Below are 43,142 nucleotides of genomic sequence, written 5' to 3'. Positions count from 1 at the left end.
TCCTCCTGGGGGGGGCGCGGCCCCCCCCCCCCCCCCCCACCGGGGGGGGGGCCCCCCCCGGCGCGGCCCCCCCCCCCTCTCGGCGGTGTGCTACCCGACGGCTTGGCCGGACCGGGTCAGAGCTTCTTGGCCCCGGGCTGGGCGTCCCCGGCGTTCGCGGCCGGAGCCGCCGCCTCGGCGGGCTCGGCGGCGCCGGCCTCGGCCCCGGCGGCCTTCGGGTCCGCAGCCTTCTCGGCGGCCGCCTTCGGGTCCGTGCCCGTGGCCTGCGCGGTCTTCGCCCCGGGGGTCTTCGCTTCCCCGGCGTTCGCGGCCCCGGCCTTCGCCGCGGCGTCCCCGGAGGGGCCTCGCTCGGGCTCGACGACCGTCTCGCGGCCCGGACGCAGCTTCGCGGAGAGCACGAAGTAGGTCACGGCCAGCAGGAAGACGATGATCGAGGTCCACACGTTCAGCCGGACGCCGAGGATGTGGTGGGCCTCGTCGACCCGCATGTACTCGATCCAGCTGCGTCCCACGCAGTACGCGGCGACGTACAGGGCGAAGGCCCGTCCGTGGCCGAGCTTGAACCGCTTGTCGGCCCACAGCACGAGCCCGGCGACGCCGAGGCACCACAGCGACTCGTACAGGAAGGTCGGGTGGTAGGTGCCGGCGACCCGGTTGGCACCGTCGCTGATCTTCACCGCCCACGGGAGGTCGGTGGCGCGCCCGTAGAGCTCCTGGTTGAACCAGTTGCCCCAGCGGCCGATGGCCTGGGCCAGGGCGATGCCGGGGGCCAGGGCGTCGGCCCAGGCCGGCAGCGGGATGCCGCGCAGGCGGCAGCCGATCCAGGCGCCGAGCGCGCCCAGCGCGATCGCGCCCCAGATGCCGAGGCCGCCCTCCCAGATCTTGAAGGCGTCGACCCAGTTGCGGCCCTCGCCGAAGTACAGCTGGTAGTCGGTGATCACGTGGTACAGGCGGCCGCCGACCAGGCCGAACGGGACCGCCCACACGGCGATGTCCGCGACCGTGCCCGGCTTTCCGCCGCGTGCGATCCAGCGCTTGTTGCCGAGCCAGACGGCGACGAAGACACCGATGATGATGCAGAACGCGTAGCCGCGCAGCGGGATCGGTCCGAGGTGGACCACGCCGGTCGACGGACTGGGGATGTAGGCAAGTTCCATGGCAGGACCGACGCTACCTTGCCGGGCGGTGCGGACCGCAACCCGCCCGGCAAGCTGCCATCAAATCGACACCTGGCGTGCACGGCGCTCCCGGACCGGAGCGTCTCGTTCCATCGGGCCGTGCGTCACCCCTGACCAGCCGTCCCCGTCGCCGCCGCGGGGGAGGCGCCCGTCCGCGAGCCGCTGCTGCCGGAGCCCTTCGCCCGCGACCCCGGCGAGGCGGAAGCGGAGGCGGAGGACCCGGAGGCGGAGGATCCGGAGGTCGGCACCGACGGCGACGCCGACGCCTTCCCGCCGCCGGTGGTGGCGGTGCCCTTCGCCGTGGCCTCGACCTGCTCCTTCAGCTTCTGCGGGGTGAGCGGGTTGGCCTGGTCGGCGAAGATGTCCTTGCCGTTCAGCAGGATGGTCGGGGTGCCGCGGAAGTTCCCGGCCCGGAACGCCTCGTGCGATTTGGCCACCCAGCTGTTGTGCGTCCCCTTCTCGACGCACTCGCGGAAGGCGGGGGTGTCCAGCCCCTCGACCTTGCCGGCCAGCTCGATCAGCTTGGCGTTGCTGCCGTAGGCGTCGTCGGTCTCCTCCGGCTGGTTCTGGAACAGCACGTCGTGGTACTCGGTGAACTTCCCGACGTCCTGCGCGCACGCGGCGGCGTTGGCGGCCTTGAGGGAGCCGCTGCCGCCCATGTTCCCGTCGATCAGGGTGACCAGGTGGTACTCGCCCTTGAGCAGGCCCTTGGCCTCCAGCTCGTGGATCGTGTCCTTGTAGTTGACCTCGAAGGACTTGCAGGCGGGGCAGCGGAAGTCCTCCCACACGGTCAGCGTGGACTTGGCCTCGCTGCTGCCGGTCGGGACGGCGAGGGCGTCCTTGCCGGCTGCCCCGGACGGGGCGGTCACCGGGCCCGCCGTGTCCTTGTCGCCCTTGCCGGCATTGGCCGCGATCAGGCCGACGACGGCCGCCAGGCCCAGTACGCCGACGATCGCCGTCGCCACGACGAGCGTCCGCCGGCGCTTGTCCTTCTTCCTCTCCCGCTCGCGCTCCTCCTGGAGCCGCTCCCGGGCCGATCGTTTCGCTTGGCGGTTCGCACCGTCGTTCTTCTCGCTCACGGTCGGCCAAACGAAGCAGGGAGGCACTCCCGTGCCTCCCTGCTCCCAGATCCACCCGATCGGGCTACAGAACCCCGACGGGCCCGCGCCCGGGTCAGCTCCTGCGTACGCCTTCCGCAAGTTCGCCCGCCAGCGCCCGTACGGACTCCAGCCCGGCCGGCAGGTCCGGGGCGTCCAGCAGCAGCTTCACGAACGCCGAGCCGACGATCACCCCGTCGGCGAAGCCGGCGACCTCCTTGGCCTGGGCGGCGTTGGAGACGCCGAGGCCCACGCACACCGGGAGCTCGGTCTTGGCGCGCGTGCGGCGGACCAGTTCCTGGGCCTCGTGGCCGACCGACTCGCGGGTGCCGGTGACGCCCATCAGGGAGGCGGCGTAGACGAAACCGGAACCGGCGGCCGTGATGGTCGCCAGCCGCTCGTCCTTGCTGCTGGGGGCGACGACGAAGACGGTGGCCAGACCCTGCTTGTCGGCGTGCTCGCGCCACAGGGCGGACTCCTGGACCGGCAGGTCCGGCAGGATGCAGCCGGCGCCGCCCGCCTCGGCGAGCTCGGCGGCGAACCGCTCCACGCCGTACCGGTCGATCGGGTTCCAGTACGTCATCACCAGCACCGGGGCCCCGGTCGCCTGGTGCGCCTCGCGCACGGTGCGCAGGACGTCGGCGATCTTCACGCCGCCGCGCAGGGCGATGTCGTCGGCGGTCTGGATGACCGCGCCGTCGAGGACGGGGTCGCTGTGCGGGAGGCCGACCTCGACGATGTCGGCGCCGCCCTCGATGACGGCCTTGACGGCCGCGATGCCGCCGTCGACGGTCGGGAAGCCCGCCGGGAGGTAGGCGACGAGGGCGGCGCGGTCCTCCGCCTTCGCCTTGGCGAGGGTGTCGCTCAGCAGCTGGATGCGCCCGGTCCGCCCGGTCTTCTCGCTGGCGTTGCTCACTTCGACTCCCCCTCGGCGTCGTCGTACAGCCCGAAGTAGCGGGCGGCGGTGTCCATGTCCTTGTCCCCGCGGCCGGACAGGTTGACCACGAGCAGGCCCTCCTCGCCCAGTTCGCGGCCGAGGTCGAGGGCTCCGGCGAGGGCGTGCGCCGACTCGATGGCCGGGATGATGCCTTCGGTGCGCGAGAGCAGGCGCAGGGCCCGCATCGCGGCGTCGTCGGTGACGGCCCGGTACTCGCCGCGGCCGGTGTCCTTGAGGAAGGAGTGCTCCGGGCCGATTCCCGGGTAGTCCAGGCCGGCCGAGATGGAGTACGGCTCGGTGATCTGCCCCTCCTCGTCCTGGAGGACGTAGGAGCGGGAGCCGTGCAGGATGCCGGGCTCGCCGGCGGTGAGGGTGGCCGCGTGCTCGCCGGTCTCGACGCCGTGTCCGGCGGGCTCGAAGCCGACCAGGCGGACGTCGGTGTCGGGGATGAAGGCGTGGAAGAGGCCGATGGCGTTGGAGCCGCCGCCGACGCAGGCGGCGACGGCGTCGGGCAGCCTGCCGGTGCGCTCCAGGATCTGCCTGCGGGCCTCGACGCCGATGACGCGGTGGAAGTCGCGGACCATGGCGGGGAAGGGGTGCGGGCCGGCGACGGTGCCGAAGAGGTAGTGGGTGCGGTCCACGTTGGCGACCCAGTCGCGGAAGGCCTCGTTGATGGCGTCCTTGAGGGTGCGCGAGCCGGACTTCACGGCGATGACCTCGGCGCCGAGCATGCGCATGCGGGCCACGTTGAGGGCCTGGCGCTGGGTGTCGACCTCGCCCATGTAGATGGTGCAGTCGAGGCCGAAGAGGGCGCAGGCGGTGGCGGTGGCCACGCCGTGCTGGCCGGCGCCGGTCTCGGCGATGACGCGGGTCTTGCCCATGCGCTTGGTGAGCAGTGCCTGGCCCAGCACGTTGTTGATCTTGTGCGAGCCGGTGTGGTTGAGGTCCTCGCGCTTGAGGAAGATCCGGGCGCCGCCGGCGTGCTCGGCGAAGCGCGGCACCTCGGTCAGGGCGCTGGGGCGGCCGGTGTAGTTGACCATGAGGTCGTTCAGCTCGGCCGCGAAGGCGGGGTCGTCCTTGGCCTTCTGGTACTCGACGGCCACCTCGTCCACGGCGGCGACGAGCGCCTCCGGGATGAACTTGCCGCCGAAGTCGCCGAAGTAGCCCTCGGCGTTGGGGACGTGACCCTCCGGGTCCGGGATGAAGAACTCGCTGGCGCTGGACATGGCCAGTCACTCCTACGGGATGCGTGGTGCGGCGGGTGGTGGTCACCGTAGTGCGCCGCCCGTCCGTGACACGCACACCACACTCCGTGGTGGGGTGGGGGTGTGCACGGTGCGGGGGCCCGCGCCCCGGGGCGGCCTGATCGGCCGGCCGGTACGGGGCTGGGGCCGTGCGGAAGGGGCCCGCGGCAGGGTGCCTGCCGGGCGGGACGGTTCCGCTACAGCGCGCCTCCGCGACGCCATCGCATGCCGTTGACCTGGCCGGGTTCGGAGCCGATCACGTACCGCACCCGCCGCCCGTGGACGCGCCGGGCCGGGGCGCGGCAGCCGCGGGGACGGCAGCCGCGCGCCAGGGGCGCGTGGGCCGTCTGCACGCCGGCGGCCGGGCCGTGGCCCGGGCGGGTGCGGACGGAGGGGCGGGGGGCGGGCATGGGGCGGGTCAGCTCCGGCCGTGGCGCAGGGCGGGGTGGGCGCCGGCGGCGACGAGGTCGGCCACGGCCGCCTTCGGGTCGCGTCCGGTCACCAGGGACTCGCCGACGAGGACGGCGTCCGCGCCCTCGTTGGCGTAGGCGATCAGGTCGTGCGGGCCACGGATGCCGGACTCGGCGACCTTGACGATGTGGGCGGGGATCTCGCCGACGACGCGCTCGAAGGTGGAGCGGTCGACGGTGAGGTCCTTGAGGTTGCGGGCGTTCACACCGATGATCTTCGCGCCGGCGGCGACCGCGCGCTCGATCTCCTCTTCGTCGTGCACCTCGACGAGCGGGGTGAGGCCGATGGACTCGGCCCGCTCGATGAGGGAGACGAGGGCCTCCTGCTCCAGGGCCGCGACGATCAGCAGGACGAGGTCGGCGCCGTAGGCGCGGGCCTCCCACAGCTGGTACGCCGTGACGATGAAGTCCTTGCGGAGGATCGGGATGTCCACGCGTGCGCGGACGGCCTCCAGGTCGGCCAGCGAGCCGCCGAACCGGCGCTGCTCGGTGAGGACGGAAATGACCGCCGCACCGCCCGCCTCGTAGTCGGCGGCGAGTCCGGCAGGGTCGGCGATCGCGGCCAGCGCGCCCTTGGAGGGGCTGGAGCGCTTGACCTCACAGATCACCTTGACGCCGTCGCCGCGCAGGGCTGCGACGCCGTCCTTGGCCTGGGGCGCCTTGGCGGCACGCTCCTTGAGCTCGTCGAGGCTCACGCGGGCCTGCCGTTCGGCAAGGTCTTCGCGGACCCCTTCGATGATCTCGTCGAGCACACTCACGCGAGCGGCCCCCTTCCGGGTCGATGACGGTCGGCCGCCTTGCAGACACGTACGACTGCAAGGTCAGCAATCAAATGGTATCCGCCCCGGGCGTTGCTCTCCGCACGCGGTTGACGGCGTCCCATTACCTGGACATTCGGAATCTCGGCTTCATATAGGCATCAGGGGGCCAGTGCGGAACCGAACGGCAGGTTCCGGACGACGGAGAAGACGAGCGCCACCCCGCCGAGGACCCACCAATACGGCGCCGGCAGGGCAAAACGCGGGGTGGGAGCGCCGCGCCAGGCCCGGACGAGCCATCCGGTCATGACGCCGGCGAAGACGAAGTAGCCGATCACGGCGAGGGCATTCGCACCGAAAGCAGTGATCAGATCGCCGTGGGCGAACGCATGGGCGCTGCGCAGTCCGCCACATCCGGGACACAGGATTCCGGTGAGACGGAAAAGCGGGCAGACCGGATAGTGGCCGGGTTCATTGGGATCCACGGCGCCTACGTACGCAAATGCCGCGGTGGCCGAGCACAGCCAGAGCGCCGGGGCGGCCAGCCGGCGGACCCGGGAGGCGGGCACGGCGGGCGCGGGCGGCCCGGGCCAGGGGCCGGAACCGGGGCCGGGATCACGACGAGGGCCGGAGCCGGGATCAGGACCGGGGCCGGGGCCGGGACCGAGGCTGGAACCGGGACCGGGCCCGGGGGTGGTGCGGAAGGCGTCCACGCGCTGATTCTCCTCGGTCATGGCAAAAGGCGCAGCCCGACCGGGCCGCGCCTTCGCGTGTCCGCTGCGGGACTCAGGCCTTGGAGGCGGCGATGACCTTGGCGAGGTCGTCGTGGGCGGGCTTCGGAGCACCCATACCCGCAGCCCGCATGGCCATGCCCACGACACCGCCCAGCGCGACGACGACCATGCCCGCCCAGAACCCGAGCGGGTTGGCCAGCACCATGAAGGCGCCGGAGACGCAGAAACCGATGAAGGCGATGATGACACCGGTCCAGGCGGCCGGGGTGTGTCCGTGGTTGCTGCCCGCCATGAGTTGCTCCTCGTTTTGCTCTGTCGCACGTGCTGTCTGGCACGCTCGGTGCTCATTGTCCCGCACCGGGTGCGGGGGGTGGTCAGCGGGTGGGGTCCTCGCCGCGGTCCAGGGCCTTCCACAGGTCCTCGGGCCGGTCCGGGTCGACCGCCGCGGGCTTGCGGGTGCGGGCGCCGCCGTCGCGCTCGTACCGGCCGCCCATCGCGGGCCAGTCCCGGCCGTGGCGCAGGGCCAGCAGTCCGGCGGCCAGGATCAGGACGCCGCCGGCTGCGGTGACGTACGGCCAGACGGTGTGCGCCAGCGCGCCGACCTGCGCCGCTGTGTCCGCGGTGGCCTTGGCGGCCTGTGCGTCGAGCGCCTGCTGGTCGTCGGCGGCCAGGACCGCGGCGAGGGCCGCGCCGAAGCCGCTCAGCGCCAGCAGGGCGGACACCAGCAGCCGGCCCGCGCCGCGTACGGCGAACACCGCGACCAGGGCGGCGAGGCCCACGATGGCCAGGGCCGCCGGCAGACCGGTGACGGCCTGCCCGTCGGCGGTCACCGGGAGCGAGCCGCCCCCGACGGCGGCGGTGCCCCGGGCCCACACCCGGCCGGAGCCGAGCAGGACGACGGTGGCGCCGAGCGCACCGAGCAGCAGGGCGGCGGCCACGCTACGGCGGCCTCCGCGGCTCCCGGGGGCCGCGGCGGTCTCCGGCGCGCCCGCAGGGCCCTCGGGGTCCTCAGGGGAGCCGGTGTCGTTTCGGGGTGGGGGTACGGCACTCACGTACCCACTATCCCCTACGGCCTCAAGAGCCGTGGAGGCGGTTCGCCGCAGCCACCGCGCGCAGCACTGCGGAGGCCTTGTTGCGGCACTCGTCGTCCTCCAGCTCCGGCACCGAGTCGGCGACCACGCCCGCGCCGGCCTGCACGTACGCGGTGCCGTCGCGCAGCAGGGCGGTGCGGATGGCGATGGCCGTGTCGGAGTCACCGGCGAAGTCGAGGTAGCCGACGCAGCCGCCGTACAGGCCGCGGCGCGAGGGCTCCAGCTCCTCGATGATCTGCATGGCGCGCGGCTTGGGCGCGCCGGACAGGGTGCCGGCGGGGAAGCAGGCGGTGAGCACGTCGAAGGCGGTCTTGCCATCGGCGACGCGCCCGGTGACCGTGGAAACGATGTGCATGACGTGCGAGTACCGCTCGATGCTCATGAAGTCGACGACCTCGACCGAGCCCGGCTCGCACACCCGACCGAGGTCGTTGCGGCCCAGGTCGACGAGCATCAGGTGCTCGGCCCGCTCCTTGGGGTCGGCGAGCAGCTCCTCGGCGAGGGCCTGGTCCTCCTGCGGGGTGGCGCCGCGGTGGCGGGTGCCCGCGATGGGGTGCACCATGGCCCGCCCGTCCTCGACCTTGACCAGGGCTTCGGGGCTGGAGCCGACGACGTCGAAGCCGTTCTCGAAGCGGAAGAGGTACATGTACGGGGACGGGTTGGTGGCCCGCAGGATCCGGTAGACGTCCAGCGCGGAGGCGTGGCAGGGGGTCTCGAACCGCTGCGAGGGCACCACCTGGAAGGCCTCGCCGGCCCGGATCCGCTCCTTGACGTCCTCGACGGCGGCCCGGTACTTCTCGCCGCCCCACAGGGCGGCGAACTCGGGCAGCTCGGAGGCGGGCAGCGGGGCGGGGGTGTAGGGGGCGGGCCGGGCGAGGTCGGCCTCCATGGCGTCGAGGCGGGCGACGGCGTCGGCGTACGCCTCGTCCACGCCCGTGTCGAGGTCGTTGTGGTTGATCGCGTTGGCGATGAGCTGGACGGTGCCGTCCCAGTGGTCGAGGACCGCCAGGTCGGAGGTGAGCAGCATGGTGAGCTCGGGCAGCTCCAGGTCGTCGGCGCCGTGGTCGCCGATGCGCTCCAGGCGGCGCACGATGTCGTAGCCGAGGTAGCCGACCATGCCGCCGGTGAAGGGCGGCATCCCGGCGGCCAGGTCTCGGGGGGTGTGCAGGGCCTGGACGGTGGCGCGCAGGGCCTCCAGCGGGTCGCCGTCGGTGGGGACGCCGACGGGCGGGGTGCCGATCCAGTGGGCCTCGCCGTCGCGGACGGTGAGGGTGGCGTCGCTGCGGACGCCGACGAAGGAGTAGCGCGACCAGGAACGGCCGTTCTCGGCGGACTCCAGCAGGAAGGTGCCCGGGCGTTCGGCGGCGAGCTTGCGGTAGAGACCGACGGGGGTGTCGCCGTCGGCCAGCAGCTTGCGGCTGACGGGGATGACCCGGCGGTCGGAGGCGAGCTTGCGGAACTGTTCGAGATCCATGGGAGGGGTCACCTGTCTGCCTGGTCGGCGGCCAGCGGAAGGACATCGGCGTCGAAGCACGTGCGGGCGCCGGTGTGACAGGCGGCGCCGACCTGGTCGACCTTGACGAGCACGGTGTCGGCATCGCAGTCGAGGGCGACGGACTTCACGTGCTGGACGTGGCCGGACGTGTCCCCCTTGACCCAGTACTCCTGCCGGCTGCGCGACCAGTAGGTGCAGCGGCCGGTGGTCAGGGTGCGGTGCAGCGCCTCGTCGTCCATCCAGCCGAGCATGAGCACCTCACCGGTGTCGTACTGCTGGGCGATGGCCGGGACCAGGCCGTCGGCGGAGCGCTTGAGCCGGGCGGCGATGGCGGGGTCGAGGGAGGAGGTACTCATGCGGGCCATTGTGCCGCGCCGGGCGGACGGTTACGGATCACCGTCCGCCAGGTGGGAAGGCGGATGACGCGGTTCCGGCCGTAGGCTTGCCCGCATGTCGATGCATGCCAAGCGTGAACGCCTGCTGCTGGCGGACCTTTTGGAGGCGGCGGGGCCGACGGCGCCCACGCTGTGCGAGGGCTGGCTGACCCGGGACCTCGCGGCGCACGTGGTGGTACGGGAGCGCCGCCCGGACGCGGCGGGCGGTCTGCTGCTGAACGTGCTGAAGGACCGGCTGGACAAGGCGATGGCCGAGTACACGGCCAAGCCGTACGAGGAGCTGATCCAGCTGATCCGGACCGGCCCCCCGAAACTGTCCCCGTACGCGCTGAAGCAGATCGACGAGGCGGCGAACGCGGTGGAGTTCTTCGTGCACGCCGAGGACGTCCGGCGGGCGCAGCCCGACTGGGCGCCGCGCGAGCTGGACCCGGTCTTCTCGGACGCGCTGTGGTCCCGGCTGGAGAAGCTGGCACGGCTGACGGGCCGCCGCTCGCCGGTGGGGCTGGTGCTGCGCCGGCCGAACGGTCAGACGGCCGTCGCGCACAAGGGCACCCCGGTGGTGACGGTGACGGGCGAGCCGGGCGAGCTGACCCTGTTCTGCTTCGGCCGCCAGTCCGAGGCCACGGTCGAACTGGACGGCCCGAAGGAGGCGGTGGCCCAGCTGACCACCGCCCGGCTCGGCATCTGAAGGATCACGAGCCGGACCGTTCGCGGTCGGCCAGCACCTCGAAATCCAGGAAGATCCCCGCGTACTCGTGCATCCAGCGGAGTGCTCCCGCGCGGTCGTCGCAGTCGAGCCTGGCCGCTTCCTCGGCGGCCCGGTCGGCCACTGTCCGTGTGATCGCAGAATCGGCCGACTGCCGCTCGGTGGACACGTCACGCTGCCCAGTCACGCAGGAGCCGGGCAGCTGCCTGCAAGGTGGCCTTTTCGGTGCGGACGTCCCGCACCAATTGCACCAGGGCGCCCGGTGGCGGAGCGATGGGAACCCCGGACAGCTCCATGTACTCCCAGGCGCACATCGCACCGATGACGCCGTTGTAGTCCTCGAACGGCCTGAGGCGCACGATGGTCTCCAGTAGTGCTGCTGCCCGGGTCGGCGCCTCCTCGTAATACGGCTCGCCCGCGAAGCGTTCGAATGCGTGCCGCTCGACGGCCGCGTGGAGCGCCCCCCAGTCCCGTAGTGCGGGATCGGACGGGACGTGGCTGTACTGGACGCCCAAGATCCAGCCTGCGTCGATGCGGAGGTTCACCGGTCGCCTTCCGGGAAGGCTTCCACGAACTCCGGGGCGAGGGCGGCGAACTTCGCGCTCGCTCCTTCGATGAATTTCTGCCGCTGCCGCCGACGCACGACATCCTCCGTCAGTATGTCGTGCGCCAGCCGCTTGATCGCGACGCCTTGCTCCTTCGCCTCGGCACGCAGTTCGGCCAATTCCTCTTCGGTGAAGTCGATCGTGATTCCAGGCATGCAGTCAGCCTACGGCCGCCAGTACCGCGACCGCTACCGACTGCACTACCGAGGGACGTGTCGAACTACCGCACGGGGTGGCCGGCGGCCCGCAGAGTGTCCTTGACCTGGCCGATGCGGAGGTCGCCGAAGTGGAAGACCGAGGCGGCGAGGACCGCGTCGGCTCCGGCGTCGACGGCGGGCGGGAAGTGCTCCAGCCTGCCGGCGCCGCCCGAGGCGATCACCGGGACGGTGACGTGCTTGCGGACGGCGGCGATCATCTCGGTGTCGTAGCCGTCCTTGGTGCCGTCGGCGTCCATGGAGTTCAGCAGGATCTCGCCGGCGCCCAGTTCGGCTGCCCGGTGGGCCCACTCGACGGCGTCGAGGCCGGTGCCCCGGCGGCCGCCGTGCGTGGTGACCTCGAATGAGCCGGACGCGGTGCGCCGGGCGTCGACGGACAGGACGAGGACCTGCCGGCCGAAGCGTTCGGCGATCTCCTGGATCAGCTCGGGCCGGGCGATGGCGGCGGTGTTGACGCCGACCTTGTCCGCGCCCGCGCGCAGCAGCTTGTCCACGTCGTCCGCGGTGCGGACGCCGCCGCCCACGGTCAGCGGGATGAAGACCTGCTCGGCGGTGCGCCGCACCACGTCGTAGGTGGTCTCGCGGTCCCCGGACGACGCGGTGATGTCGAGGAAGGTCAGCTCGTCGGCGCCCTCGGCGTCGTACAGCCTGGCCATCTCGACGGGATCGCCGGCGTCGCGCAGGTTCTGGAAGTTGACGCCCTTGACGACGCGGCCGTTGTCCACGTCCAGGCAGGGGATCACCCGTACGGCGAGTGACATCAGGAGGACTCCCCTCGGAAGGCTTCGACCTCGACCTCGACGACCAGGCTGGGGTCGACGAAGCCGGACACGATGATCATGGATGCGGCGGGGCGGACGTCGCCGAAGAGCTCCTTGTGGGCCCGGCCGACCTCGTCCACGTCCCGCGCGTGGGTCAGGTACATGCGGGTGCGGACGACGTGCTCGACGCCCAGGCCCGCCTGTTCGAGCGCGTCGACGGCGACCCGGAAGGCGTTGATCGCCTGCTCGTACGGTCCCCCGGCGACGACCTTGCCGTCGACGACGGAGGCGCAGCCGGACACGAGCACCAGCCCGTTGGGCAGTTCGACGGCGCGGGAGTAGCCCACGGCGTCCTCCCAGGGCCCGCCGGAGGAGTACCGGCGGATTTCGTCGGCTCCGCTCATGCGCCGGCCACCGCCTGCAGCGCCTCCTGGAGGGTGAAGGCCTTCGCGTACAGGGCCTTGCCGACGATGGCGCCCTCGACGCCCTGCGGCACCAGCCCGGCGAGCGCCCGCAGGTCGTCCAGCGAGGAAATGCCGCCGGAGGCCACGACGGGCCGGTCGGTGGCCGCGCAGACGTTGCGCAGGAGTTCGAGGTTGGGGCCGGTGAGGGTGCCGTCGCGGCCGATGTCGGTGACGACGTAGCGGGCGCAGCCCTCGGAGTCCAGGCGGGCGAGGGTCTCGTACAGGTCGCCGCCGTCGCTGGTCCAGCCTCGGCCCTTGAGGGTGGTGCCGCGGACGTCGAGGCCGATCGCGATCCGGTCGCCGTACTCGGCGATGGCCTTGGCGGCCCACTCGGGGGTCTCCAGGGCGGCGGTGCCGAGGTTGACGCGGGTGCAGCCGGTGGCGAGGGCCGCCTCCAAGGTGGCGTCGTCGCGGATGCCGCCGGAGAGCTCGACCTTGATGTCCATGGCGCGGGTGATCTCGGCGACCAGGGCCCGGTTGTCGCCGGTGCCGAAGGCGGCGTCCAGGTCGACGAGGTGCAGCCATTCGGCGCCGGCGCGCTGCCAGGCGAGGGCCGCCTCCAGCGGGGAGCCGTAGGAGGTCTCGCTGCCGGACACGCCGTGGACGAGACGGACGGCCTGGCCGTCGCGGACGTCGACCGCGGGGAGGAGTTCCAGCTGCTTCGCTGCGGGCTCGGTCATCACAGGGTCTCGATCCAGTTGGTGAGGAGCTGGGCTCCGGCGTCGCCGGACTTCTCGGGGTGGAACTGGGTGGCCCACAGGGCCCCGTTCTCCACCGCCGCGACGAAGCGCTCGCCGTGGGTGGCCCAGGTGACCTTGGGGGCGCGGATCGCCGGGTTGGTGACCTCCAGGCTCCAGTCGTGCGCCGCGTACGAGTGCACGAAGTAGAACCGGGCCTCGGCGTCCAGGCCGGCGAAGGCCTGGCTGTCGGCGGGGGCGTCCACGGTGTTCCAGCCCATGTGCGGGACGACGGGTGCCTTGAGCGGGCCGACGGTGCCGGGCCACTCGTCGAGTCCCTCGGTCTCCACTCCGTGCTCGATGCCGCGCTCGAAGAGGATCTGCATGCCGACGCAGATGCCCATGACCGGGCGACCGCCGGAGAGGCGGCGGCCGATGATCCAGTCGCCGCGGACGGACTTCAGGCCCTGCATGCAGGCGGAGAAGGCGCCGACGCCGGGCACGAGGAGGCCGTCGGCGTCCATGGCCTTGTCGTAGTCGCGGGTGATCTCGACGTCCGCGCCGACGCGCGCGAGGGCGCGCTCGGCGGAGCGTACGTTTCCGAAGCCGTAGTCGAGGACGACGACCGTCTTGGTGGGGCGGGATGCGCTCATTCCCAAATTCCTTGGATCCGCAGGACTCCGGCGGCGAGACACATCGCGGAGCCGATGGCGAGCAGCAGGACGACCGACTTGGGCATCTGCTGCTTCTGGAAGGAGTAGACGCCGCCGGCCAGGAACAGGCCGACGACGATGAGGACGGTGCTGAGGCCGTTCACGGCTAGAGGGCGCCCTTCGTCGAGGGCAGGATGCCCGCCGCGGCGGCGCGCGGGTCGAGCTCCGCGGCGTAGCGCAGGGCCCGGGCCAGCGCCTTGAACTGGCACTCCACGATGTGGTGGGCGTTGCGGCCGTACGGGACGTGGACGTGCAGGGCGATCTGCGCCTGGGCGACGAAGGACTCCAGGATGTGCCGGGTCATCGTCGTGTCGTAGCTGCCGATCATGGGGGCCATGTTCTCGGGCTCGGTGTGCACGAGGTAGGGGCGGCCCGACAGGTCCACGGTCACCTGGGCGAGGGACTCGTCCAGCGGGACGGTGCAGTTGCCGAACCGGTAGATGCCGACCTTGTCGCCGAGGGCCTGCTTGAAGGCGGCGCCGAGGGCGAGGGCCGTGTCCTCGATGGTGTGGTGGCTGTCGATGTGCAGGTCGCCGTCGGTCTTGACGGTGAGGTCGAACATGCCGTGGCGGCCGAGCTGGTCGAGCATGTGGTCGTAGAAGCCGACGCCGGTGGAGACGTCGACCTGTCCGGTGCCGTCGAGGTTTATCTCGACGAGGACGGAGGTCTCCTTCGTGGTCCGTTCGACCCGTCCGATGCGGCTCATGCGTGCTGCTCCTTCTTCAGTGCGCGAACCGCTTCCAGGAACGCGTCGTTCTCGGCCGGGGTGCCCGCGGTGACCCGCAGCCATCCCGGTACGCCGTTGTCCCGGACCAGGACGCCCCGGTCGAGGATCTGCTGCCAGGCGGTGTGGGAGTCCTCGAACGTCCCGAACTGGATGAAGTTCGCGTCGGACTCGGTGACCTCGTAGCCGATCGCCCGGAGTTCGGCGACCAGGCGGTCCCGCTCGGCCTTGAGCTGCTCGACGTAGCCGAGCAGGGTGTCGGTGTGCTCCAGGGCCGCGAGGGCGGTCGCCTGGGTGACGGCCGACAGGTGGTACGGCAGGCGCACCAGCTGGACGGCGTCGACGACGGCCGGGTGTGCGGCGAGGTAGCCCAGGCGCAGTCCGGCGGCGCCGAACGCCTTGGACATGGTCCGGGAGACCACCAGGTTCGGGCGACCCTCGATCAGGGGCAGCAGGGAGTCCCGGTGGCTGAACTCGACGTACGCCTCGTCCACGATCACCAAGGAGGGCTTGGCCGCCTGGGCGGCCTCGTAGAGGGCGAGGACGGTCGCGGCCTCGACGGCGGTGCCCGTGGGGTTGTTGGGCGAGGTGATGAAGACGACGTCGGGTGCGTTCTCGGTGATGGCCTGCTCGGCGGCCGCCACGTCGATCGTGAAGTCCTCGCGCCGCGGGCCGGAGATCCAGCCGGTGCCGGTGCCGCGGGCGATCAGGGCGTGCATCGAGTACGAGGGCTCGAAGCCGATCGCGGTGCGGCCGGGCCCGCCGAAGGTCTGCAGCAGCTGCTGGATGACCTCGTTGGAGCCGTTGGCGGCCCAGACGTTCTCCCGGGCGACCGGGTGCTTGCCCGTGCGGGTGAGGTAGGCGGCCAGCGCGGTCCGCAGCTCGACGGCGTCCCGGTCGGGGTAGCGGTTGAGGGTGCGGGCCGCGTCGGCGACGCGCTCGGCGATCCGCCGCACCAGCTCCTCGGGGAGCTCGTACGGGTTCTCGTTGGTGTTCAGCTGGACGGGCACGTCGAGCTGCGGGGCGCCGTACGGGCTCTTGCCGCGCAACTCGTCGCGGATCGGGAGGTCGTCGATCCCGATGGTCCTGTCGGTGTCGTCATACGTGCTCACTGGCCCGGGACCTTCCACCCGAAGCGCGCCTTCAGGGCGGCGCCGTGCGCGGGCAGGTCCTCGGCCTCGGCCAGCGTCACCACGTGGTGGGTGACCTCGGCGAGCGCGTCGCGCGTGTAGTCGACGATGTGGATGCCGCGCAGGAAGGACTGCACGGACAGTCCGGAGGAGTGGCAGGCGCAGCCACCGGTGGGCAGGACGTGGTTCGACCCCGCGCAGTAGTCGCCGAGGGATACCGGGGCCCAGGGGCCGACGAAGATCGCGCCGGCGTTGCGGACGCGGGCGGCCAGGGCCGCGGCGTCGGCGGTCTGGATCTCCAGGTGCTCGGCGCCGTACGCGTCGACGACCTTCAGGCCGTCCTCCAGGGAGTCGACCAGCACGATCGCGGACTGCTTGCCGGCGAGCGCCGGGCGGATCCGGTCCTCGACGTGCTTGGTGGCCGCGACCTGCGGTTCGAGCTCCTTCTCCACGGCCGCCGCGAGGTCCTCGGAATCGGTGACGAGGACGGCGGCGGCCAGCGGGTCGTGCTCTGCCTGGCTGATCAGGTCGGCGGCGACGTGCACCGGGTCGGCGGTGGAGTCCGCGAGGACGGCGATCTCGGTCGGGCCGGCCTCGGTGTCGATGCCGATCTTCCCGGTGAAGTAGCGCTTGGCGGCGGCGACCCAGATGTTGCCGGGGCCGGTGACCATGTTGACGGGCAGGCAGTCCTCGGTTCCGTACGCGAACATCGCGACGGCGACGGCGCCGCCCACCGCGTACACCTCGTCCACGCCGAGCAGGGCGCAGGCGGCGAGGATCGTCGGGTGCGGCAGGCCACCGGCTGTGTCCCCTTCAAAGCGTGGCGCCTGCGGCGGAGAGGCCAGCGCGATGGACTCGACGCCCGCCTCCTGGGCCGGCACGACGTTCATGACCACGGAGGACGGGTACACCGAGCGGCCGCCGGGCGCGTACAGGCCCACGCGCTCGACCGGCACCCACTTCTCGGTCACGGTTCCGCCGGGGACCACCTGGGTGGTGTGCTCGGTGCGGCGCTGCTCGCGGTGCACCGTCCGGGCGCGGCGGATCGACTCCTCCAGGGCGGCGCGGACGGCCGGGTCGAGTTCGTCGAGGGCCTCGGCGAGGGCCTCGGCGGGCACCCTGACCTGTTCCAGCTGAACTCCGTCGAACTTCTGCGCGTACTCGATCAGCGCCGCGGTGCCACGATGATGGACGTCCTCGCAGATGGGCCGCACCTTCTCCAGTGCGGCTTCCACGTCGAACTCGGCACGGGGAAGCAGGTCGCGCAGGGCCGCGCCCTCGGGGAGGGCGTTGCCGCGCAGATCGATACGAGAGATCACCTCCCAATTCTCTCAGACCGGCTCCCACGGCCGTCCGCCCGTATCACTGGCTGATACACGCCCCGGCCGTCACCTCCTCCCCTTAACGTTCCTGCTACACGGATGTACGGCGGAGGGGGACCGCATGGCCGAGGCGCCGAGCGCGGACGAGGAACCGGCGGACCTCGGCGATGCCGAGCGCCTGATGTGGCGGGCGTTCCGCACGGGCAGCGTGTGCGACCTGAGCGCGCGGGCCGCGGAGCTGGACGATCCGCACGGCGACCGGGTCTGGGACGCGGGGCGCAGCGTCCGCGCCGGTGTGGTGTCGCTGCTGCTGCTCCACGGGCCGCCGCCGGTGCCGGGCCGGGTGGCGTCGCTGAAGCTGCGCGGGGTGCGGATCACCGGCCGCCTGGACCTGTCGGGCGGCACCGTGGAGCCGTACGTCGAACTCCAGTCCTGCCGGTTCGACAGCGAGGTCCAGCTGTCCGAGACCCGGTTCGGCACGCTGCGGCTGGTGAACTGCGCGGTCCCCCGGCTGGACGCCTCCCGCCTGCACACCGAGGGCGACCTGCACCTGCCGCGCTGCAGGGTGGCGCGCGGGATACGGCTGACCGACGCACAGATCGGCACGGACCTGCTGATCAGCCAGGCCGTGGTGCAGCGGGACGGTCGGGGCCGGGCCGTCGCCGCGGACGGCCTGTCGGTGGCGCAGGACTTCCAGGGCGATCTGCTGGAGACGTACGGGGAGGTGAGCCTGCGCGGTGCGAAGGTCGGCGGGTCGATGCACCTGCGCGGGGCCCGGCTGCACAACCAGCACGGGCGGCGGGCGCTGAACGCGCCGCAGCTGACCGTGGAGCGGACCCTGTACCTGACCTCGATCGCGCTGGGCCGTGCGCCCGGCGACTCCGGTTCCTCCACTCCCCCGTACGGGCTGGGCCAGACGCCGGTGCGCGGGCAGCGGGCCCGGCGCTTCGAGTGCCGGGGCGGGCTGCGCCTGGACGACGGCCGCTTCGGCGACGCGGTCGACCTGTACGGGGCCCGGTTCGCCCTGGCCGAGGAGCAGGAGGTGTCGCTGCGCCGGATCCAGACCCCGGAGCTGCGGTTCGTCGGCGAGCGGCCGGAGCGGGGCCGGGTGGTGCTGTCCGGGGCGAAGGTGGTCAAGCTGGTGGACGCCTCCACCAGCTGGCCCGGCCCGGGCGGGACGTCGATCGAGGGCTTCGTGTACGAGAACCTCGCGCCCCGCGGCCACTTCCCGCTGGTGCGCCGGCTGGAGTGGGTGGCGACCGCCACCCCGGAGTTCTCACCGGAGCCGTACGAGCGGCTGGCCTCCGTCCTGCGGGCCAGCGGGGAGGACGCCGACGCCCGCGAGGTGCTGCTGGCCAAGCAGCGCCGGCGGCGGGCGACGCTGCCACCGGCGGCCAAGGCGTGGGGGTACCTGCAGGACTGGACGGTGGCCTACGGGTACCGGCCGGGGCGGGCCGCGCTGTGGATGGTGCTGCTGTGGGCGGCGGGTGCGCTGCTGTTCGCGCAGCTCACGCCGGCGGCCATCAAGCCGGACGAGCACCCCGAGTGGAATCCGCTGCTGTACGCCCTGGACCTGCTGCTTCCGGTCATCGACCTCGGCCAGCAGGGCCATTGGATGATGAAGGGCTACTGGCAGTGGGGCTCGGCGGTGCTGGTCCTGCTGGGCTGGATCCTGGCGACGACGGTGGCGGCGGGGGCCTCGCGGCTGCTGCGCCGTGGCTGACGGACCACGAAGAACCGAGGTGACAGGGCCCGCCCCGCGGCCACTACCCTGTGCCTCGTGACCACCGTTCGCCTGCCCCTCTTCCCGCTGAACTCGGTGCTTTTCCCCGGACTCGTGCTGCCGCTGAACGTCTTCGAGGAGCGTTATCGCGCCATGATGCGGGAGCTGCTGAAGACGGGCGACGACGAGCCGCGCCGCTTCGCGGTCGTCGCGATCCGCGACGGCCGGGAGGTCGCGCCGACCGCCCCCGGCCTGCCGGACCAGACGGCCCTGCCCGAGCGCGGCCCGACCGCGGGCTTCGGCCCGGACCCGCTGCAGGCGTTCCACCGGGTGGGGTGCATCGCGGACGCGGCCACGATCCGGGAACGGCAGGACGGCAGCTTCGAGGTCCTGGCGACGGGTACGACGCGGGTGCGCCTGCTGTCGGTGGACGCCTCGGGCGCGTTCCTCGTCGCGGAGCTGGAGGAGCTCCCGGAGGAGGCGGGCGAGGGCGCGGGCGCGCTGGCGGAGGGGGTGCTGCGGGCGTTCCGGACGTACCAGAAGCGGCTGGCCGGGGCCCGGGAGCGGTCCTTGGCCTCGGCGGCGGAGCTGCCTGACGAGCCTTCGGTGGTGTCGTACCTGGTGGCGGCGGCCGCGGTCCTGGACACCCCGGCCAAGCAGCGGCTGCTGCAGGCCCCGGACACGGCGACGCGGCTGGCGGAGGAGCTGAAGCTGCTGCGCGCGGAGACGGCCCTGATCCGGCACCTGCCGTCGCTGCCCGCCGTGGACCTGACCCGGATACCGACCAGCCCGAACTGACCACCGAACCGATCGGGAGCCCTGCCTGATGGCGAAGAAGAAGGCCGCGTCCGCGGCCACCCCGGCGATCGTCGCGCTCACCGCGGCCGGAGCGGACTTCACCACGCACTCCTACGAGCACGACCCCGCGCACCCGTCGTACGGGCAGGAAGCGGCGGAGGCCATGGGGGTGAGCCCGGACCAGGTCTTCAAGACGCTGGTCACGGACACGGACGGGGTCCTCACGGTGGCGGTGGTCCCGGTCTCCGGCAGCCTGGACCTGAAGGCCCTGGCCTCCGCCGTCGGCGCGAAGAAGGCGGTGATGGCGGATCCGTCGCTGGCCGAGCGCACCACCGGCTACGTGCTGGGCGGCATCTCCCCCCTGGGGCAGCGCAAGCGGCTGCGGACCGTCGTGGACTCCTCCGCCCGGGCGCACCCCACCATCTGCGTGTCGGCCGGCCGGCGCGGGCTGGAGGTCGAACTGGCGCCCGGGACACTGGCCGCGTTGACGGCGGCCGTGCTGGCCCCGATCGCCCGCGCCTGACGCCCCGTACGGCCGTCCCGTCGGCCGTCAGGGCCGCGGTGGCTGCTGGGGGGCCGGGTCGGCGTGGACGTGCGGCGGCGGGTAGACGGCGGCGGGGCCCGGCAGGGCGGCTCCGTCCGGACCGGGGCCGGGTTCCGGGTCGTGCGGGGTCCACAGGGCCGTCAGGCCGAGGTGGACGAGGAGCGCGCTCATCGGCAGGGCCAGCAGCGCCCCGTGGGCGAGGAGCTCCAGGGGCGCGTCGAACGGCACGCCCTTGCCCGCGGCGACCGCGGCGGCGGCCACGTCGCCGGAACCGCCCAGCCACTCGCCCGTACGCCATGCCAGCACGGCGGCGAAGCAGGAACCGATGCCGAGCCCGATCACCTGGGGGACGCCGCCGCGCCGGCGCCACAGGAACAGGAGGACGGCAGCAAGCACGCCCAGCCCGACCGAGAGCAGCAGGAACATGCCGTCGGCCCCTATCCGGGCCTCGCTCTCGGTGTTGCGCAGGAAGACGGACTGCCCGTTGGACACGTACTCGGCCCGTGGCGCCAGCCATGACCACAGCAGCCCGAGGAGCGCCCCGGACGCGCCCACGGCGAGGGTGACGGCGGCCCCGTCGCGGACGTCCCCGGCGGTGACGCCGGGTGCGGCCGGCCGGCCGGGCGGCGGCGGTTCGACGGGGGGCGGCGTGGTCACGGGTTCGGTCACCCCCACATCGTGCCAGGTGTGCCGGGCCGGGGCGGAACCGGAGTCAGCGGACGGCGGCCCGCCGGTACGCCCAGGTGGCGACGGACAGCGACAGCACGCCCACGGCTCCGCACACGGCGAGGTCGGCGACGACGACGGCCCAGTCGGGGTGGGGGGCGAAGGTCCGGGCGAAGGCTTCGACCCCGTACGTGGACGGCAGCAGGTCCCGCGCCCACACGATCACCTCGGGCATCCGCTCGGGCGGCAGCACGCCCAGTAGCAGCGCCGCCGACATGCCGAGCTGCCCGGCCAGTGTGGCCAGCTCCTGCCGCGGCGCGAGCAGGCCGAGGGCCGCGCCGAGCCCAGCCAGCGCGGCTCCGGCCAGCGGCACCACCGCGGCCAGGATCCACAGCCCGCCCATCGGCAGTCCGAACAGCAGGCAGCCGAAGACCGCCGTGACCAAGGTGCCCGGCAGGGTGAAGGAGGCGTACGCGGCGGCCGCGCCCAGCACCACCGAGGCGGGCGGGACGGGCAGCGTCGCGTAGTGGTCCAGGCCGCCGCCGGCCCGCAACTGCCCGAAGTACTGGGCGAGCAGGTTCAGCGCGACGAACGCGACGACCAGCACCGAGGATCCGGCCACGACGGCCTGCGCCTCCGTGCCGCCGTCGACCACGCCCCGCATCAGGACCATGATCCCGACGGACTGGAAGGTGGCCACGAACAGCAGCGGGATCCGCGCCACCCGGGCCCGGGACAGCTGTGCCCGGTACACGGCGGCCAGCGAGGGGAGGAACCGGGCCCGGGGGGCCAGCGCGCACGCCCCGGCGGCGCCAGTGGCTGCGTCGCCAGTGGCTGCGGCGGCGTCGGTAGTGGTCACGACTTCACCAGGCCCTTCGTGGTGCGCCCGCCCAGCGCGAGGTAGACGTCCTCCAGGCTCGGGGTCGCCAGCTTGAAGTCGTCGAGGGCGGCGAAGGCCGGCCCGCCGGTCACGGCGGCCACCGCGGCCCGCGCCTCGTCGGGCGGCAGCCGCAGCACCCACCGGCGCCCGGACTCCGCGGCCGTCGCGGCGAGCGCGGCGACCTCGGGCACGTCCAGCGGCGGCGCGGTCCGCCACACGAGTTCGAGGCGGACCTCGTCGGAGACCCGGGCCTTCAGCGCGGCGGGCGTGTCACAGGCGATGACCTTGCCCTGGTCGATGACGGCGACCCGGTCGAGGACGGTCTCGGCCTCGATGACGTTGTGGGTGACGAGCAGGACGGTGGTGCCGTTCCGGGCGCGCCGCCGGTCCACGGCCGACCACACCGCCCGCCGGGCCACGGGGTCCATGCCGGTGGTGGGCTCGTCGAGGACCAGCACCTGCCGCTCCCCCACCAGGGCGGCGGCGAAGCAGGCCAGCCGCCGCTGCCCGCCGGACAGCTTCTTCAGGGGCCGCCCGGCGATCTCGGTCAGCCCGAGCTCCTCCAGGACGGCGTCGCGGGCGTCGCGGGCGTCGCGGGCGCCGAGGCCGCGCAGCCGCCCGGTGGTTTCGGCGGCGAGGGCCACGGTGAGCTCGTCGAGGGCGGTGGACTCCTGGCCGAGGTAGGCGAGGAGCCGGGCCGCCCGTTCGGGATGGCGTACGAGGTCGTGGCCGAGCAGGTCCACGGAGCCGGAGTCGGGCCGCAGCAGTCCGGTGAGCTGCCGGACCAGGGTGGACTTGCCGGCGCCGTTGGGGCCGAGCAGGCCGAAGACCTCGCCGCGCCGGACGTCCAGGGAGATCCGGTCGTTGGCGCGGGTCTCGGGCAGGGCGGGGGTCCCCCGCCGGCCGCGTACGGCGGGGTACGTCTTGACCAGGTCACGCACGGTGCAGACCACGCCGTCGGCCGCCGGCGCCGCCGCGGCCGCCGTCGTATTGCGGCTGCCCTGCGGTCTCGCTCGTGCTGTGCCCGTACTCACGAGGGAGCAGCCTACGCGGCCCCGGGGCCTACTCGGGCGCCGGGGTCGCCGCGACGCCCGGCGCGGTGGCCGGCGCCCCGGGTACGCGCTCGGCCGCGGCGCGGACGTCGATCTCCCGCCAGAAGCCGGCGCGGATGGCGTAGCGGTCGTGTTCGTCGATCTGGTCGTCCTTGTGGGCGAGCAGGCCGAACCGGGCGGCGTAGCGCAGCAGCTCCCCGTCGATCCGGTGCGGGATCCGCGGGTACATGGTGGCGAGTTTCTGCAGGTGGACGGCTTCGGGGAGGCGTTCCATCCAGCGCCGGGCGAAGACTTGGCCGACCTCGAACGGGTCGCCGCCGACGGTGGTGATGTCCTCCTCGCGGTCGGCCCAGCGCTGTTCGGCGCTGGTGAGCTGGGCGAGGGTGGGCAGCGAGGCGGTCTCGGCGGGTTCACCGAGCGGGCCGGGCCGGTCGATCCAGCCCTTGTCGGAGGACCAGCGCAGGGCGCTGGCCGGGGAGGGGGTGACCCCGTGGCCGGAGTGCGGGCCGGGTTGGTGGCCGGGGGCGCGCAGCGAGCCGGCGAGGTCCTTGGGGGTCGGTACGGCCCTGCCGCCGACGGCGGGGGCGGGCACGGGTGCCGCGCCGGCCTCGGGGGCGGCCGGGACGGTGGCCTGGGCCGGGGCGTTGGCGGCGGCGGCGCTGCGCGCGGCCTCGGCGAGGGCCGCCTCGGGCAGCGGGGCGGAGAGGATCGCGGCGATCTCGGGGCGCGGCGCGGGCGGCGGGGAGCACAGGCCGGTGAGGTCCTTGGCACGGACGGCCCGGGTGATCCAGGCGCGGTCCAGGACGCGGCGCTCGTCGGCCTCGGCGACGAGGTCCTCGGACTGGTTGTAGTCGCCGTCGGCGGCCTGGACGGCCCACAGGTGGACGGCGACGCCGTGTTCCTTGGCGGACATCAGGCCGGGCAGGAGGTCTCCGTCGCCCGTGACGAGGACGACGTCGGAGCAGGCGCGGTTGCGGGCCAGCTCGGTGAGCTCGGCGTGCATGGCCGCGTCCACGCCCTTCTGCGCCCATCGGCCGTCGCTGCGGGTCAGGGCGCCCAACCGGACGGTGACCCGGGGCATGACGCGCAGCCGGCGGTGCTCGGGCTGGGGAACCCGGTCGGGTGCACCGTCGAACCAGTAGATGCGCAGCAGGGGCTGCTGGGTGTCGGCCTCGGCCCGTTCGCGCAGGCCGTGGATGAGGGCGGCGTGGTCGACGGTGATGCGGGAGCGGGAGGGCTCACCCGCGAGAAGGCTGGCGGCGGCGCCCAGCAGATAGCCGGCGTCCACCAGGACGACGCAGCGGTCCACGCGTTCCACCTCTTCCGTGGGGGTCCTCTGGTTTCCCCGAGTCTGCCCGACCGCACGGGTGTTGACGGCCGGAACTGGATCATCGGCGTGGCGTATCTCACTGATTTTCGCGGCGCGGGCGGCCGGTCACCCCCGGGAAAGATCCAAAATGCGCGGTTTGTGGTGCTGTGTGAGTGTGAAGGCGGTCCTGGCCCCTAGACCCTCACGGAGGCTCCACCATGGCCAAGAACAAGAACCAGAAGCAGCCGAAGCAGCAGGCCCGCTCGTCCTCGCAGGAGCCGTCGAAGAGCTCGCACGAGACGTCGTCCGAGTCGTCCTCGTCGTCCCCCAGTCCGATGGACATGGCGCGCAAGGGCAAGCAGAAGCGCTTCGGCCACAACTGACGCCGCCGCCCGGCGCCGCGGACGCGGGGGCAGACGCACGAGGGCGCGCCCGGAAGGGTTCCGGGACGCGCCCTCTACTGCTGTGCGCCGGCGGGTACGGGGCCGGTACGGGCCCGGCGGTCCTCCGGCAGCCGTCCGCCGTCAGCCTGCCAGGCAGGACGGCCCGAGGAGCACCTTGAGGTCGCCGAAGAGGGCCGGGTCGGGTTGGACCCGGTGCCGGTCGAGGCGCAGCACGGTAGTGGACCGGGGGCCCTGGAGCTTGATCCGGACCTCGGTGTTGCCCTTGTGGTGGCGGAGGATCTCGCCCAGCCGGGTGACCATCGGAGGGGTGACCTTGACGGTGGGGATGGTGAGGACGACCGGCGCGTTCGTCCCGGCCGAGGACAGGTCGGGGACCATCAGCTCCATGGCGACCAGCCGGGGCACGTCCTCCCGCTTGTCGAGGCGGCCCTTGACGAAGACGACCGCGTCCTCGACCAATTGGGTGGAGACCAGCTGGTAGGTGGCCGGGAAGAACATGCACTCGATGGAGCCGGCGAGGTCCTCGACGGTGGCGATGGCCCAGGCGTTGCCCTGCTTGGTCATCTTCCGCTGGAGGCCGGAGATGATGCCGCCGATGGTGACGACGGCGCCGTCGGAGTGCTCGCCGCCGGTGAGCTGGGAGATGCCCGCGTCCGTCTTGTCGGACAGGACGTGCTCCAGGCCGAAGAGCGGGTGGTCGGAGACGTACAGGCCGAGCATTTCGCGCTCCTGCGCGAGCAGGTAGGACTTCTCCCACTCGACGTCGGAGAACTCGACGTCGAGGCCGAAGCCGGGCTCGTCACCGCCCTCGTCACCCATGGCACCGAAGAGGTCGAACTGGCCCTCGGCCTCCTTGCGCTTGACCGCGACCACGTTGTCGATCATCGGTTCGTGCTGGGCGACGAGGCCCTTGCGGGTGTGGCCCATCTCGTCGAAGGCGCCGGCCTTGATCAGCGATTCGATGGTGCGCTTGTTGCAGACCACGGCCTCGACCTTGTCGAGGAAGTCAGGGAAGGAAGAGTACTTCCCCTTGGACTTGCGGGTCTTGATGATCGAGTCCACGACGTTCTGGCCGACGTTGCGGACGGCGGTGAGGCCGAAGAGGATCACGTCGTCGCCCTGGGCGGCGAAGTTCGAGTCCGACTCGTTCACGTTCGGCGGGAGCACCTTGATGCCCATGCGGCGGCACTCGTTCAGGTAGACGGCGGACTTGTCCTTGTCGTCCTTGACCGAGGTGAGCAGACCGGCCATGTATTCCGCCGGGTGGTTGGCCTTGAGGTAGGCGGTCCAGTAGGAGACCAGGCCGTAGGCGGCGGAGTGGGCCTTGTTGAAGGCGTAGCCGGCGAAGGGGACCAGCACGTCCCAGAGGGCCTGGATGGCCTCGTCGCTGTAGCCGTTCTTCCGGGCGCCCTCCTGGAAGATCGTGAAGTTCTTGGCCAGCTCCTCGGGCTTCTTCTTGCCCATGACGCGGCGCAGGATGTCGGCCTCGCCGAGCGAGTAGCCGGCGATGATCTGGGCGGCCTTCTGCACCTGCTCCTGGTAGACGATCAGGCCGTAGGTGACCGCGAGGACCTCTTCGAGCGGCTGCTCCAGCTCGGGATGGATCGGGGTGATCTCCTGCTGCTTGTTCTTGCGCAGCGCGTAGTTCGTGTGCGAGTTCATGCCCATCGGGCCCGGCCGGTAGAGGGCGGACACGGCGGAGATGTCTTCGAAGTTGTCGGGCTTCATCAGGCGCAGCAGCGAGCGCATGGGGCCGCCGTCGAACTGGAATACGCCGAGGGTGTCGCCGCGCTGGAGCAGCTCGAAGGTCTTGGGGTCGTCGAGCGGGAGGGCCAGGAGGTCGATGTCGATCCCCTTGTTGGCCTTCACCATCTTGACGGCGTCGTCCATGATCGTCAGGTTGCGCAGGCCGAGGAAGTCCATCTTCAGCAGGCCGAGCGACTCGCAGCTCGGGTAGTCCCACTGGGTGATGGTGACGCCGTCGGTGTGCCGCACCCAGACGGGCACGTGGTCGGTGATCCGCTCGCTGGACATGATCACGCCGGCGGCGTGCACGCCCATCTGGCGGACCAGGCCCTCGACGCCGCGGGCGGTGTCGATGACCTTCTTCACGTCCGGCTCGTTCTCGTACATCGCGCGGATCTCGCCGGCCTCGCTGTAGCGCGGGTGCGAGGGGTCGAGGATGCCGGAGAGCGGGATGCCCTTGCCGAGGACGTCGGCGGGCATGGCCTTGGTGAGCCGGTCGCCCATGGCGTACGGGTAGCCCAGGACGCGCGCGGAGTCCTTGATCGCGTTCTTCGCCTTGATCGTGCCGTAGGTGCCGATCATGGCGACCTTGTCCTGGCCGTACTTCTCGGTCACGTACCTGATCACCTCGACGCGCCGACGCTCGTCGAAGTCGATGTCGACGTCGGGCATCGAGATGCGCTCGGGGTTCAGGAACCGCTCGAAGATCAGCCCGTGCGGGATCGGGTCGAGGTCGGTGATGCCCAGGGCGTAGGCGACGATCGACCCGGCCGCGGAGCCTCGGCCGGGGCCCACCGCGATGCCCTGGTTCTTGGCCCACATGATGAAGTCGGCGACCACGAGGAAGTAGCCGGGGAAGCCCATCGAGATGATCGTGTCCATCTCGTACTCGACCTGCTTCATGCGGTCCTCGGGGATGCCGCCCGGGAAGCGGCGGTGCATCCCCTTCATGGTCTCCTCGCGGAACCAGGTGACCTCGGTGTAGCCCTCCGGGATGTCGAACTTCGGCATCAGGTTCCGGAACTTGAACATGCCCTCGGTGTCGATCTGCTCCGCCACCAGCCTCGTGTTGGCGCAGCCCTCCTGCCAGGCGTCCGAGGAGTCGATGGCGTACATCTCCTCGGTGGACTTCAGGTAGTAGCCGGAGCCGTCGAACCGGAACCGGTCCGGGTCGGAGAGGTTCTTGCCGGTTTGGATGCAGAGCAGGGCGTCGTGCGCGCCCGCCTCGTGCGCGTACGTGTAGTGGGAGTCGTTGGTGACCAGCGGCGGGATGCCGAGCTTCTTGCCGATCTCCAGCAGTCCGTCGCGGACCCGGCGCTCGATCTCGATGCCGTGGTCCATCAGCTCCAGGAAGTAGCGGCCCTCGCCGAAGATGTCCTTGTAGTCCGAGGCCGCCTTGACCGCCTCGTCGAACTGGCCCAGGCGCAGTCGCGTCTGCACCTCGCCGGAGGGGCAGCCGGTGGAGGCGATCAGGCCCTCCGACCACTGGGCGATGGTCTCCTTGTCCATGCGCGGCCACTTCGTGAGCCAGCCCTCGGCGTACGCGTCGGAGGAAAGCCGGAAGAGGTTGTGCAGGCCGGTGTCGTTCGCCGCCCAGATCGTCTTGTGGGTGTAGCCGCCGGAGCCCGACACGTCGTCCCGCTTCTGGTGCGGCTGGCCCCACTGGATCCTCCGCTTGTTGCGGCGGGACTCGGGCGCGACGTACGCCTCGATGCCGATGATCGGAGTGACCCCGGCCTTCTGCGCGGAGTGAAAGAAGTCATACGCACCGTGCAGGTTGCCGTGGTCGGACATGGCGATGTGCGTCATGCCCATCTCGTTGCACGCGTTGAACATGTCCTTCAGCCGCGCGGCACCGTCCAGCAGCGAGTACTGGGTGTGGACGTGCAGGTGCGTGAACGGCGTCTTGGTCACGGCGCGGGACCTCCGGAGGCGGGGGTAGGGGGCAGCTTCGAATCCTACGTCCCACGGGTGACACGTTCCGGGCACCTGACGGTACGGTCGGGCGTTGCAGAACCAGGTGGTCCCGCACGGCGTCCAGTCGGTCGGAACCAGTCCAGCCCGTGCACCAGGAGGAACCCGCCATGGCGGTCCCCGAGACGGCGAACGAACAGCGCGCCGAACAGATACTGGATGTCTTCGACACCGCCTTCGGCGAGCTGCTCGCCGCCGACCCCGCCGCCTTCCAGGTGAAGTTCCGGAAGATGGCCGCTTCCGCTTTCGCCTTCTACCGGGGCACGGCCTGCCTCTTCTACGCCGATCTGGAGCGCGAGCGGCACGGCGGGCCCTACCTGGACGACCGGACCGGCCGGGTGTGGATCCACGGCGATCTGCACGCCGAGAACTTCGGCACGTACATGGACTCCACCGGGCGCCTCGTCTTCAACGTCAACGACTTCGACGAGGCGTACGTCGGCCCCTTCACCTGGGACCTCAAGCGCTTCGCCGCCTCCGTGGCCCTGATCGGCTACACCAAGGCGCTCAGCGACGAGCAGATCGGCGAGCTGGTCCGGATCTACGCCGCCGCCTACCGGGAGCGGGTCCACGTGCTGGCCTCCGGTGCCAAGCCCGGTGACGTGCCGGAGCCCCCCTCCTTCACCCTGGACACCTCCGAGGGCCCGCTGCTGGACGCCCTGCGCTCGGCCCGCTCCCGCACCCGCTTCGCCCTCCTGGACTCCATGACCGAGATCCGGGACTACGAGCGCCGCTTCACCGCCGGGGGCGGCTCCGTCGAGCTCGACGCGGCGACCCGCTACAAGGTCCTGGCCGCCTTCGACGCGTACCTGGAGACCCTGCCCGACGAGTCCCTGGTGCGCCCGGACTCCTACCGGGTCAAGGACGTGGTGGGCCGCCGGGGCGTCGGCATCGGCTCGGCGGGCCTGCCCTCGTACAACATCCTGCTGGAGGGCCACAGCGACGCCCTGGAGAACGACGTCGTGATCTACCTCAAGCAGGCGCAGACCCCGGCCGTGTCCCGGCACATCACCGACCGGGCGGTGCGGGAGTACTTCCGGCACGAGGGGCACCGCACGGTGATCTCCCAGCGCGCCCTCCAGGCACACGCCGACCCCTGGCTGGGGTGGACCGAGCTGGACGGCGCCGGCCAGCTGGTGGCCGAGGTCTCCCCGTACGCGGTGGACCTGGACTGGTCGGACCTGGACGATCCGGAAGAGATCGCGGCCGTGGTCGCGGACCTGGGCCGGGCCACGGCGACCATGCACGCCTCGGCCGACGAGGCGGAGAGCGGCCACAGCCTCGTCCCCTTCTCCACGGAGCGGGCCATCGACGCCGCGATCGCCACCGACGAGGAGGGCTTCGCCGAGCTCCTCGTGGACTTCGCGCACGCCTACGGGGCCCGCGCCCGCGCCGACCACCAGCTCTTCGTGGACCTGTTCCGCAACGGCCGGATCCGGCCGTAGCCGGGCCCGCCCGCAGCCCCGGAGCCCTGCGTTCACAGAAAGTCATGGCAGACTCGCCGCGATGGACATATCAGGAGCAGGACTGAGAGGGCTGCGGGCCGCGCTGTTCAGCGCGGCCGTCGTGCTGCTTTCGGCCGGCTCGCACGTCCTGATCGCAGGGGTGCCGCTGCCGCCGGCGCCGGCCGCCGGGGCCTTCGCCTCCGTGTTCCTCATCGCTTTCGCGCTGGCGGGTCGCGAGCGGGGCCTCGGCCCCATCGCCGGGCTGCTGGTCCCGCTGGAGCTGGCCGCCGACACCGTCTTCACCGCCGGCCAGCACGTCTGCTACGGGCCCTCCGGCGGCCCGGTGTCCGGCCCGCTGCGCGCGCTGGGCCTGCACGAACTGTGCGGCGGGACACCGCTGGGCGGCCCGCTCGCCGAGATGGCCGGTCCCGTCGGCCATCCCGCGGCCCTGCCCGCCCCGGCCGGGTCGTGGACCCCGTGGCTGCTGCTCGGCGCACACGTCTTCGTCGGGCTGCTGGCTTCCGTCTGGCTGCGGTACGGCGAGCGGGCGCTGGGGCAGCTGCTGCGCGCGGTGGCCGCCCTCGCGTTCCGGCCGCTGCTGCTGGCGGCGGCCTCGGCGGGGGTGGGTGCCGGCCGCCCGCCCGGGCGCGGCCCGCGCCCGGCTCCTACGGGCCCGGCCGTCCGGACCCGCTTCCCCGTCCATTCCGTGGGGCTCCGGGGGCCTCCCGTACGCGGCGCGCTCGTGCGCGCCTGACATCCGTACGGCACGTCCCCCCCCTTCATCCCAGGTCACACCCCACGGAGATCACCATGAGTGCACGCAACAGCCAGGCCAACAAGGCGGCGGCCCGCGAGCGGCTGCGCATCGAACGCGAGAAGCAGGCGAAGAAGGACAAGGCCCGCCGCCAGCTCGTCGTGGCCGGCGCGGTCGTCGGCATCCTCGCCCTGGCCGGCGGCATCGGCTACGCCGTCGTCCAGGCCAACCAGCCCGACGAGTGGGAGAAGGCCGCGACGGCCGAGCTGGTCGCCCCGAAGAACACCACGGGCGAGAACGGCACGACCGTCGTCGTGGGCAAGGCCGACGCGAAGAAGACGCTGGAGCTGTACGAGGACGCCCGCTGCCCGGTCTGCTCCCAGTTCGAGCAGAAGGTGGGCCCGCAGATCAAGAAGGACGTCGACGCGGGCAAGTACAAGCTCCAGTTCGTCGGCGCCACCTTCCTCGACAAGGGCTTCGGCGGCAGCGGCTCGAAGAACGCCCTGAGCGCGCTGGGCGCGGCCCTGAACGTCAGCCCCGAGGCCTTCACCGAGTACAAGGCGGCGCTGTACGCGCAGGAGAACCACCCCGACGAGCGGGACGACAAGTTCGGCAAGGACGAGTACCTGCTGAAGGTCGCCGACCAGGTCCCGGCGCTCAAGGGCAACGCCGAGTTCAAGAAGGCGGTCGAGGCCGGCACGTACAACCGGTGGGCGATCGAGATGTCGAAGGTCTTCGACAAGGCGGGCCTGGAGGGCACCCCGTCGCTGAAGATGGACGGCAAGAAGATCGAGGTCAAGATGAACCCGGACGAGTTCACGGCGGCGGTGGACAAGGCCATCGCGGGCTGAGCGCGGACGGCCGGGAACCCGGCCTGAACAACGAGCGGGCGAACTCCTGGAGTTCGTCCGCTCGTTGCTTTCCCAAGGGTGTACCCACGGTTATACCCGCCAGTAATATGACCATCCGTGACCAGTCAACTCACCTCCCACACCGCGGCAACTCCCCGCCGCCGTACGGTCGTCAAGGCCGCTGCCGCCACCGCGGCGCTCACGCCCTTCGCGACGGCCGCCCTGGGGATCTCCCCCGCCTCCGCAGCCGCGGGCGGACCCGCCTTCCTGCACGGCGTCGCCTCCGGCGACCCGCTCCCCGACGGGATCCTGCTGTGGACCCGCGTCACGCCCGTCCCCGAGGCCGTACCCGGCTCCGGGACCGGCCCCGCCACCCAGGTGGGCTGGGAAGTGGCCGAGGACCGGGCGTTCACCCGGGTCGTCGCGAGCGGCACGGTCACCGCGACCGCCGCCTCCGACCACACGGTCAAGGCGGACGTCCGCGGACTGAAGCCGCAGACCCCGTACTTCTACCGGTTCACCGCCGGCGCGGCCGTCTCCCCGGTCGGGCGCACCCTGACCACTCCCGGCCACGACGCGGCGACCCCCGGCGTCCGCTTCGGCGTGGTCTCCTGCGCCAACTGGGAGTCCGGTTACTTCTCCGCGTACCGCCACCTGGCCGCCCGCAGCGACCTGCACGCGATCCTGCACCTCGGCGACTACATCTACGAGTACCCGAGCGGGGGCTACCCCGAGGCGAAGTACGTCGTCCGCCGCCACGAGCCGCTGCACGAGATCACCACCCTCGCCGACTACCGGGCCCGGCACGGCAAGTACAAGACGGACGCCGACCTCCAGGCCCTGCACGCGGCGCACGCCGTCGTCGCCATCTGGGACGACCACGAGCTCGCCAACGACGCCTGGTCGGGCGGCGCCGAGAACCACACGCCGGGGACCGAGGGCGACTGGGTGGCCCGCTCGGCCGCCGCCAAGCAGGCGTACTTCGAGTGGATGCCCGTGCGCACCTCGACCGCCGGCACGGTGTACCGCCGCCTGCGCTTCGGCTCCCTCGCCGACCTGCACCTGCTGGACCTGCGCAGCTTCCGTTCCCAGCAGGTCAAGGTGGGCAGCGGCGCGGTGGACGACCCGGAGCGCACGATCACCGGGCGCGCCCAGCTGGACTGGCTCAAGTCGGGCCTGGCGGGCTCGAACGCCACCTGGAAGCTGGTCGGCACCTCGGTGATGATCTCCCCGGTCGCGTTCGGGTCCCTGCCGGCGCACCTGCTGGCGCCGCTCGCTAAGCTCCTCGGCCTGCCGGAGGGCGGGATAGCGATCAGCACGGACCAGTGGGACGGGTACACCGACGACCGCAAGGAGCTGCTGGGCCACCTGAAGGACCGGAACATCAAGAACACGGTGTTCCTGACCGGCGACATCCACATGGCCTGGGCCAACGAGGTCCCGGTGAACACGGCGACGTACCCGGGCTCGGGGACCGCCGCGACGGAGTTCGTGGTGACGTCGGTGACCTCCGACAACATCGACGACATCCTGCACGTGCCCGCCAACACCGCCTCACTGGCGGCCGAAGCCGCCATCAAGGCCGCGAACTGGCACGTGAAGTGGCTCGACATGGACGCGCACGGGTACGGCGTACTGGACGTGACGGCCGAGCGCTCGCAGATGGACTACTACGTCGTTTCGGACAAGCGGAGGCAGGACGCCACCTCGGCGTGGTCCCGTTCGTACCGCACGCTGAACGGCAGCCAGAAGGTGGAACGGGTCTGGGCGCCGGTCCGCTGACGCGGCCCTGACTGACGAATCCTCAAATTTACTCCAGTAAGGGGCGCTTGGTGCAGACCAAGCGCCCCTTCGACCTCACAAGCAACAAATCTTTTACTTACAGGTCTTGCTAGATGCATGACATGGACACATAAGCTTCGCGCCAGCGTGAGGAAATCCCTCACCCCCCACCACGCTCGCGAGGAGTTCAACGTGCGCGCTTCCGCCCGCATATCCCCCATGCTCCGCCGCCGCCTCATGGCCCCCGCCGTCCTGGCCGGCGCCCTGGCGTTCGCCCCCGTCTCCGCCCCCACCACCCTGGCCGCCGCCGCGCCGACCGGCGCCGAGCAGTGCGTCGAGGAAGCCTCCGGCGCCCCCGCCGACGCGCGCGTCGCCCGCCCGCACGACAAGCACGCCGCGGAGCCCAACGAGGTGACGGAGGCCCAGGTCAAGGCCATGGACGCCGACCTGGCCAAGAAGCTCGCCCAACTCGGCCCGCAGCGCCAGATGCGCGCCGCCGAGGCCACCGCCGCGACGACCATCCCGGTGTACTTCCACGTCATCCACAACGGCACCCAGGGCAAGCTGTCCGCCACGGACATCAACAACCAGCTCGCCGTCCTCAACTCCGCCTACAGCGGCCAGGGCACCGGCAACGTCAACTCCGGCTACCAGTTCCAGCTGGTCTCCACCGACTACACCGACAACGCCTCTTGGTACGGCGTGTCCCACGGCTCCCAGGCCGAGAAGGACATGAAGAACGCCCTGCGCAAGGGCGGCTCCGACGCGCTGAACGTCTACACGGCCAACCTCGGCGGCGGCCTGCTCGGCTGGGCGACCTTCCCGAGCTCCTACGCCTCCCAGCCGAAGATGGACGGCGTGGTCCTGCTCAACTCCTCGCTGCCGGGCGGCTCCGCCGCCAACTACAACGAGGGCGACACCGCCACCCACGAGGTCGGCCACTGGATGGGCCTCTACCACACCTTCCAGGGCGGCTGCAACGGTAGCGGTGACTCCGTCGCCGACACCCCGGCCGAGAAGAGCGCCGCGTACGAGTGCCCGACCGGCCGCGACAGCTGCGCCAGCAAGGCCGGCGCCGACCCGATCCACAACTTCATGGACTACACGTACGACTCCTGCATGTACCAGTTCACCGCCGGCCAGGTGGCCCGCATGCAGAGCATGTGGAGCGCCTACCGCGCCTGAGCGGCTTCACCGGGCCTGACCGGGCCTGATTACGGATGACGCGCGAGGGGCAGGGCACACCGTGTGCCCTGCCCCTCGTGGCGCGTTCCGGCTCCCGCTGCCGCGACCCCTCGCGACTACAGGCTGTCGAGGAAGGCGAGCGCCGCCTTCCAGGTCTGCTCCGCGGCCTCCGCGTCGTAGTCGTCGAGGTCCGGGTCGGTGAACAGGTGCCCGGCCCCCGGGTAGCGGTGGACCTCGACGTCCGCGCCGGCCCGCCGCATCCGCAGGTACCAGGCCGTCAGCCAGTCGTGCGGCTCGAACGGGTCCGGATCGGCGATGTGCAGCTGCACCGGCAGGTCGTCGACCGCGGCGTCCTCCTCCAAGTCGGCCGTGCCGTGCAGGAGCAGCAGCCCGCGCGCCTTCTCGTCGGCCAGGGCGAGGTGCTGGGCGAGGGAGCCGCCGAAGGAGAAGCCCGCGTACACGAGCCCCTGGTCGGACAGGGGTGCCGCGGCCGCCACGGCGCGCCTGAGCAGCTCGTCGCGGCCGGTCTCGTCCCGGTACGCCGTGCCCTCCTCGACGGTCCCGAAGGTGCGACCCTCGAAGAGGTCCGGCACCTGGACCTGGTGCCCGGCGGCACGCAGCCGGTCGGCCGCCGCGTGCACCGCGGGCCGCAGCCCGTACGTCGAATGGAAAAGCACGATGTTCATGCACACCATCGTGCCAGTTTCCGCGCGCCCGCTGCGGTTAGGTTCACGCCCATGGACACGGACACCGTTCTGCGCCCGGCCCTGGTCTTCGGCGGCGTACTGGCCGTCACCCTCGTCGCCGGCTGGCTGCTGGACCTGCTGCTGCGCCGCGCCGACGACCGGCACGGCGAAACCCCGCTGTGGGGGCTGTTGCGCCGCTGCCGCACCCCGTTCCGGCTCACGCTGGCCACCGCCCTGCTCTACGGGGCGTACCGCGGGGCCCGGATCCTGCCCGCGCACGCCCAAGCCGTGGGCCGCGCCCTCACCCTCGTACTGATCGCCTCGGCGGCCTGGCTGCTGGTGCGGATCGCGACGGCGGTCGTCGACTCGGCGTACGCCCGCTATGCCGACCGGACCTCGGACGAAGCGCGGGTGCGCCGCGTCCGCACCCAAGTCACGCTGATCCAGCGGGTGGTCACGGCGGCGGTCGGGGTGATCGCGGCCGCGGCCATGCTGCTGACCTTCCCGGCGATGCGGACGGTCGGCGCCTCCCTGCTGGCCTCGGCGGGCATCATCGGCATCGTCGCCGGCATCGCCGCCCAGTCCACGCTCGGCAACCTCTTCGCCGGCCTGCAGATCGCCTTCGGCGACACGGTGCGCATCGGCGACACCGTCGTCGTGGACCGGGAGTGGGGCACCGTCGAGGAGATCACCCTCACGTTCCTCGTGGTCCGCACCTGGGACGAGCGCCGGATCACCATGCCCGTGTCGTACTTCACGAGCAAGCCGTACGAGAACTGGTCGCGCGGCGGCGCCGAGATGACCGGAACCGTCTTCTGGCACCTCGACCACAGCGCCCCGCTGGAGCGGATGCGCGAACGGCTCCGGCACATCCTGGAGGAGGTGCCGGAGTGGGACGGCCGGACCGGCAGCCTGGCCGTGACGGACACCACACCGCACACCGTCCAGGTCCGCGCCGTTGTCACCGCCAAGGACGCCTCCGACATCTGGACCGTCCGCTGCGCGGTCCGCGAGCGCATGCTCGCCTGGCTGGTGGACCGGCACCCGTACGCCCTCCCCCGCATCGCCACCTCCGCGGCCACACCCCCGCCGGGCGCCGCCGGGGCAACCGGGGGCACCGGTTCCGACGGCACCCCGGACCCGGCGGACGGCCGCGGCCCAGCCGCCGCCGGCTGAGCGGACGCGGGCCGGCCGTCGGGATCCCCGCGGACGAGCGCCGCCCCGTCGGGGCCACTTCCCGCGGAGCGCTTACGGCAGGGTGCGCCGCATCGAGCGGTGCGGGATGCCCGCCTCCTCGAACTCCGGCCCGTAGGCCTCGTACCCGAGGCGCTCGTAGAAGCCGAGGGCGTGCGTCTGCGCCCCCAGGTCGACCGCGCGGAGCCCGAGCTCCGCCGCCTCCGCCTCGATCGCCCGGACCAGGGCGGCCCCGACGCCGAGCCCGCGGGCAGCGGCGGTCACCGCGAGCCGGCCGAGCGAGCCGACCTCGGGGTCGCCGGTCTTGGCGAGGGCGGCCGGCCCGTGCAGCAGCCGGCCGGTGCCGAGCGGGCTGCCGTCCGGCGCCACGGCCAGCACGTGGACGGCGCCGGCGTCGTACGCGTCGTACTCGATCGACTCCGGGACGGACTGCTCGACGACGAACACCTCGGTCCGCACCGCGGAACAGGCCTTCAGGTCCTCCGGCGAGACGGCCCGCCGGACGGTGAAGGCCCCGTGCTCCCGGCTCATTCGCTCTCGGCGCGGATGACGTCCAGCGCGTGCTTGAGGTCGTCCGGGTACTTGCTCTCGAACTCCACCCACTGCCCGTCCGCCGGGTGCTCGAAGCCGAGGCGCACCGCGTGCAGCCACTGGCGGGTCAGCTTCAGGCGCTTGGCGATGGTCGGGTCGGCGCCGTAGGTGAGGTCGCCGACGCACGGGTGCCGGTGGGCGGACATGTGGACGCGGATCTGGTGGGTGCGCCCCGTCTCCAGCTTGATGTCCAACAGCGAGGCGGCACGGAAGGCCTCGATCAGGTCGTAGTGGGTGACCGACGGCTTGCCGTCCTGGGTCACGGCCCACTTGTAGTCCGCACTGGGGTGCCGGCCGATGGGCGCGTCGATGGTGCCGCTCATCGGGTCCGGGTGGCCCTGGACGAGCGCGTGGTAGCGCTTGTCCACGACGCGCTCGCGGAACTGGTTCTTCAGCGAGGTGTAGGCGCGCTCCGACTTGGCGACGGCCATCAGGCCGGACGTGCCGACGTCGAGGCGGTGCACGATGCCCTGGCGCTCGGCGGCGCCGGAGGTGGAGATCCGGTAGCCGGCGGCGGCCAGGCCGCCGATGACGGTGGTCCCGGTCCAGCCGGGGCTCGGGTGGGCGGCGACGCCGACGGGCTTCATGATGACCACGACGTCGTCGTCGTCGTGGATGATCTCCATGCCGGGCACCGGCTCGGCGACGACCTCGACCGCACGCGGCGGGGCGGGCATCTCCACTTCGAGCCAGGCGCCACCGTGCACGCGCTCGGACTTCCCGACGACGCTGCCGTCGACCGAGACCTTCCCCGCGGCGGCGAGCTCGGCGGCCTTGGTCCGGGAGAACCCGAACATGCGGGAGATGGCGGCGTCGACGCGCTCGCCTTCGAGGCCGTCGGGAACGGGCAGGGTGCGGATCTCGGGAATCGTACTCACCCGTCGAGTATGCCGGACGCTGCGCGGGGCCGGACCCGGCCCGCTCCGCTCCTCAGTCCTTGTGGACCGTGCCGTCCGGGTCCAGGCCCTTGAACGAGAGCAGCACGATCAGGATGCCGCCGCACACGATGGCGGTGTCGGCGAGGTTGAAGACGGCGAAGTGCGCGGGCGCGATGAAATCGACCACAGCGCCCCGGAACACGCCCGGCGACCGGAAGATCCGGTCGGTCAGGTTGCCCAGCGCACCGCCGAGCAGCAGACCCAGCGCGATAGCCCAGGGCAGGCTGTACAGCTTGCGGGCGAGCCGGACGATCACCACGATCACGGTGGCCGCGATCACGGTGAAGATGATCGTGAAGGCCTCGCCGAAGCCGAAGGCCGCTCCGGGGTTGCGGATCGCCTCGAACTTCAGCAGGTCGCCGATGATCCGGATCGGCGGCTGGTGCTCCAGCTTCGCCACGACGACCATCTTGGTGCCCAGGTCCACCAGGTACGCGAGGAACGCCACGACCAGCAGCGCCGTGATCCGCCGGCGCCCCTTGGGCGCCGCGGGCTCGGGCTGGGCGTCGTCCCCGACCTCCGGCGTACCGATGATGCGCTCCGCCTCTGCCACGTGAGTCCCTCGAACTAGCGCGAACCGGGTTGCGATGACACAGCCCTGTCAGGTTCCTGGACCCTGACCAGACACGAGGGTACGTCAGGGTCCCCCGGGCTCGCCCGCCGGCCCGTGCTGCGCCGGCCCCGCCCGGGCCCGGCCGTCCCGGTCCGCGGGCTAGTGCCGCCGCTCCTGCTTCTGCTTGCAGTCCACGCAGAGCGTGGCCCGGGGGAAGGCCTGCATACGGGCCTTGCCGATGGGCCGCCCACAGCTCTCGCAGAGCCCGTACGTGCCCGCGTCCAGCCGCTCCAGGGCCCGCTCGGTCTGCTCCAGCATCTCGCGGGCGTTCGCCGCGAGGGCCATCTCGGACTCGCGGGTGATGTTCTTGGTCCCGGTGTCGGCCTGGTCGTCGCCCGCGCCGTCGCCGGAATCCCGCATCAGGCCCGTGATCGCCTCCTCGGAGGCCAGCAGCTCGTCACGCAGCCGCTCCGCCTCGGTCTCCAGCTCGGTCCGCGCCTCCGCGACCTCCTCCGGGGTCCACGGGTCCTCGCCGGGCCGTACGGCGAGCTCGCCGGGGGCGGCGGGGGCCGTGGTGGCCCTCGCCTTCGGCAGCCCGCTGGTGGCGGCCCCAGCCGTCTTCCTGGCCGTGCCGGTGCTCTTCCTGGCAACCACTTTCCGGGCTCCCGTCTGTTGCGCGGCCTGCGCCGCCGCCTCGGCCGCGGCCGGGGCGGCCGTGGCTTTCCCCGCGGTGGTCGGGGTCTTCTTCACGGTCTTCTCCGCGGTCTTCTCCGCGGTCTTCTTCGCGACCGCCGCGGGCTTTCGGGCGGTGTTCCTGCCGGCGGTGTTCTTGCCGGCGGCGGACTTCACCGCCCCGGTCTTCACGGTGGTGGTCCTCACGGTCGTGGTCTTCGCGCCGGTGGTCTTCGCGGCCCCTTTCGCGGGCGGTTTCACCGCCGCCGTCTTCGCGGTCGTCTTCGCCGCCGCGGTCCTCCCCGCCGCGGTCTTCCCGGCCGCCGCCTTCACGGCCGTCTTCACCGGCGCCTTGCCGGCGGTCTTCGCCGTCGCCCCGTCGGCCTTCCGCACCGCGCCGGCCGCCTTCCGGGCCGGAGCCGCGCCCCCGGCCGACGAGGCCTTCGCGGCGGCCTTGTCGACAGCCTTCTCGGGAGTACTCCCGGCGGTCTTCTTCGCCACCATGGCCGCGGCCCCTTCACATACTGTGACCTTGCTCGCGAATCGTGCCGGAACGATAAATCGCCTCCCGTCCCTCGGCAACGGGGCACGCGTCCGCCCCGGCCGACCTGCATCCGTTGTGCCCAGCCCACGCCCGGGTAATCCGCCCCTGACGGGCCGCCGCGTCCCGCGCCGCGGTGCCGGACCGTTCGGGTCACGCCCCCGCCCCCGTCACGCCCCACCGCGACCCGCCGAAAACCGGTCTGCCGGCCGCGCCCCCGCCCCGTACACTGGCCCCAGCGAAAGGCATGGACGGGGACGAGTAGCGTCGGACGCAGCCATGAGCGACCCGGGGACGGTGAGAGCCCGGGGGCGAGCGCGACGTGAAGGATCACCCCTGAGCCGCCGGAAGAAAGCCGCCACGGGCCCACGCGGAGCCCGTACGGCGAGTAGAACCGGCTTCGCACCCCAATGAGGGGGCCGCCGGACCCGTCCGGTGGCCAAGGAGGGTGGTACCGCGGGAGCGCGTCCTCGACGAAGGAGGCGGCGGCTCTCGTCCCTCCGGACGGAAGCGCCACACCGCCGGAGGAAGAGTTCAGCCTCATGACCACACCGCCGCAGTACCGCCCGGTACCCGCCCAGGTCGACCTGCCCGCCCTGGAACACGCCGTTCTCGAGTTCTGGCGCGAGAACAAGACCTTCGCCAAGACCCTGGAGCAGTCCGAGGGCCGCCCCGAATGGGTCTTCTACGAGGGCCCGCCCACCGCGAACGGCATGCCCGGGGCGCACCACATCGAGGCCCGCGTCTTCAAGGACGTCTTCCCCCGCTTCCGCACCATGCGCGGCTACCACGTCGCCCGCAAGGCCGGCTGGGACTGCCACGGCCTGCCCGTCGAGCTCGCCGTCGAGAAGGAGCTCGGCTTCAACGGCAAGCAGGACATCGAGGCCTACGGCATCGCCGAGTTCAACGCCAAGTGCCGCGAGTCCGTGACCCGCCACACCGACGCGTTCGCCGAGCTCACCACCCGCATGGGCTATTGGGTCGACCTCGACGAGGCGTACCGGACCATGGACCCCGAGTACGTCGAGTCCGTCTGGTGGTCGCTGAAGGAGATCTTCAACAAGGGCCTGCTCGTCCAGGACCACCGCGTCGCCCCCTGGTGCCCGCGCTGCGGCACCGGACTGTCCGACCACGAGCTCGCCCAGGGCTACGAGACCGTCGTCGACCCCTCGGTCTACGTGCGCTTCCCGCTGACCTCCGGCCCGCTCGCCGGGGAGGCCGCCCTCGTCGTGTGGACCACCACCCCGTGGACCCTGGTCTCCAACACGGCCGTGGCCGCGCACCCCGAGGTCACGTACGCCGTCGCCACCAACGGCGAGGAGAAGCTGGTCGTCGCCCAGCCGCTGCTGGAGAAGGCCCTCGGTGAGGGCTGGGAGGCCACCGGCCAGACCTTCACCGGCAAGGAGATGGAGCGCTGGACCTACCGGCGCCCCTTCGAGCTCGTTCCCTTCGACGCCCCCGCCCACTTCGTGGTCAACGCGGACTACGTCACCACCGAGGACGGCACGGGCCTGGTCCACCAGGCGCCCGCCTTCGGTGCCGACGACCTCGCGGTCTGCCGCGCGTACGGCCTGCCCGTCGTGAACCCGGTCCGCCCCGACGGCACCTTCGCCGAGGACGTCCCGCTGGTCGGCGGCGTCTTCTTCAAGAAGGCCGACGAGAAGCTGACCGCCGACCTCGGCGCCCGCGGCCTCCTCTTCAAGCACATCGCCTACGAGCACAGCTACCCGCACTGCTGGCGCTGCCACACCGCGCTGCTCTACTACGCGCAGCCGTCCTGGTACATCCGCACCACCGCCGTCAAGGACGCGATGCTGCGGGAGAACGAGGGGACGAACTGGTTCCCGGAGTCGGTCAAGCAGGGCCGCTTCGGCGACTGGCTGAACAACAACATCGACTGGGCGCTGTCCCGCAACCGCTACTGGGGCACCCCGCTGCCCATCTGGCGCTGCGAGGAGGGCCACCTCACCTGCGTCGGCTCCCGCGCCGAGCTGTCGGAGCTGTCCGGCCGGGACCACTCGTCCCTGGACCCGCACCGCCCGTACATCGACGACGTGACCTTCCCCTGCACGGCCGAGGGCTGCTCGCACACCGCGGTCCGCGTCCCGGAGGTCATCGACGCCTGGTACGACTCGGGCTCGATGCCCTTCGCGCAGTGGGGCTACCCGTACAAGAACAAGGAAGTCTTCGAGAAGCGCTACCCGGCGCAGTTCATCTCGGAGGCGATCGACCAGACCCGCGGGTGGTTCTACACCCTGATGGCGGTCGGCACGCTGGTCTTCGACAAGTCCTCCTACGAGAACGTCGTCTGCCTGGGCCACATCCTGGCCGAGGACGGCCGCAAGATGTCCAAGCACCTGGGCAACATCCTCCAGCCGATCCCGCTCATGGACCAGCACGGTGCCGACGCGGTCCGCTGGTTCATGGCGGCCGGCGGCTCGCCGTGGGCGGCCCGCCGCGTCGGCCACGGCACGATCCAGGAGGTCGTCCGCAAGACCCTCCTCACGTACTGGAACACGGTCGCCTTCCAGGCCCTGTACGCCCGTACGTCGAACTGGGCGCCCTCCGCCGCAGACCCGGCGCCGGCCGACCGCACGGTGCTGGACCGCTGGCTGCTCTCGGAGCTGCACACGCTGGTCGGCGAGGTCACGGACGCCATGGAGGCGTACGACACCCAGCGCGCCGGCAAGCTGCTGTCCGCCTTCGTCGACGACCTGTCGAACTGGTACGTGCGGCGCTCGCGCCGCCGGTTCTGGCAGGGCGACAAGGCCGCGCTCCGCACCCTGCACGAGGTGGTCGAGACGGTCACCCGCCTGATGGCCCCGCTCACCCCCTTCATCACGGAGCGGGTCTGGCAGGACATGGTCGTCCCGGTCAGCCCGGACGCGCCCGAGTCCGTGCACCTGAGCTCGTGGCCCGAGGCGGACGCGGCGCTCGTGGACCCGGTCCTGTCCCAGCAGATGCTGCTGGTCCGCCGCCTGGTCGAGCTGGGCCGCGCCACGCGCGCCGAGTCCGGGGTCAAGACACGCCAGCCGCTCTCGCGGGCCCTGGTCGCCGCCAGCGGCTTCGAGGCCCTCTCCGCCGAGCTGCACGGCCAGATCACCGAGGAGCTGAACGTCAGCTCGCTGGCGTCGCTGTCCGAGGTCGGCGGCTCGCTCGTCGACACCACGGCGAAGGCGAACTTCCGGGCGCTCGGCAAGCGGTTCGGCAAGGGCGTCCAGGACGTCGCGAAGGCCGTGGCCGCGGCGGACGCGGCGGCCCTGTCGCTCGCGCTCCGCTCGGGCGGGGCCACGGTGGAGGTGAACGGCGAGCCGGTCACCCTCACCCCGGAGGAGGTCATCATCACGGAGACCCCGCGCGAGGGCTGGTCCGTGGCCTCCGACTCCGGCGCCACGGTCGCCCTGGACCTGGAGATCACCCCGGAGCTGCGGCTCGCCGGACTGGCGCGGGACGCGATCCGCCTCATCCAGGAGGCCCGCAAGAACTCGGGCCTCGACGTCGCGGACCGGATCGCCCTGCGGTGGTCCGCCACCGACCCGGAGGTCGTCACGGCCCTGACCGACCACGCCGGGCTGATCGCCGACGAGGTCCTGGCCACGGACTTCGCCCGGGGCGAGGCCGACGCCTCGTACGGTTCCCCGTTCACGGACGACCCGCTCACCCTCGCCTTCCGCCTCCGCAAGGCGTAACCGGCACACCACGACGGCGCCCCCCGATCCGGGGGGCGCCGTTCTCGTTGGCTCTACCTGCACGCAGCGGAGCGGACCGGATTCGAACCGGCGTCCTCCCTCTTGCTGAGAAGGCGCGACGACCTCTGCGCTACCGTCCCCCTGCGCAGCCCCACCCTACCGACGCCACCGACCGCCCACGGAAGCCCTCAACCGCCGGAAGACCCCGGCCACCCCCACCCGACCCCGCTCCCCCGACCACGCCCCCCCGCCGGCACCGATCTCCCCGCCCGCCCGGCAGGGGCCGTGCCCAGGCGGCGCGATCCAGCCCGCCCGGCGATTGAGGGCAGAAACGGTGAAGGGGCGGGGAGGGTACCGGCCCCGCAGGGGAGCGGCCCCCACGAGGGCGGGCGGGCAGCGGACCGGGGACGGGAAACGGAAACGGGAACGGGAACGGGCCGGGCCCGGGT

Annotated in this window: 43 protein-coding genes, 1 tRNA gene and 1 pseudogene; 12 read left to right on the top strand and 33 right to left on the bottom strand. The window is 72.2% G+C overall.

The features are described 5' to 3' along the window. Window positions 1–350 precede the first annotated feature (350 nt). The 11 genes and pseudogenes from lgt to hisI all read right to left on the bottom strand — a co-directional run. A pseudogene (gene lgt, locus ACFV7Q_RS21000) lies at window positions 351–1,157 on the bottom strand (prolipoprotein diacylglyceryl transferase); the annotation flags it as partial. Between the two features lie 125 nt (window positions 1,158–1,282). Next, window positions 1,283–2,257, bottom strand: coding sequence for a DsbA family protein (locus tag ACFV7Q_RS20995; protein WP_385430438.1), 975 nt, complete (start codon window positions 2,255–2,257; stop codon window positions 1,283–1,285). 94 nt (window positions 2,258–2,351) lie between these two features. After that, window positions 2,352–3,191, bottom strand: a complete 840-nt coding sequence (trpA, locus tag ACFV7Q_RS20990) for a tryptophan synthase subunit alpha (protein WP_385430436.1) — start codon at window positions 3,189–3,191, stop codon at window positions 2,352–2,354. Further along, window positions 3,188–4,438: a tryptophan synthase subunit beta gene (trpB, locus tag ACFV7Q_RS20985; protein ID WP_385430434.1), complete on the bottom strand. Its 1,251-nt coding sequence runs from the start codon at window positions 4,436–4,438 to the stop codon at window positions 3,188–3,190. The genes trpA and trpB overlap by 4 nt, the downstream gene beginning before the upstream one ends. A 215-nt stretch (window positions 4,439–4,653) precedes the next feature. Beyond that, window positions 4,654–4,866 carry a tryptophan biosynthesis modulator TrpM gene (gene trpM / locus ACFV7Q_RS20980; protein WP_385430432.1) on the bottom strand — a complete coding sequence of 71 codons (213 nt, stop codon included), beginning with the start codon at window positions 4,864–4,866 and terminating at the stop codon, window positions 4,654–4,656. Window positions 4,867–4,874: 8 nt separating this feature from the next. Next, window positions 4,875–5,684, bottom strand: a complete 810-nt coding sequence (gene trpC, locus ACFV7Q_RS20975) for an indole-3-glycerol phosphate synthase TrpC (RefSeq protein ID WP_361088113.1) — start codon at window positions 5,682–5,684, stop codon at window positions 4,875–4,877. Window positions 5,685–5,845: 161 nt separating this feature from the next. After that, a complete protein-coding gene (locus ACFV7Q_RS20970) occupies window positions 5,846–6,169 on the bottom strand; it encodes a DUF2752 domain-containing protein (RefSeq protein WP_385430429.1) in 324 nt (107 codons plus the stop codon). Between the two features lie 301 nt (window positions 6,170–6,470). Further along, window positions 6,471–6,710: an HGxxPAAW family protein gene (locus tag ACFV7Q_RS20965; RefSeq protein WP_385430427.1), complete on the bottom strand. Its 240-nt coding sequence runs from the start codon at window positions 6,708–6,710 to the stop codon at window positions 6,471–6,473. A gap of 82 nt (window positions 6,711–6,792) precedes the next feature. Next, complete coding sequence (locus ACFV7Q_RS20960; RefSeq protein ID WP_385430425.1) at window positions 6,793–7,470, bottom strand: TIGR02234 family membrane protein; 678 nt, start codon at window positions 7,468–7,470, stop codon at window positions 6,793–6,795. A 22-nt stretch (window positions 7,471–7,492) separates the two neighbouring features. After that, a complete protein-coding gene (locus ACFV7Q_RS20955; protein ID WP_385430423.1) occupies window positions 7,493–8,983 on the bottom strand; it encodes an anthranilate synthase component I in 1,491 nt (496 codons plus the stop codon). An 8-nt stretch (window positions 8,984–8,991) separates the two neighbouring features. Beyond that, a complete protein-coding gene (hisI, locus tag ACFV7Q_RS20950) occupies window positions 8,992–9,369 on the bottom strand; it encodes a phosphoribosyl-AMP cyclohydrolase (protein ID WP_360635151.1) in 378 nt (125 codons plus the stop codon). Between the two features lie 85 nt (window positions 9,370–9,454). Between hisI and ACFV7Q_RS20945 the strand changes: the two genes are divergently transcribed. After that, window positions 9,455–10,087: a TIGR03085 family metal-binding protein gene (locus ACFV7Q_RS20945; RefSeq protein ID WP_385430420.1), complete on the top strand. Its 633-nt coding sequence runs from the start codon at window positions 9,455–9,457 to the stop codon at window positions 10,085–10,087. A 4-nt stretch (window positions 10,088–10,091) separates the two neighbouring features. On the opposite strand, the gene ACFV7Q_RS20940 is transcribed toward ACFV7Q_RS20945, so the two are convergent. From ACFV7Q_RS20940 to hisD, 11 genes are all read right to left on the bottom strand, one after another. Further along, a complete protein-coding gene (locus ACFV7Q_RS20940; protein WP_385430418.1) occupies window positions 10,092–10,274 on the bottom strand; it encodes a DUF2191 domain-containing protein in 183 nt (60 codons plus the stop codon). 1 nt (window position 10,275) lies between these two features. Further along, window positions 10,276–10,650, bottom strand: coding sequence for a hypothetical protein (locus ACFV7Q_RS20935; RefSeq protein WP_385430416.1), 375 nt, complete (start codon window positions 10,648–10,650; stop codon window positions 10,276–10,278). Then, on the bottom strand, window positions 10,647–10,865 hold the full coding sequence (locus tag ACFV7Q_RS20930) for a hypothetical protein (protein ID WP_385430414.1): 219 nt from the start codon (window positions 10,863–10,865) through the stop codon (window positions 10,647–10,649). The genes ACFV7Q_RS20935 and ACFV7Q_RS20930 overlap by 4 nt, the downstream gene beginning before the upstream one ends. A 65-nt stretch (window positions 10,866–10,930) precedes the next feature. Then, on the bottom strand, window positions 10,931–11,686 hold the full coding sequence (gene hisF / locus ACFV7Q_RS20925) for an imidazole glycerol phosphate synthase subunit HisF (protein WP_385430412.1): 756 nt from the start codon (window positions 11,684–11,686) through the stop codon (window positions 10,931–10,933). Continuing rightward, a complete protein-coding gene (locus ACFV7Q_RS20920; protein ID WP_385430410.1) occupies window positions 11,686–12,090 on the bottom strand; it encodes a RidA family protein in 405 nt (134 codons plus the stop codon). The genes hisF and ACFV7Q_RS20920 overlap by 1 nt, the downstream gene beginning before the upstream one ends. Beyond that, window positions 12,087–12,830: a bifunctional 1-(5-phosphoribosyl)-5-((5-phosphoribosylamino)methylideneamino)imidazole-4-carboxamide isomerase/phosphoribosylanthranilate isomerase PriA gene (priA, locus tag ACFV7Q_RS20915; RefSeq protein ID WP_385430408.1), complete on the bottom strand. Its 744-nt coding sequence runs from the start codon at window positions 12,828–12,830 to the stop codon at window positions 12,087–12,089. Before priA ends, ACFV7Q_RS20920 begins: the two co-directional genes overlap by 4 nt. Continuing rightward, window positions 12,830–13,480: an imidazole glycerol phosphate synthase subunit HisH gene (gene hisH, locus ACFV7Q_RS20910; protein WP_385430406.1), complete on the bottom strand. Its 651-nt coding sequence runs from the start codon at window positions 13,478–13,480 to the stop codon at window positions 12,830–12,832. The genes priA and hisH overlap by 1 nt, the downstream gene beginning before the upstream one ends. Next, a complete protein-coding gene (locus ACFV7Q_RS20905; protein WP_385430404.1) occupies window positions 13,477–13,644 on the bottom strand; it encodes a hypothetical protein in 168 nt (55 codons plus the stop codon). Before ACFV7Q_RS20905 ends, hisH begins: the two co-directional genes overlap by 4 nt. Window positions 13,645–13,646: 2 nt before the next feature. Continuing rightward, complete coding sequence (gene hisB / locus ACFV7Q_RS20900) at window positions 13,647–14,246, bottom strand: imidazoleglycerol-phosphate dehydratase HisB (RefSeq protein WP_385430402.1); 600 nt, start codon at window positions 14,244–14,246, stop codon at window positions 13,647–13,649. Continuing rightward, entirely contained in the window at window positions 14,243–15,376 is a 1,134-nt protein-coding gene (locus tag ACFV7Q_RS20895) for a histidinol-phosphate transaminase (protein WP_385430400.1), read from the bottom strand. Before ACFV7Q_RS20895 ends, hisB begins: the two co-directional genes overlap by 4 nt. Continuing rightward, window positions 15,373–16,713, bottom strand: coding sequence for a histidinol dehydrogenase (gene hisD / locus ACFV7Q_RS20890; RefSeq protein WP_385430398.1), 1,341 nt, complete (start codon window positions 16,711–16,713; stop codon window positions 15,373–15,375). Before hisD ends, ACFV7Q_RS20895 begins: the two co-directional genes overlap by 4 nt. 124 nt (window positions 16,714–16,837) lie before the next feature. Here hisD and ACFV7Q_RS20885 point away from each other — a divergent pair, with 124 nt between their 5' ends. The 3 genes from ACFV7Q_RS20885 to ybaK are packed head-to-tail and all read left to right on the top strand — an operon-like array spanning window position 16,838 to window position 19,760. After that, window positions 16,838–18,439, top strand: a complete 1,602-nt coding sequence (locus ACFV7Q_RS20885; protein WP_385430396.1) for an oxidoreductase — start codon at window positions 16,838–16,840, stop codon at window positions 18,437–18,439. A gap of 57 nt (window positions 18,440–18,496) precedes the next feature. Beyond that, entirely contained in the window at window positions 18,497–19,237 is a 741-nt protein-coding gene (locus ACFV7Q_RS20880; protein WP_385430394.1) for an LON peptidase substrate-binding domain-containing protein, read from the top strand. A 28-nt stretch (window positions 19,238–19,265) separates the two neighbouring features. Continuing rightward, window positions 19,266–19,760 (top strand): Cys-tRNA(Pro) deacylase, encoded by a 495-nt coding sequence (ybaK, locus tag ACFV7Q_RS20875; RefSeq protein WP_385430392.1) that lies wholly within the window; start codon window positions 19,266–19,268, stop codon window positions 19,758–19,760. A gap of 27 nt (window positions 19,761–19,787) precedes the next feature. Here the strand turns inward: ybaK and ACFV7Q_RS20870 are convergent, their stop codons facing one another. From ACFV7Q_RS20870 to ACFV7Q_RS20855, 4 genes are all read right to left on the bottom strand, one after another. Next, window positions 19,788–20,450, bottom strand: coding sequence for a hypothetical protein (locus ACFV7Q_RS20870; RefSeq protein ID WP_385430390.1), 663 nt, complete (start codon window positions 20,448–20,450; stop codon window positions 19,788–19,790). Between the two features lie 43 nt (window positions 20,451–20,493). Then, a complete protein-coding gene (locus tag ACFV7Q_RS20865) occupies window positions 20,494–21,306 on the bottom strand; it encodes an ABC transporter permease (RefSeq protein ID WP_385430388.1) in 813 nt (270 codons plus the stop codon). Beyond that, window positions 21,303–22,268, bottom strand: coding sequence for an ABC transporter ATP-binding protein (locus ACFV7Q_RS20860; RefSeq protein ID WP_385430442.1), 966 nt, complete (start codon window positions 22,266–22,268; stop codon window positions 21,303–21,305). Before ACFV7Q_RS20860 ends, ACFV7Q_RS20865 begins: the two co-directional genes overlap by 4 nt. A gap of 121 nt (window positions 22,269–22,389) precedes the next feature. After that, on the bottom strand, window positions 22,390–23,697 hold the full coding sequence (locus ACFV7Q_RS20855) for an NYN domain-containing protein (RefSeq protein WP_385430386.1): 1,308 nt from the start codon (window positions 23,695–23,697) through the stop codon (window positions 22,390–22,392). A gap of 209 nt (window positions 23,698–23,906) precedes the next feature. Between ACFV7Q_RS20855 and ACFV7Q_RS20850 the strand changes: the two genes are divergently transcribed. Continuing rightward, a complete protein-coding gene (locus ACFV7Q_RS20850) occupies window positions 23,907–24,071 on the top strand; it encodes a hypothetical protein (RefSeq protein ID WP_385430384.1) in 165 nt (54 codons plus the stop codon). Between the two features lie 141 nt (window positions 24,072–24,212). Here ACFV7Q_RS20850 and dnaE read toward each other — a convergent pair whose 3' ends face one another. Then, window positions 24,213–27,752, bottom strand: coding sequence for a DNA polymerase III subunit alpha (gene dnaE / locus ACFV7Q_RS20845; RefSeq protein ID WP_385430382.1), 3,540 nt, complete (start codon window positions 27,750–27,752; stop codon window positions 24,213–24,215). 170 nt (window positions 27,753–27,922) lie between these two features. Between dnaE and ACFV7Q_RS20840 the strand changes: the two genes are divergently transcribed. From ACFV7Q_RS20840 to ACFV7Q_RS20820, 5 genes are all read left to right on the top strand, one after another. After that, window positions 27,923–29,257, top strand: a complete 1,335-nt coding sequence (locus tag ACFV7Q_RS20840) for a DUF2252 domain-containing protein (RefSeq protein ID WP_385430380.1) — start codon at window positions 27,923–27,925, stop codon at window positions 29,255–29,257. Window positions 29,258–29,318: 61 nt separating this feature from the next. Next, window positions 29,319–30,011 carry a hypothetical protein gene (locus ACFV7Q_RS20835; protein ID WP_385430378.1) on the top strand — a complete coding sequence of 231 codons (693 nt, stop codon included), beginning with the start codon at window positions 29,319–29,321 and terminating at the stop codon, window positions 30,009–30,011. Window positions 30,012–30,067: 56 nt separating this feature from the next. Then, on the top strand, window positions 30,068–30,862 hold the full coding sequence (locus ACFV7Q_RS20830; protein ID WP_385430376.1) for a thioredoxin domain-containing protein: 795 nt from the start codon (window positions 30,068–30,070) through the stop codon (window positions 30,860–30,862). A 117-nt stretch (window positions 30,863–30,979) separates the two neighbouring features. Continuing rightward, window positions 30,980–32,644, top strand: coding sequence for an alkaline phosphatase D family protein (locus ACFV7Q_RS20825; RefSeq protein WP_385430374.1), 1,665 nt, complete (start codon window positions 30,980–30,982; stop codon window positions 32,642–32,644). Between the two features lie 237 nt (window positions 32,645–32,881). Next, window positions 32,882–33,829 (top strand): zinc metalloprotease, encoded by a 948-nt coding sequence (locus ACFV7Q_RS20820; RefSeq protein ID WP_385430440.1) that lies wholly within the window; start codon window positions 32,882–32,884, stop codon window positions 33,827–33,829. A gap of 116 nt (window positions 33,830–33,945) precedes the next feature. Here the strand turns inward: ACFV7Q_RS20820 and ACFV7Q_RS20815 are convergent, their stop codons facing one another. Further along, window positions 33,946–34,515, bottom strand: a complete 570-nt coding sequence (locus ACFV7Q_RS20815) for a dienelactone hydrolase family protein (protein WP_385430372.1) — start codon at window positions 34,513–34,515, stop codon at window positions 33,946–33,948. 51 nt (window positions 34,516–34,566) lie between these two features. Between ACFV7Q_RS20815 and ACFV7Q_RS20810 the strand changes: the two genes are divergently transcribed. Next, on the top strand, window positions 34,567–35,691 hold the full coding sequence (locus tag ACFV7Q_RS20810; RefSeq protein ID WP_385430370.1) for a mechanosensitive ion channel family protein: 1,125 nt from the start codon (window positions 34,567–34,569) through the stop codon (window positions 35,689–35,691). A gap of 72 nt (window positions 35,692–35,763) precedes the next feature. Here ACFV7Q_RS20810 and ACFV7Q_RS20805 read toward each other — a convergent pair whose 3' ends face one another. The 4 genes from ACFV7Q_RS20805 to ACFV7Q_RS20790 all read right to left on the bottom strand — a co-directional run bounded on the left by ACFV7Q_RS20805 (window position 35,764) and on the right by ACFV7Q_RS20790 (window position 38,967). Further along, window positions 35,764–36,240 (bottom strand): GNAT family N-acetyltransferase, encoded by a 477-nt coding sequence (locus ACFV7Q_RS20805; RefSeq protein WP_385430368.1) that lies wholly within the window; start codon window positions 36,238–36,240, stop codon window positions 35,764–35,766. Beyond that, window positions 36,237–37,178: an RluA family pseudouridine synthase gene (locus ACFV7Q_RS20800; RefSeq protein ID WP_385430366.1), complete on the bottom strand. Its 942-nt coding sequence runs from the start codon at window positions 37,176–37,178 to the stop codon at window positions 36,237–36,239. Before ACFV7Q_RS20800 ends, ACFV7Q_RS20805 begins: the two co-directional genes overlap by 4 nt. 52 nt (window positions 37,179–37,230) lie before the next feature. Beyond that, window positions 37,231–37,791: a signal peptidase II gene (lspA, locus tag ACFV7Q_RS20795; protein ID WP_385430364.1), complete on the bottom strand. Its 561-nt coding sequence runs from the start codon at window positions 37,789–37,791 to the stop codon at window positions 37,231–37,233. Window positions 37,792–37,950: 159 nt separating this feature from the next. Then, window positions 37,951–38,967, bottom strand: coding sequence for a TraR/DksA family transcriptional regulator (locus ACFV7Q_RS20790; protein WP_385430363.1), 1,017 nt, complete (start codon window positions 38,965–38,967; stop codon window positions 37,951–37,953). A 579-nt stretch (window positions 38,968–39,546) separates the two neighbouring features. On the opposite strand from ACFV7Q_RS20790, the gene ileS reads away from it, so the two are divergent. Next, window positions 39,547–42,693 (top strand): isoleucine--tRNA ligase, encoded by a 3,147-nt coding sequence (ileS, locus tag ACFV7Q_RS20785; RefSeq protein WP_385430361.1) that lies wholly within the window; start codon window positions 39,547–39,549, stop codon window positions 42,691–42,693. A gap of 67 nt (window positions 42,694–42,760) precedes the next feature. Here the strand turns inward: ileS and ACFV7Q_RS20780 are convergent. Next, window positions 42,761–42,833 (bottom strand) — tRNA-Ala (locus ACFV7Q_RS20780). Between the last annotated feature and the right edge of the window lie 309 nt (window positions 42,834–43,142).

It is taken from the genome of Streptomyces sp. NPDC059851 (genome assembly GCF_042732005.1).
Classification (GTDB): domain Bacteria; phylum Actinomycetota; class Actinomycetes; order Streptomycetales; family Streptomycetaceae; genus Streptomyces.
Note: the sequence above shows the minus strand (reverse complement) of the source record. Positions and strands in the feature narration are given on the sequence as shown.

Excerpts from the sequence above, each read along its gene's own strand:
- trpB (WP_385430434.1), bottom strand. The coding sequence starts at position 4,438 with ATGTCCAGCGCCAGCGAGTTCTTCATCCCGGACCCGGAGGGTCACGTC.
- trpM (WP_385430432.1), bottom strand. The coding sequence starts at position 4,866 with ATGCCCGCCCCCCGCCCCTCCGTCCGCACCCGCCCGGGCCACGGCCCG.
- ACFV7Q_RS20965 (WP_385430427.1), bottom strand. The coding sequence starts at position 6,710 with ATGGCGGGCAGCAACCACGGACACACCCCGGCCGCCTGGACCGGTGTC.
- ACFV7Q_RS20955 (WP_385430423.1), bottom strand. The coding sequence starts at position 8,983 with ATGGATCTCGAACAGTTCCGCAAGCTCGCCTCCGACCGCCGGGTCATC.
- hisI (WP_360635151.1), bottom strand. The coding sequence starts at position 9,369 with ATGGCCCGCATGAGTACCTCCTCCCTCGACCCCGCCATCGCCGCCCGG.
- ACFV7Q_RS20945 (WP_385430420.1), top strand. The coding sequence starts at position 9,455 with ATGTCGATGCATGCCAAGCGTGAACGCCTGCTGCTGGCGGACCTTTTG.
- ACFV7Q_RS20930 (WP_385430414.1), bottom strand. The coding sequence starts at position 10,865 with ATGCCTGGAATCACGATCGACTTCACCGAAGAGGAATTGGCCGAACTG.
- hisF (WP_385430412.1), bottom strand. The coding sequence starts at position 11,686 with ATGTCACTCGCCGTACGGGTGATCCCCTGCCTGGACGTGGACAACGGC.
- ACFV7Q_RS20920 (WP_385430410.1), bottom strand. The coding sequence starts at position 12,090 with ATGAGCGGAGCCGACGAAATCCGCCGGTACTCCTCCGGCGGGCCCTGG.
- priA (WP_385430408.1), bottom strand. The coding sequence starts at position 12,830 with ATGACCGAGCCCGCAGCGAAGCAGCTGGAACTCCTCCCCGCGGTCGAC.
- hisH (WP_385430406.1), bottom strand. The coding sequence starts at position 13,480 with ATGAGCGCATCCCGCCCCACCAAGACGGTCGTCGTCCTCGACTACGGC.
- hisB (WP_385430402.1), bottom strand. The coding sequence starts at position 14,246 with ATGAGCCGCATCGGACGGGTCGAACGGACCACGAAGGAGACCTCCGTC.
- ACFV7Q_RS20885 (WP_385430396.1), top strand. The coding sequence starts at position 16,838 with ATGGCCGAGGCGCCGAGCGCGGACGAGGAACCGGCGGACCTCGGCGAT.
- ybaK (WP_385430392.1), top strand. The coding sequence starts at position 19,266 with ATGGCGAAGAAGAAGGCCGCGTCCGCGGCCACCCCGGCGATCGTCGCG.
- ACFV7Q_RS20850 (WP_385430384.1), top strand. The coding sequence starts at position 23,907 with ATGGCCAAGAACAAGAACCAGAAGCAGCCGAAGCAGCAGGCCCGCTCG.
- ACFV7Q_RS20840 (WP_385430380.1), top strand. The coding sequence starts at position 27,923 with ATGGCGGTCCCCGAGACGGCGAACGAACAGCGCGCCGAACAGATACTG.
- ACFV7Q_RS20835 (WP_385430378.1), top strand. The coding sequence starts at position 29,319 with ATGGACATATCAGGAGCAGGACTGAGAGGGCTGCGGGCCGCGCTGTTC.
- ACFV7Q_RS20830 (WP_385430376.1), top strand. The coding sequence starts at position 30,068 with ATGAGTGCACGCAACAGCCAGGCCAACAAGGCGGCGGCCCGCGAGCGG.
- ACFV7Q_RS20820 (WP_385430440.1), top strand. The coding sequence starts at position 32,882 with ATGGCCCCCGCCGTCCTGGCCGGCGCCCTGGCGTTCGCCCCCGTCTCC.
- ACFV7Q_RS20815 (WP_385430372.1), bottom strand. The coding sequence starts at position 34,515 with ATGAACATCGTGCTTTTCCATTCGACGTACGGGCTGCGGCCCGCGGTG.
- ACFV7Q_RS20810 (WP_385430370.1), top strand. The coding sequence starts at position 34,567 with ATGGACACGGACACCGTTCTGCGCCCGGCCCTGGTCTTCGGCGGCGTA.
- ACFV7Q_RS20805 (WP_385430368.1), bottom strand. The coding sequence starts at position 36,240 with ATGAGCCGGGAGCACGGGGCCTTCACCGTCCGGCGGGCCGTCTCGCCG.
- ACFV7Q_RS20790 (WP_385430363.1), bottom strand. The coding sequence starts at position 38,967 with ATGGTGGCGAAGAAGACCGCCGGGAGTACTCCCGAGAAGGCTGTCGAC.
- ileS (WP_385430361.1), top strand. The coding sequence starts at position 39,547 with ATGACCACACCGCCGCAGTACCGCCCGGTACCCGCCCAGGTCGACCTG.